Raw genomic sequence first — 56665 nt, forward strand, 5'->3', positions numbered from 1 at the left:
ATCAGGGTTTTGGACGATCATGTTTCCAACAGCCGCCTGGGAGCAGGCAGATCGACAGTTGCCCGTTTCGGAGGCTGAGCGACTGGTATTGAGAAATACGTTCGCTCACTGACCGCAATGGAGCGACACACCCCAATTTCCGGACCTGGTCGGGAAGCGAAGTTCCGTCATCAACTGACCACCACCACGTTGCGGACATCCACACCGCCAAACACCCAGATCCTGAATATCGGCTTTGAGACGAGGAATTCAGATAGCCGAATGTCCGGTTGGGTGTTGTCGGTGACGGCTGAGTTGATTGTCAGTCTACTTCAGACTATTTGTCCAGGACTGGACAAAACCAGCGAAACACGGGACATCGATAGATCAGCAACCGGGGAATTGAAAGAGAAAGTGCTGAGACTGTCCAACGCAGTTCAAACACGTCTACTTTTAGATTTCGAGAAACGGTAACGGAACGGTAACCAGAACACGTTTGAATGCCACAAAGAAGAAAGGACTTAGCGCCTTTCGACGCTAAGTCCTTGATTCATATGGTGCGGCTGGCAGGAATTGAACCCACGACCCCTTGGTTCGTAGCCAAGTACTCTATCCAACTGAGCTACAGCCGCTAAGCTTCGTATTATATACCAACTTAATTGGTGGGCCGTCACAGACTTGAACTGTGGACCAAAGGATTATGAGTCCTCTGCTCTAACCAACTGAGCTAACGGCCCGAACGAAGCATGGATTGTAAGGGTCTACTTGTGGTGACTCAGGGCATTGCTGACCAATTTTGACGTAATGTCCACAATCTGAATCATGCGGTCATAGGCCATGCGCGTCGGCCCGATGACGCCTAAGGTACCGACCACCTGGCCATCCACTTCATAAGGTGCACTGACGATAGATAAATCGTCGAAAGGCACAACCTGGCTCTCACCGCCAATGAAAATACGCACACCCTCCGCTTGGCCTGCAATATCGAGCAAGCGCATGAGTTGCGCTTTTTGCTCAAACAACTCGAAGGCACGCCGCAGGTGACCCATGTCGTTGGAAAAATCGCTGACAGCCAGCAGATTGCGCTCGCCTGAAATAACCACCTCGTCCTGCGTCTCCGAAATGGCTTCAGAACTCACAACCACGGCTGCCTGCATCAGACTGGCAATTTCCGATCGGAGTGATTCAACTTCATTTTTCAGCCGTTCGCGCACCTGCTCGATCGCCAGTCCAACGTAATTGCTGTTCAGGTAGTTGGCGGCTTCCACCAGCTGGGTTTGCGAATAATCCACCTCGGTGAAGATCACGCGGTTTTGCACGTCGCCCTCGGGAGAGACAATGATGACCAGCAAACGCCGCTCTGACAGTCGCAGAAACTCGATGTGTCGGAAAACCGAAGAACGGCGCGGCGCAATAACCACCCCCACAAACTGGGACAGGTTGGACAGCAGATTGGCCGCGTTGGAAATCACTTTTTGGGGTTGATCGGGCGCCAGACTGTGCGAGGCAAACTGCCCCTGCCGCACCGTCAACATGGTGTCGACAAACAGACGGTAGCCGCGCGCCGTCGGGATGCGCCCGGCCGAGGTGTGCGGACTGGCTATCAGTCCCAACTCTTCCAGATCGGACATGACGTTGCGAATGGTGGCGGGCGACAAGTCCAGTCCCGAGGCTTTGGAGAGCGTGCGCGAGCCAACCGGCTGCCCATCGGCGATGTAGCGCTCGACCAGCGCTTTCAATAACAACTTGGCACGATCATCCAGCATGAGGGCATTTTACCTATCACTAGGTGACAGACGCCAACGGCCCCGCTTCTCGACCCTGTGAATGGAGTCACGAAGACCCGCAACGCTCATCCCGAACATGTCAGCAAGCAAAGACTGTTCAAATCCCCAGTGCCACATATCCGCAACCTTCGCGGAATCACCAGGCGACAAAACTGGCTTCTTCCCCCAAGTTTGACCCCGCGCCCTAGCAGCGATCTGCCCAGCCATGCAGCGCTCGCGAATCAACTCCCGCTCAAACTCAGCAAAAACACCCAGGAGCTGGAGGAACATACGGCCTTGAGGCGTGACAGTCTCAATTGACTCTGTGAGGGAGCGAAACCCAACCTCTTTAGCCCTCAATTGCTCGAAGATACGAACGAAATGCGACATCGACCGAGCTAACCTGTCAATCTTGTAAACACAAAGCGTATCGCCCGGTTTGAGAACATTCGAAATCAGATTTTCCAGCACGGGACGCCTCTTGATAGACGATTGCTTCTCCTCGAAAAAATGATTTATACCGTTTTTATGAAACGCTGCCAGCTGGAGCTTTGTTGATTGCTCAGACGTTGACACTCTTGCGTAACCATAGATCATCCCTAACCCCCTGTTTTTAGGGTAAACCATAGGGCAATTTGACAAAGGTTAAACGCAGAAATAGCACGTTCCCCCTATCGCTTACGCAACAACTGATCCCGAAGCAGTTTCGAAATCACCGCCGCCTTAGTCAGATTTTTGAATTTCAAATAGCCCTCAAATGCCTCAGACAGCTCTTGCGGGATATCGACCGACAGCGTGACCAACGCGTGACGTTGACGGTAAGCCGCCACCCGAGCAGCCGCGTTTTCATGGACCTTTTGACGTGCCATATGGGCTCACCCTCAATGCGTTACGTGTAACGTTGCGGCCGCAGGACCATCGCCACGTTCAGTACAGAGCCACCACGAATCCTTGAAATACGAGATACGGTGATCGACCATGACATCGCCATCCTTGCATTCAAAGCAGCAGGCCACGATATCGGCCAAGGTGCCGTTTAAACGCATGATGTGGACCTCTGCCTTGACTTCACCGTTTGAACGACTGTAGCGGTTCTTTTCCTCAGGCACAGACTCAAAATCTTTGAGGATGTACTTTGAGACATAGCCCGCCATCTTCGCCAAGCTCATAGGCTTGTGACGCGACGGAGCGCCGAACTTTGATTTACCACCGACAAAGCACAAACCGTTTGCAAGCACTGGAAAGGCCTCAGCTGGACGCAGGGGACCGACAAAGGGGTAATCCCCGATGATGTCGCGCCAGATGCGCGTGCCGAGCTCCCACGCCTTGATTTTGACGCCCTTGTAATCGGCATGCTGTGGCAGCTTATTGGTGGCGCAATGAATGTGCATGGCACCGCGTTCTTGCATCTCAAACGATGCGCAGTAACGGAAATCACCAAGGGTTTTTTTCATGCGCCGGACCCACTCTTTAAAGTGAACTTTGCACAGCTCACGGTCTGTCTGGTTTGCCCGATACGTGAGGGTCAACATTTCATTGAAGCCCTCAGAAATGATGAAACGACGGCATTTTGTCTTGGCACGGCGTGCCGACGATTTAAGCGACCTCAAGCGCTTTTCCTCGACTTCATCCAAGCGTTCCTGTTCAAGCCGCGCTTGCTTCGCGGGGTCATAGTCATATTGGGCTATGTACTCATCCCACGACAGCGGGGCACGCATCGGGGGAACCTCTGTCCATTCGACCACCTGACGTGCAGAACGCTCTGTCACGCCGTTACTTGTCCAGGTGCGGACGTCCCAGCAATTCTCGACATACTCGCCTTCAAAGCGCATGCCGTTTACAATCTTTTCCATCGCAGGCCTACTCTGTGATCTGTCCCCGGTAGTTGATAGCTACGCGGGGATTTTTTTGTTTTTGAAATAGCTACCTTGGCAGGTAGCGATTAAGGACAAACCGGAAATACCGGACGGGAAACAGGAGACGGGAGCCGGAGAGGTTTCATTGTTTTTAGCCCTATGTTCTAAAGTGTTCTAGTAATAAATTAGTCGCGGGCTTCGCCCGCGCCCCGCGCTTCGCTTTCCGGGGCACGGTCTGAAGCACCGCACGCCACCGTGGCATCGAAGACCCGCTAACTACCTGCCCCATTGCGTCACCCCCTGTTGTTACGTTCTTGCGTTGTTACGTTGTTACGTTCTTGCGTTCTTACATTGCACTCAGACTCAGACTCACACTCACACTCAGACTCACACAGGGGATGCCGCAACGTGTCAGGCAGTCAGCTGGCAGCGTGAAGCACCACCGAACAGCCGTACCGCTTCGCTCCATGGGGGCGGCCCCCCATACCCCCTAGCACCCTCAGCCCGGGTTGACGCTATTCGCTACCCGGACTTCGCGAACCTCCCTGTTTATCAATAAGAGACGGCCTTGACCTTGTGCATGAAGGACAGCACCGAGGCGTCAGGCGAGGGCGCGGAGGCTTCCAGCGGGACCACATCGGGCTTGGAATCGGGGATAACACTGTGCGGAAGTGCGGGCGGTTCTGGACGCGCCACGGCCCACGCAGGCCCCGCCGATGCACCAGCCTCACGGACCAGACCTTGATACGGATTGAATGGAACGTTTTTTAACCAGGCGCTGCATTCAGCGGGCGACAGACCAGCGTCTGTGCCTTGTTGCGTGACGCACTTGCATTTTTCACCCATGCACAGGGCACCGGCCACCATGGGCATATTGACGACGACGCGCAAATGGTCGTACAAGGGCGCGGATTCCGGCTTGCTGGAGATACGCGGGACAAAGGCCGAGGTGTCATACACCGGCAGCGACTCACCGGAAACCACCGGACGATTGACGATGCCATCGAGCGTTTTAGGCGACGCCTGCACAGGCACGCTTGATGCGGGATGCAGTTTGCCGGAAATTGCCACGTACGAGCGCCACGACATCACCGCCACGGTCAACAGAGCCAAGGCCATGACGACCAGCATCCACGGAAAAGAGCGAATCGGCTTAATGTGCTCCGACGCTGACTTGTATTGTGAAAAGATAGCCTTTGGCAAGCGGTAGCGTTTCTTGATTGGCGCGTTCTTCCAGCCCGTAGCGCAGTTATCCGCGCACTCTGGCCACTCGTACCAGAAGCGCCCAATGATGCCGAGGTCACGCAGATGAACGTGACGACCGACGAGGCCGCGGATATTCGAATCCACCAACCGCGGCGCCTGCGTGACCACGTAAAAATCGAGACCCCGGTGACGGTGCGTTTCGAGCATGGAGATATCGGGTGGCACCTTGCTACCCGGACCACGCGGACGCCACACACGTTGCACCTCGTCAATCACGATGATGGAGCCATCCGGCACCGTGTCAGGCCATGTCGCGGGGTCAACCAAAACCTGATGCTCGATTTGCAGACCGGGGATACCGGACGCGTAGACGGTACGGGTTTTCGAGAGCTTGGACAGCAGATCGACGAGCGCAGCACTTTTGCCAGTACCGGGAGCGCCGGTTATCAGGGTAATCATGGAGGACCTTTAGCGTTTTTTGACGAGAAAAAAATTAGGCCGAGAGTGGCTTACAGCGCCGTAAGTTTCAGATTCCCGAAAACACTTTACAAAGCGATTTCGGAGAGTGGTGCACTAAACCCTAGGGTTATGCGCCCGTGGTTTGAAGCGCAAAACGTTTCATCACCATCCACGCAAGACCGCTCACGATGCCCCCGGACATGATGGACATGGCATCGAAGAAACCAGCCATGGCGAGCAATTGGAGAATGTCCGAAGTCATACCGACGAAGCCAGCCTTTGCCGCGTCCAGTGCGGCATTGACAGCACTGTCCGCACCCACATAAGTGACAGTCCCGACGCCCAAGGCAGACAGAGCCCGCGACACCAAGGGCCACGTAATCCGAGCGAGCCATTCAGCAATGCCGTCCATGTCAATCCTTACGGCTCAGGCCGAGAAAAGTCAACGTAGCCGAGAGCCACGCGAAAGCCAAAAGAAGCGGCTTGATACCACTTGCGAAATCACACAACATGGTGAACGGCATGGACAGCGAGACGCCCATAATCATTGCCGTTTTTGGTGCCGGACAGGTGCCATTTTCCGGACCCCAACCACCATTTTTCGTAATGGAAAGTGTCTTATCAGAATTGTCGATAACCGATGGTTCTAAGTCACCCAACGTGACCTTTTGACAGGCCAAAATGTCCGGATTTTTCTCGCAAAGGTCCGGCGTTTTTTCATCGGCAGACGTACCAGACGCGGGCGTCTCAGGCACTGGCGCGGTATCGGGCAATGGCTCTGCATCGGTTTTTGTCAGGTCCTTTGGCTGTATATCAACCCGAAACGGCTCTGAAATAGTGGGCGATGGCACCACATCTACAACCGGCGTTTTCCACTGCGGAGGATTTGAATTGGGCACCGGCTGCGGCTCACCCATGGGCACGCGCAAAGGCTGAGGCACGGGATTCGCGCCAGGAGAAGGATTGACGATAGGAAGCGGCTCAAGCGGCCACTCGACACCGGGAACAGGGAAATATTTAGGCACGCCATTCGGCAAGGCCCGCAGAGCCATCTCATCCTCGAATTGCTGGCGGGTCAATTCATCATATTTAGTCTCACCAGTGTTATACGCATCGGTCGGCCGAGACACGATCGAATAACTAAGATCACTAGACCCAGTACCACCAGTATTTAAATCATAAGTTTCTACAATCCAAACTTTAATAGGGTACGCTTGAAAGTCGATCCGAACCACAAGCGAAGAGCAATTAGAACCATTACTCGGACACGCCCTAGGTGCGGCCCAATCGGCCACAGCCTGCGCAGCAGCAGCACTACCCTTGTACCAACCGCCAGCGGAGTCATAGGGACTCCATTCAAGACAAGCCGTAGTACAGATTTCACCCTCAATCGAGTTATCTTTTTTCCACTTACCATCTTTAACAACGATGCCGTTATCGGTGTACCACTCATATGCAGCATAGCCCGCCGACCCGACCGCCAGCACAGCGAACAGACCCGGATTGCCAAACGAAGCAGCAGCACCAACACGGCCCGCATTCGCCGCAAACCGCATAGCAACAGGCATAGTAATAGCCCGACCGCCGACATTCAACGCGGCATTGGTACGAACGGTGTTAGCCAAAAAAGTGGCGTCATTCGCAGCCACTTTTGAAAAATTGAACGTTGACGCAGCACCACTGCCTTGCGTCCAACCAGCGGGGGCGGCCAATTGTGCGTAACCGGCATACGACCAACCGGAAAAGGCCAGCAGCAAAGCCGCTACCAGTTTTGAACGAGTATCCATACGGTCCCTAGTACGCCGATGAAGCCAACCCAGAATTCAGGCGTTGCCATAGTCACCCCCGGTATCACCACGCAGTGCGCGAGTGACGAAAAGCAAAGCATAGGCACCAACCCACGCCGCGCCGACCATCCAGCCCATAGACAGCCCGTCTTGGACTGTGAGCAGCCCGCAGGGTTGCGCACTGTAGGGCGTAACAGTCACGATTGCCGCGCCGCCACCGACGGGCAGCAAAGAATAAGTAATCGAGTCATCCGCGACAGACGCCACGTTGACGATATAGGCCGAGGCCCCATGCTGGACGACAGCGCCGATCTGATCTGACGCACTGGCGTGAGCCGCCTCAGTGGCAGTTTGATAACAGGCAGCGCCTACTTGAAACATGATGCGGACCCTAGAAGACCAGTGCCCGCGAACCGGCCTGATAGACGACTGCGGGCACTGGAAAGCATTACAGACCCTTGCGGATGAACTTGAATGCGTACACAGCCACGATTGCCGCAAGCACGATACCTGCGACGGTCAAAGCATCGGCTTGCAGAGCCGTCAGGGCAGTCGTGACAACAGCGGGAACCTCAGCCATGGCCGAACCAGCGGCAGCAGCAGTTACACCAGACACCAGCGCCAGGCGCGCGAAGAGAGCTTTTTTCATTTCAACTTTCGTAAACACCGGAATATCCCGGTAGGAAGCGCACGGCATTTCACAACGTTGATGCGCTACCTACTGAAAACTCTTAGGCCGTTTTTGGCAGGGCGCGTGCGGGCATGGGCAGCAGGCCGCACAGCACGGAAATGATGTCCCCTTTGTTCTTCCCCCAGGCGGCACGCTGGAGACTGAAGGCGGCACGGAAATAGCCGACTTTGGCCTGTTGATACAGGGTCTCAGGCATATTCAGGCGACCGACCTCATGCAAGGAGCCGTCATCGAGCAGCAGGCCGACTTGAGCCGAATAAACGATGAAGGATTTGCCCTCGTAAACGCGGGTTTCAGGAGTATCGACTTTCATGATGTGGATAGTTGACGAGTGTTGCAATACGCGCTCAGTGGGGACAGCGGCAGCGACGGGGGTTTGAGCTTCAGACATGATTTTTTACCTTGGTTAGACCGCAGGACTGCGGCTTAAAGCACTCACCGGAAATGCTTTGAGCTGCAGTCATGCCCTGACCCACAAAACGACTATCGCAACGCCAGAAGCGAAGATGCCGAATGAGAGGAAATCGCTGATGAACTTGACCCACCAGTTAAAACGCTCGTCACTCATGCGACCACCTGAACGGAGTTACAAGCCAACCAATCAGGCGACCCCACAAACGCACCCTTATGGTCGATAAATTGGACCAAGCAGTGACCGCGAGAAGTGCGCCGAACAACACCGCGACGACCATGCCAAGAGACAAGCCGCATACGCTTGACGAGCCGCCCGTTAAGATCAAGATTGGAGGATTTACCCGATGCACCGTTACCGACTGCCCGACCACATAAAGGAGCGCCAAGCGCAGGCGTTGAAACGCCGGTTTTCAGCGTATCTTGGCAAACCGAAGCAGGGAGCACCTCAGGCGAAGGCGAGGCTATGGCCGCTGGTGCTGGTGGCAATGGTGCTGGCCTATGCGGTATGGCGGCAGGCTCACCGCTGACCACCCTTACGGGATAGGACGACGCACGAGACATGCGACGAGCAGCAGTAAATGCAGCCGCGACAGCTTCAAACATGTGACTACGCGCACCACCCGAGGCAAAGACCATCCCCGGAGCGTGTACTGCGAAATGGCAAAACGACGAGTCAGCCTTGAAAGGCTCAATCTCAATCGTGTAGCGCTTGGAAGGGATGCGGACCCCCGGACCGGGCACCTTGCCCAAAGGGGCCACCGATGGGGCAGCACCGTTAAATTCCGAGGGACCGCAATTGAAGGACATACCCGCGCTGGGTGTTCCTGATATGGATTTGATCATTGGTGGCCCCAAAGTGATAAAGTTGCAATAACGGCGATTTATGACCGTAACGTATTATTACAACTAAATCGCACAAAATACGATTTATCACTGATTGGATTTAACTATGAATGTATCAGAGTTAATAGCTTTGGCAAAAGTAAGAAGCCGAAAATCACAGAAAGAACTTGCAGCCGAAATGGGACACAAAAGCCCACACCGCATAAGCCGAATAGGAACGGGACAGCTTGAAGCTGACGCATCTGAAATCGTTTATTTAGCAACGGCAGCACAGATGCAACCGATAGAAGTACTTGCGGACATCGAGAGCCAACGACACCCAGAACTAGCGCAAATATGGCGCGCAACTTTAGACAAGATGCGAACAAAAGTTACATCGCTTTAGTGATGTAATTTGAGAATGAAATCTAAATTCCGGCATGTTGCGCTAATAGGCAAATACCAGGCGCTTGCGTCGGGCGCCTCGGGGGCGTTTTCACGCAATGCGCTGGAAGACATTGCCTATTTTTTGCGTGCGCAGGGATGTGAGCTTGTTTTTGAGAGTGACACGGCACATAACATGGGGATTACTGGATATCCGGTCATGAGCGTCCCCGAAATTGGCGCGCAATGTGATCTTGGGCTGGTGGTCGGCGGCGACGGCACTATGCTGGGCATTGGTCGCCAACTGGCTCACTTTGGCGTACCGCTGATCGGGATCAACCAGGGGCGGCTGGGATTCATCACCGACATCCCGTTTGACAGCTATACGTCCACGCTGGCGCCAATGCTGCGGGGTGAGTTTGAAGAAGACCACCGCAGTTTGATGCATGCCAGGGTGATGCGCGACGGGCACTGTGTGTTTGACGCGCTGGCCATGAACGATGTGGTGGTGAATCGGGGTGCCACCTCGGGCATGGTGGAGTTGCGGGTTGAGGTGGACGGTCATTTTGTCGCGAACCAGCGGGCCGATGGCTTGATCATTGCCACGCCGACCGGCTCCACGGCCTATGCACTATCAGCCGGGGGACCGCTGCTGCACCCTTCCATTCCGGGTTGGGTGTTGGTGCCGATTGCGCCCCACACTTTGTCAAATAGGCCCATAGTCCTCGCCAATGTTGCGGAAATTGCTATTGAAGTAGTAGCAGGGCGCGATGCCAGCGCCAGTTTCGACATGCAATCGCTGGCGTCGCTGCTGCACGGTGACCGCATCGTGGTGACACGCTCGGAACATCATGTGCGCTTTTTGCACCCCAAAGGCTGGTCCTACTTTGACACCCTGCGCCAAAAACTGCACTGGAATGAAGGAGTGGCCTGACCGTGAGCCTAAAACGTATTGTTCTGCGCGATTTCGTCATCGTGAACGAGCTTGATCTCGATCTGGCCGACGGCTTCACCGTGCTCACCGGCGAGACCGGGGCGGGCAAGTCGATCCTGATTGATGCACTGCAGCTGGTCACCGGAGGCCGGGCCGATGTCGGGGTGATTCGCGAAGGGGCTCTGCGCACTGATGTCAGCGCCGAGTTCGACGCCACGGCTGCGTTGGCAGTCTGGCTCGACGCCGCAGGATATGAGGTGGGCGACAGCCTTTTGTTGCGACGCACGGTCGACACGCAGGGCAAGAGCCGCGCCTGGATCAATGGCAGCCCCGCCACTGCCACCCAACTGCGCGAGATCGGTGAGCAACTGCTGGATATTCATGGTCAGCACGCGTGGCAAAGTCTGACCCGACCGGAGGCGGTCAGGGGCTTGCTGGACGCCTATGCACGGGTGACGCCTACCGAGCTGGCAACACGCTGGCAACGGTGGCGTCAGGCGCAAAGCGACTTGAGCCAAGCCCATGCCGCGCAAGAATCCCTACAACGCGAACGCGAGCGGCTGGCATGGCAAATTGGTGAAGTCGAAAAACTGGCGCCGCAGTCGTCGGAGGAATGGAATGAACTCAATACCGAACATGGCCGCCTTTCCAATGCACAAGCCCTGCTGGACGCGGCGCAAAGCGCCGTACAAGCCCTGGATGACGATGACAGCAATGGACTGACTGCACTGCACCACGCCCATCAGTCGCTACAACAACAGGAGCACCTTGAACCCTATTTTAAAGCGCTGACAGAGGTTTTAGCTTCCAGCCTCGCGCAAGTGGAAGACACGATCCACTCTCTGCGGGCCTACCTGCGCAAGACCGAGCTGGATCCACAGCGCCTGGGCGAGCTGGATGAACGCATGGCCCTGTGGCTGTCGCTGGCCAGACGCTACAAGCGAACTCCTTCCGAGTTACCCGAATTGCTGGCGTCCTGGAAACGGGAGCTGGAAAGGCTCGATGCCGCGGCCGATTTGGCAGGACTGGAAGCCACCCAGACAGCGGCGCTCGAAGCCTACATGCAGGAAGCCAAACTTCTCTCGAAGGCCCGTACCAAGGCCGCGCCCCAACTGGGCAAGGCCATCACGCAAGCCATGCAGGGCCTGGGCATGCAAGGTGGAAAATTCGAGGTTGCGCTGCAAAAGTCAGCACAACCCATGCAAAGCGGCCTGGAAGATGTCAGCTTTCTGGTGGCCGGGCACGCAGGCAGCACCCCTCGCCCCGTCAACAAGGTGGCATCGGGCGGCGAGTTGTCGCGCATGGCACTGGCCATCGCGGTCACCACCAGCCAGCTCGGTACTGCCCAAACCCTGATTTTTGATGAGGTCGACGCCGGTGTCGGTGGCGCTGTGGCCGAGACCGTGGGTCGGCTCATGAGGCAGTTGGGCATGGACCGGCAGGTGCTCGCGGTGACCCATCTACCCCAAGTCGCCGCCTGTGCCGACCACCATTTGGTGGTGGCCAAACAACTGCAGAGAGGTTCGACGGTGAGTTCTGTGGCTGCTGTACAGGGCGAACAACGGGTGATGGAGGTGGCGCGCATGCTGGGGGGCGAGCGCCTTTTGGGCACCACGCTCGCCCACGCCAAGGAAATGTTGCAGGCGCGGGAATGATGCGATGAAAACCAAAGCCCTGGATTTGGAAATTGTCTTGATCACCGGCATGTCGGGTTCCGGCAAGTCGGTGGCTTTACATGCGCTGGAAGATGCCGGATTTTTCTGTGTCGACAACCTGCCGCCGGAACTGCTGGTGCCCTTTGTGGCGCTGGAGAAAGAGCATGAGGCCACGCGGGTGGCCATTGCCATGGATGTCCGCACTGCGACTTCCCTCCCCTTGCTGCCGGAGCAGCTCGCCGTGCTGAAAAAGCAGGGCATCATGGTCAAGTCCCTGTTTCTCGATGCCACGACCGGAACGCTGGTGCGGCGCTATTCCGAAACCCGACGCAAGCACCCCTTGTCGCAATCCGCGTCCGACCATTCGACGCAGGACCAGCGGCGTGCGCTGGTGGATGCCATTGAACTGGAACGTGAGCTCCTGGCTGATCTGCGGGAAAACGCCCATGTGATCGACACCAGCATCATTCGGCCTTCGCAACTGCAGGGTTACGTCAAGTCACTTATTTCCACACCCAACGACCAGCTGACCTTGGTGTTCGAGTCGTTTGCCTTCAAGCGCGGTGTGCCGGGCGATGCCGACTATGTATTCGACGTGCGCATGTTGCCGAACCCGCACTATGAGCCTGAACTGCGCCATTTGACGGGGCAGGATGCGCCGGTCGCAGCCTTTCTCCAGGAACAAACAGACGTCGCCCAAATGCTGGAACACATTGAGAAATTCTTGAACCACTGGCTTGACGCACTGGCGCGTGATCACCGAAGCTACGTCACAGTGGCAATTGGCTGCACCGGCGGACAACACCGATCGGTCTACCTCGTGGAACAACTGGTGAAGCTTTTCGAGGGCAAGTGGGTCACGCTGAAGCGACACCGGGAACTGGACGCCCTCTGACCTCGTCTCAACCGTGCGCACACTGCGCACCGACAAATCCCTTGGTTAGGCCTGCAGCAACAATTTTCTGACCGGTGCCGGCAGACCCAAGCGCGGCCAGGCGTCCGCAGCAAGCCATCCCCCCTCCGACAGCGCCATAGCTGAGGACGGCATTTCGACTTGAACTGGGTGCAGATGCAGGTCCTTGTGGGTCAAAACATGGGTGAAGGCAGGCGTATCAAGGAGCGCCGAGTGGAAGCCAGCGGGTACAGCCGCTTCCAGCGCTTCGCGGTTGTCAAACAGGGGAAAGCAATAGAGCCCTGCCCAGACACCCGGGGTTGGCCGTTTGCTCAGCCACACCGAAGCATCACCGGTCTGCGCCCACAGTAACCAGATCGACTGTGAGCTGCGCTTGAGTTTGCGCGTCTTCACGGGGTATCGCTCGGGCTGCGCCTGAGCCCGAGCCACACAGGACTGCGCGAGCGGACACACGCTGCAGTCAGGCTTTTTGGCCGTGCATACGGTGGCACCCAAATCCATCACCCCCTGGGTATAGCGCGGCATGGCATGTTGTAAATCACGGTTTGGCAGCAACTGCGTGGCCAGATCCCAAAGCCGCCGCTCATTGGCTGCATTGGCCAAATCAGCGTCAAAACCGCACACCCGGGTCAGCACGCGTTTGACATTGCCGTCCAGAATGGCAACCCGCTCAGCAAAACACAGAGAAGCAATGGCCGCCGCCGTTGATCGACCGATGCCCGGCAGCGATTGCAATAGTTGTGCCGTCGCCGGGAATCTGCCGCCGTGCAAACCCACCACGTCAACCGCGCATTGATGGAGATTACGGGCGCGGCTGTAATAACCCAGACCACTCCACAAGCCCAGCACCTCATCAAGATGAGCCGCGGCCAGGGAGGCCACCGTCGGGAAACGATCCAGAAAGCGTGGAAAATAGTCCAGAACGGTCGCCACTTGCGTCTGCTGCAGCATGACTTCGGACAACCAGACCCGGTACGGATCTCGCGTGTTCTGCCACGGCAAATCGTTGCGCCCATGCGTTTTTTGCCAAGTCACCACCTGGCCGGCCAAATCCATCACCACAGCGTATCAGACCTGCTCGGGTATAGGGACTGTTTCGGAACGACCCCGGTCTGTCGCCGTCACCAGATAAGCCGTCAATTCGGACAACTTGGTCTCCAATTGTTGCAAGGCATCTCCCCGTGCCTGTATTTCACCGATGCGGTCATCGAGTCCACCGGATGCCTGCTGTATGCGATCAATAGCTTCCAGGCGACGGCCAAAGTTACGGCGACGCTCCCGCAACTGAACGTCCAACTGGGCTGCGGCCGATTTACTCCACAGTTCAATATCGCCGAGCACGGTTTCGTGGATGGCGCGAAGGCGGGTGGAGAGCGCGCGGACCAGGCGATCCGCAAACTCTGGCTGCGCGAGCCGGAAAGCATTGCCGATACCCAAATACTGCAGATGACTGCGCTCCACCAGATCCAGATCATGCAGATGCCCGGCCAGAGAGGGCTCAGTTGGGGCCTGCAAAGAAAAACCGTGTTCAGCATTCAATTGCCGGAACGTCGCCGCCAACATGGATTGAATCTCTTCACTGATGAACTGAACCTTGCGCAAATTCTCACGCAGTTGGCCAAAGGTCTCGCCATACGCTCGCTTAACGCCCAGTTTGAGGCCTTTTTGTTGCAGAACGGTAGTCAGCTGCGCCATTTCTTTCTTGAGCGCTGTTGGCCCCAGAACACCAAACACTTCACGGAGCAGTTTGAGGTGTACCGAACGCACCGCATGGATTTTCGCGCCCCCCAGATCAAACTCCGCCTGCTCTTGGGAAATGCGGGAGCGCATGTTCTTGATCACGGGCGAATTCTTGCCCTGAAGTCCCTTGAGCTCCATCATCTGCTCCGTCAGATCACATCGGCGAATGTTGATGACGCGGCCGGTCTCGGTGCGTAAATCTGAAATGCCACTGGAAACGGCTGCGCCCAGCATCTTCTGCCGCTGGCCCAAGATGCCCTGACTGAGGGCCTCTTCAAGCGTGGACAGGCAACTGAGTTCCAGCAAAGCCAGATCGTCCGTTACCTTGGCAACCAGCCCTTTCTGCGCTGACACAGGAATAACCTGCTGAACGGGAATACCCAGGATCTCGGCAGTGGACACCCGCTGGCGCTCAATTTGGGCTTGTACCTGCGCGGGAGAGCTCAGGGCATCCCATAACGTATCGATCTTGTTGAGCACCACCAGCCTGGTGCTCTTATCGTCTGCCTCATCGACCAGGTGCTCACGCCAGATGGAGAGGTCCGATTTGGTCACGCCGGTATCCGCCCCCAGGAGAAAAACGACAGCGTGCGCCTGTGGAATCAGGCTGACCGTCAGTTCAGGCTCGGCACCGATGGCGTTCAGCCCCGGGGTATCCAGGATCACCAGACCCTGCTTCAAGAGCGGGTGGGCGATATTAATCAGGGCATGGCGCCACCTGGGGACTTCCACCAAGCCCTGGGCATCAACCGTCGGGTTGTCTTCCGGCGCTTCGAGCTGCCAGAACCCAAGCGCTCTTGCTTCATCCTGCGTCACGCGACGGGTTTCAGCCACCTTTTCAAGTGCCGCCGACAACTGCTTGGGATCATTCACATCCAAGTCAACGCGTGTCCATTTCTCCGGCACCATGCGCCACTCCATCAGCGACTGAGGCTGCATACGGGTTTCAATGGGCAAGAGACGCAGGCACGGCGGTACGTCTGCGTCATAGCCCATCTCGGTTGGGCACATGGTGGTTCGCCCGGCGCTGGCGGGCATGATGCGCCGACCGTAGCCAGCAAAGAAAATGGCGTTGATCAATTCGGACTTGCCGCGGGAAAATTCTCCTACAAAGGCCACCATGACTTTGTCCGTGCGCACCCGGCCTTCCAGTCGGCGCAAACGCTCTTCCACGGCAGCGTCCAGCAATTCATGATCTTTCATCCACTCGGCCAGCAACTTCAGCCGAAGGGCAAACTCACGCCGCCACGTACCGTATTGATCAAACTGTTCGTTGAATGAAGTAGCCAAATATCCTCCGCGCAATCTTTCAATATAGCACCGCGCAAGGCCAAGTCAGGTCTTCTGGCAATTGGGACAGTAAAACGTCGAACGCTGACCTTGCCGGATGGCCCTGATGGGTGTCCCACACACCCGGCAAGCCTGCCCTTCCCGTCCGTAAACCATGGCTTCAAGCTGAAAATAGCCACGCTCACCATTGGTGCTGGAGAAATCCCGCAAGGTGCTGCCACCCTTGGCCACGGCACGCGCCAGCACATCCCGGATGGCGGCGTGAAGTTGGGCGGCGCGCGGCCGACTCAACTTGGCGGCACTCAGCGTTGGTCTGATACCCGCCATGAACAGCGCCTCCGAGGCGTAGATATTGCCCACGCCCACCACAATGTCACCTGCAAGCAGCACCTGCTTGATCGCGGTCTTGCGTCGCTTTAACTCAGTATGAAAATGCTTGACATCGAAACTATCCGACAAGGGCTCCATGCCGAGTTTCGCCAACAATTTGCGCGCCTCGGGAGCATCCTCACTCTCGGCGTAGACCACCGCCCCGAATCGGCGTGGGTCATTGAGCCTGAGCGTGCCGCGACTGGTCGCCATCTCAAAATGGTCATGGACGCCGACAGGTGGCAAGTGCCGCGCAAAACTCAAACTGCCCGACATGCCCAAATGAACTAGCAGCAAGCCCTGATCAAGGTCAATCAGCAAATATTTACCGCGTCTGCGCACGGCCCGCACCGTTCGCCCTGCCAGTTGGACCACAGAACAGCCCAAAGGCCATCGCAAGGCCTTGCCCATGCACACGGAAACCACTTTCGCACCCGTTATTTCTCCGACAAAACTCAATCGCGTGACTTCAACTTCGGGTAATTCAGGCATGGCAAAAAAATTCAGCGGACATGGATTATTATGGTCTGATGTTGCGTTTCAACCGTTTTCCATTCATCGTCTTGCTCGTTGGCGCGCTGGCCGCGAATGCGCAAGTGCCCGACAGCCAACCAGCCGAGCCTGTTAGTTCCTCAATGGACGGTGAGCTCTTTTATCAGCTTTTGCTGGGGGAACTCGGCGTGCGGGAAGGGGAAGCGGGTGCGGGTTATTCGCTGATTCTCGATGCGGCGCGCAAAACGAATGACACCAGACTGTTCAAACGTGCCGTCGATATTGCGATACAAGCGCGCTCTGGCGAATCTGCGCTGCTAGCGGCCCGGGCTTGGAAACTGGCTCTACCCAACTCAAAAGAAGCCAATCGATACCTCTTGCAGATATTGATTGGCCTGAACCGTATCGGCGAAACCGTGGAACCGCTCATCAGCGAGATAGCGACCACGGATTTGAAAGACCGGCCCGCCACCGTAAGCACCATTCCGCGTTACTTTGCTCGCGCCACCGACAAAGCGCTGGCAGCCACCACGGTGGAGCAGGCGCTGACGGGCTACCTGACGGAGCCAGGAGTTGGTATTTCTGCGTGGCTCGTCATCGGTCGCATGCGTTTTGACGCGGGGGATGTCGCCGGTGCCATGGAGGCAATCGATAAGGCGCAGGCTTTAGATACCAAATCTGATGGCCCTGCCCTGCTGGCCCTATCCATGATGGGCCCCAAGGCGCCACAAGCCGAGGCCATTGTGAAGAATTATCTTGCGCGCCATTCACAACCCGAAGTGCGCATGGAATACACCCGCGCCTTACTGGATGCGCAACGTTACGCGGAAGCGACGACCCAACTGCAGATCATTACGTCTGAGAAACCCGACTTTGTCGATGCCTGGCTGATTCGGGGGGCACTTGAATTGCAGGACGGCAAACCAACTGTAGCCGAGCGCTCCCTCAAACGATATGTGGCATTGGCATTGGCGCAAGGCAAGCGCGATGGCACGCCCCAAGGGGAAGCAAGCCGTGGACTGGTGCAGGCTTACCTCTCACTGGCCGACATTGCCGAACAAAGGAAGGACTTTTCTGACGCTGACGCGTGGCTGAAGCGCATTGACAGCGCAGACGCCTTGCTCAACGCCCAGCTGCGTCGGGCCGCCATTCTTGGACGCCAGGGCAAACTCGAAGAAGCACAACAACTCATCCGCAAGCAGCCCGAAAAGTCACCGGCCGACGCCCGCCTGAAAGTAGCCGCCGAAGTCCAGCTGCTTCGCAACAGCAAGCAACACAAGGCCGCGTATGACCTGTTGGCACAGGCGGTGTCGCACTATCCTGAAGATCTGGATCTGGTTTACGACATGGCCATGGTGACCGAAAAACTGGGCAATCTGGAGGAAATGGAACGACTACTGCGTAGCGTGATCGAGAAGAAGCCCGACTATCTGCATGCCTACAACGCACTGGGTTACTCGCTGGCAGAACGCAATATGCGTTTGCCGGAGGCCAAACAACTGATTCTGAAGGCTCTGGAATATGCGCCGGGGGATCCCTTCATAACGGATAGCCTGGGCTGGGTTGAATTTCGTAGCGGCAATTTAACAGAGGCCGCGCGCATTCTTCAGGGGGCGTTCAAAGCCAAACCCGATGCGGAAATTGCAGCCCATCTGGGTGAGGTGTTGTGGACCATGGGGCAGCGTGAGCAGGCGGTAAGCATCTGGAAAGAAGGTGCGCAGATCGATGGGGCGAACGAAACTTTGCTGGAAATACTCAAACGCCTGCGTGTGAAGCTGTGAAACAAGGCGTGAGAGCTATTTGCGCGGCGCTTCTTTTTGCTACTATTTTTATAGCTGGCTGCGCAGCTCCGATAAGAGCTAGCGTCTCAAAACAGTCTGAAACACCGCTCTGGCACGGGCGCCTCGCAGTCAGGGTTGAATCTGACCAGCCGCAATCCTTTGCGGCTGAATTTGAGCTAACCGGGAACGCGCAGGTCGGCGCATTGACGCTGTACACCCCGATGGGCAGCACAGCCGCCGCCCTCTCCTGGTCCGACCAGACAGCGGTGATGCGCACCCAGGGTGAAGTTCATTCTTTCGAATCGCTGGACGCTTTGATCAAGCAGGCCGTTGGCACCGAGATACCCGTCGCGGCTCTCTTCGCCTGGCTGAAGGGCGACAATATGATTGCGGCGGGCTGGAACGCCGACCTGTCGCAACATGCCAATGGCAAGATCACGGCGCGACGCGCGCAGCCCGTCCCCCTTGCAGAGTTGCGACTGGTGCTTGAAAAGTAGCGTACTGAATCCGTCAGGGACAGCGCCCAAGACCTGTCCCCCTATATTTCCAATCCATGAAGTCGCTCTACGACATTTCCGCCCCAGCCAAACTCAACCTATTTCTGCACATCACGGGCCGGAGAAGCGATGGTTATCACTTGCTGCAATCCGTGTTCATGCTGATTGACTGGTGTGACACACTGCATTTCGACCTGCGCGTTGATGGACAAATTAGCCGCGAAGACCTGTGCACACCTTTGCCGGTTGATGACCTCATCGTCCGCGCAGCACGCGCCCTGAAGACGGCCAGCAACAGCCCGCTCGGCGCTCACATCGGAATTGAAAAACGCATCCCCGCACAGGCGGGCATGGGCGGTGGCTCATCCGACGCGGCATCGACCCTGCTGGCGCTGAACCGCCTGTGGAAACTTGACTATTCGTTGGAAAAACTGACCCACATCGGGCTTCAGTTGGGAGCGGACGTGCCGTTTTTCCTGGGTGGACGCAACGCATGGGTCGAGGGAATTGGTGACAAAATGACACCCGTGATCCTGCCACAAAGTCGTTTCTTGGTGGTCAAACCCAATGACGGGTTGGACACAAGTTTGATTTTTTCAGATCCGGGTCTAAAAAGGGATAGCGAAACTGCTATAATTGCAGGCTTCGCTGCAGACACATTCGGCTTTGGCCGTAACGACTTGCAGGGTGTTGCCCAAAGGCTTTGCCCCGGTGTAACCCAAGCTCTAAAATGGCTTGAATTACACGGACTCAATGGCCGGATGACAGGCTCTGGAAGCGCAGTGTTTGCACAAATGTTGCGGCATATTGATTTGCACGGCGCACCAAGCGCTTTTCAGATCAGGTTGTGCAACAGTTTGGATACTCATCCCCTGTTGGGTTGGGCATCCAGCGAGAGATTATCGGTTGACAGCTTTTAGCTGCCGACCCGTGTAGGGGAGTCGCCAAGTTGGTTAAGGCACTGGATTTTGATTCCAGCATGCGAAGGTTCGAATCCTTCTTCCCCTGCCAAATATTTAGCCGTACGTTTCGAACGCTGGACGTACAGGCGTAAACATCACTCAATTGCTGGAATACTCATGCAGTCTCCTCAACCCCCCGATTTCATGGTTTTTACCGGCAATGCCAATCCTGGCATGGCGGAGGAAATCGCCAGCCACTTGGGTATCGGACTGGGCGCCGCGACGGTTGGTCGCTTCTCCGATGGTGAAGTCACCGTCGAAATCAATCAAAACGTGCGGGCCAGGGATGTCTTTGTGGTTCAGTCCACTTGCGCGCCGACCAACGAAAACCTGATGGAATTGCTCATCATGGTGGATGCACTCAAACGTGCGTCCGCAGAGCGCATCAGTGCCGTGATTCCGTATTTTGGCTATGCGCGGCAAGACCGTCGTCCGCGCTCCAGCCGGGTGCCGATTACCGCCAAGGTTGTGGCCAATATGTTGCAGGCCGTTGGTGTGGCTCGCGTATTAACCATGGATTTGCATGCCGACCAGATTCAGGGATTTTTTGACATTCCCGTCGACAATATTTATGCGTCTCCCGTCTTGCTGGGTGATCTGCGCCAGAAGAACTACGAAGACCTGATCGTCGTGTCTCCCGACGTGGGTGGCGTGGTGCGCGCTCGCGCCCTGGCCAAGCAACTCAATTGTGATCTCGCCATCATCGATAAGCGTCGTCCCCGGGCCAACGTCAGCGAAGTCATGCACGTCATCGGTGAAATCGAAGGACGCAACTGCGTCATCATGGACGACATGATCGACACCGCCGGCACCTTGGTCAAAGCCGCGGAAGTCTTGAAAGAACGCGGCGCGAAAAAGGTTTACGCGTATTGCACACACCCCATTTTCTCGGGTCCGGCGATTGAGCGCATCACCAATGGTGGCGCACTCGACGAAGTGGTGGTCACGAATACCATCCCCTTGAGCCAGGCGGCATCAGCTTGCCAGAAAATTCGGCAACTGACCGTGGCACCGTTGATCGCCGAGACGATCCAGCGCATTGCCAAAGGCGAGTCCGTCATGAGTTTGTTCTCGGATCAAGAAAATCTTTTCTGATTCGGGCAAAAGTGGGATCACGCGCAAACACGTGCGTTGATCCTTTTTAAAATCGGAGTCACACTGGTCGCGGTGGACTCCTCCAGGAGTTGATACTATGAAATTCGTCGCTTTTGAGCGCGCCAAGCTGGGCACGGGTGCGAGCCGCCGTCTCCGCATCACCGGTCGCACGCCCGGCATCGTCTACGGTGGTGCAGTTGCGCCGCTGCAGATCGAAATTGATCACAATGCCCTGTGGCACGCCTTGAAGAAGGAAGCGTTCCACGCCACCGTTCTGGACATGGAACTGGATGGAAAAGACAACAAGGTTTTGTTGCGCGACGTGCAAATGCACCCCTTCAAGCAGCTCATCCTGCACATTGACTTCCAACGTGTCGATGCCACAACCAAACTGCACATGAAGGTGCCATTGCACTACAGCGGCGACGAAAATTCGCCCGCGATCAAGTCAGAAGGCTGCATTGCCAATCACGTGATCACGGAAATTGAAGTGCTGTGTCTGCCTGCAGATCTGCCTGAGTTCATCGCGGTGGACTTGAGCGGCCTGAAAAAAGGCAGCTCGCTGCATTTGGCCGACATCACCCTGCCCAAGGGTGTGACAGCCGTGCCACACGGCGGCAACAAGAACCCGGTGCTGGTGTCCGTGGTGGCCGTTGCCGGCGCCGAAGTGGCCGCACCAGAAGCAGGCGCAGCAGCTGCACCTGCAGCCGCCGGCAAGGGCGGCAAGGCCGCACCTGCCGCCGCAAAAGCACCTGCCGCCGCAAAAGCACCTGCAGCCAAGAAGAAGTAATCTTTGGGGGACAGAACTGGCCCGCTTCGCGGTCTGGCGTCTGTCCTGCCAGTTGCACCATCATGGCCCACTTCGGTGGGCCATTTTGTTTTCCGCCCTTACCCTGATAATTTGCGCATGATCAAACTGTTTGTTGGTCTTGGTAATCCCGGTCCCGAGTACGAATCGACCCGCCACAACGCGGGTTTCTGGTGGCTGGATGAAGTCGCGCGCGAGCTCAAAACGCCGCTGCTGATGGATAAAAACTACTACGGTCTGGTTGGGCGAACGGCCGTGAACGGGCAAACCGTGTGGCTGCTGAAACCCCAGACCTTCATGAACCTGTGCGGCAAGTCGGTTGCGGCCCTGGCCCGTTTCTACAAGATTCAACCCCAGGAAATACTGGTGGCACACGACGAGCTGGATATCGTTCCCGGCGAAGCCAAGCTCAAGCTCGGCGGCAGCCACGCCGGGCACAACGGCTTGCGTGACATTCACGCCCAACTCGGCACCGACGACTACTGGCGACTGCGCCTGGGTGTTGGCCACCCGGGCGTCAAGTCCGAGGTCATCCACTGGGTGCTGAAAAAACCGTCTCTGGACCACCGGATCGCTATAGACCAGAGCATTGACCGCGCGCTCAAGGCGCTGCCGCACTTCCTGGCGGGCGATATGGACAAAGCCACCATGCTGGTGCACACCAGCAAGCCGCCCCGACCCAAACCGCCCCGACCCGACACTCCACCGCAGTAAATCCCGGCTCATCCGATCCATTGAACAGAAAGCGAACCATGCATAACCGCACCGTTAATGCTATATTTTTAGTAGCATCTTGCGCTTTATCGACGGGGGCTGGAGCCCAGAATACCTATAAATGTGGGAATACCTACAGCCAGTTGCCCTGCACTGGAGGTGTCGTCATTGATACTTCAGACCAGCGAACCCCTGCGCAAAAGACACAGGCCGACTTGGCGACAGATCGGAACGCCCAAACCGCCGCCGCCATGGAGAAGGCACGGCTGAGGCAGGAAGAAATGGATATCGCTGCCAACACAGCGCCGCCACCGAAAGCGCATACGGCGGCAGTCAAGCGCAGCAGCGCGACACAGACGAAGGCCAGGCAAAAACAAAAAAAGAAAGAACCCGAGTACTTCGCCGCACAGGTTCCGGGCGAAAAAGCGACAAAAAAAGTGCCCAACAAGAGCACAAAAGCAAAGAGCGCCAGCAAAACCTGATCAGGTAACCATTACAGGCTGGTTCAATGAAGTTTGTTCATTGGTTAAAGCCGCTTCACTTCCAGCTGTAATCGCCGGTATTTTTGCCACAGTGTTTCCCTGTCTTCCACAAAACTCGGATTGATGGGAATACACGCCACCGGACACACCTGGACGCATTGGGGTTCGTCAAAATGGCCGACGCATTCGGTGCATTTATGGGGATCGATTTCGTAGATTTCCGGGCCCAAAAAAATGGCCTCGTTCGGGCACTCAGGCTCGCACACATCGCAGTTGATGCACTCGTCGGTGATGATCAAAGCCATGGCTTGTCATCCGCCGGATTGTCAAAAATTGTCAGACTGAACATCATGGGATGAATTATCGGCGTTTCGGCACATGCCGGGCCAATCACCCTGTCGTCGTCATGCCGCTCATCAACTTTGAAACAGGACGTAAAGCGTGCTGTCGAAACCCGCATGGGCCGCGTTATGGATAGACAAGGACGCTCAGCACAGGGGTTGTTGTGTCCAGCGTGCTGGTGCCGGCTTCAATGGCGGGACGACCCGACTTTCTGACAACCGCACCTTGCCATTTTTTGGAAGGAATCGTCATGCAAATGCAAACTCTGCGCCTTCGGGCGCTTACATTCGTCGCCGGTGCCGCACTATTGTTCTTCAGCGGCTGGGCCAACGCGGACCCGCCGGCGCGCGTCGCACGCCTGGGCTACGCCAGCGGTGCGGTCAGTCTTTTACCCGCTGGCGACACCGACTGGGACCGGGCCACCCTCAATCGCCCACTGACCAACGGTGACCGCCTCTGGACGGACGCAAACGCACGGGCGGAAATCCAGCTGGGTGGCGCCATGATTCGCATGAACGCCGGGACCAGCGTCTCCGTTCTCAATCTCGACGACCGGATCGCCCAACTGCAATTGACCCAGGGCACGTTGAATGTTCGCGTGCGTCGCCTTGAGCCCGGCCAGGTGTTCGAGGTCGACACGCCCAATCTCGCCTTTACCCTGCGCCAGCCTGGCGAATACCGGATCACGGTGGATCCCGATGGCAACGCGACGGACATCATCGTGCGCAAAGGCCAGGGCGAGGTGTACGGGGAAGGCGCCGCATACGTGGTCGATTCGCGGCAGCCGTATCGCTTCAAGGGAACCGGTTTACGCGAGTACGAGTATCTCGACCTGCCGCCACTCGACGAATTCGATCGCTGGGCGCTTGACCGCGACCGCCGCCACGACAACTCGCCCTCGGCGCGCTATGTATCACCCGACGTGGTGGGCTACCAGGACCTGGATGACAACGGCAGCTGGCGTGAAAACCCGACCTACGGCCGGGTCTGGATTCCCAGGCGCGTGGCGCCCGGCTGGGCACCCTACCGGGACGGCCATTGGGCCTGGGTCAACCCCTGGGGCTGGACGTGGGTGGACGACGCGCCCTGGGGCTTCGCCGTGTCCCATTACGGCCGTTGGGCCCATCTGGGGGGAACCTGGTGCTGGGTGCCAGGCCCCACACGCACGCGGGCCTACTATGCCCCGGCACTGGTGGCCTTCGTGGGCGGCAATAACTTCCAGTTGACGGTCTCCAGCGGCAATGTCGGTGGTGTCGCATGGTTCCCGCTGGCGCCGCGCGAGGTCTATCGACCGGCCTATGCGGCGAGCCGTGGCTATTTCGAGCGGGTCAACCGCAGTAATACGGTGATCAACAACACTGTCATTCATAACACCTACAACACCACCAACGTAACAAACCTCATCTACGCCAACCGGCGCATACCCGGCGCCGTCATCGCCGTGCCGCGCGCCGCCTTCGTGCAGTCGCAGCCGGTTGCCAGGGCGGCGGTTCGCGTGCCCCGCGAAGTGCTGGCCCGCGCGCCAGTCGCAGTAATCGCGCCCACGGCGCCTGCCGAGAGACGCGTGCGCGAGAGCACCGGCCCGGGCGGCAAGCCACCGGCACGCGTGTTTGAGCGATCGGTCGTCGCCCGCAGCGCACCTGCGGCACCCGTCGGGTTCGCAGCCCAGCAAGCGCAACCACGCGCAAAGCCCGGCAAACCGATAGAAGAAGCCGACCGCAAGGAAAACAAACCAGCAGCGCCGGCGCCCAGCGTCAAAGTGCTTGACCGGGCGCACTTGGGCGTGCCGACCACGCGGCCCCCACCCGTGGCGCCACGCGACAAGCCGGGTGCCGCACGCGCTACACCCGACTCGAAAAAAGAGTCTGCAGCACAAGGGGCGGCCGAGCCCAAGGTCATCCCGCCGCAAGTGGCACCACCGACACCGGCAACGCAAGGAGCGCATCGACAGTCGGCGCCGCCCAAGGTGACACCACCACCGCCCGTTTCCCGACCAAACCCGGCCACGCCGCCAAGGGAAAAACTCGAATCCGTCGCTGAACCACGCCAAACCGAAACAGGTCGACCTGTTGCCGTGCCCAGACCACCGCCGCAACGCATGGCTGAACCCAAACCCCTGGCGCCACAAGTGGCACCGGCGACGCAAGAAGGGTCGCGACAGTTAGCACCGCTCAAGGCGGCACCACCAGCGCCCGTTGCTCGACCTGCCCCGGTCGCGCCGCCAGCGGCAAAACCCGAATTCGTCCCGGCGCCACGTCAAGCCGAAACCGGTCCGCCTGCCGCCGTGTCCAGACCACCACCGCAGCGCGCGGCTGAGCCCAAACCCCTTGCGCCGCAAGTGGCACCGGTTACGCAAGAAGCGCCGCGACCGTCAGCGCCGCCCAGGGTGACACCACCAGCGCCCGTCGCCCGCCCTGCTCCGGTCGCGCCGCCAACGGCCAGACCCGAATTCATCCCGGCGCCTCGACACGCCGAACCAGTACCACCTGTCGCCGTGCACAGACCTCCGCCAGCGCCAGCCGCCCCGAAACCAGAGCCCGCCGCTACCCCAAGGCAAGCCGAAGTGCGTGCGCCGGTTGCTGCGCCCAGACCTCCGCCACCACCACCGCCGCAGACTCACCCGGTGCCCACGGCGCAGCCACAACAAGCTCAAAACCATAGGCCTGCGGCCAACAGGCCTATTGACCTTAGAAATGACAGCGAGGAAGAAAAGCGCAAACACAAAGGACAGCCCCCGCCCTGAATTGACTGCGTGACACCTGCCGCGTCCTGTCGTTTTTCACCGTGTCTTGAATTTCCAGACTTCTGGCCAAGGGTGCAGGGCATAAGGCTACGATGGCGTGTCACCCAGTTTGGAAACATCAGAAACATGACCACACCCAGCCCTGCCCTGCATGACCTCGGCGCACATGCGCTGACCACGGCGTATCGCCGACACGAGCTCTCACCGGTGGAGGTCACGCAATCGGTGCTGGCGCACATGGACCGGTGGGAGCCCCACATCCGTGCCACCTACCTGTTGCGTCCAGACGTCGCCATGGCGCAGGCGCGCGCTTCCGAGGCCCGCTGGCTGCGGGGCGATCCTTGCGGCCCGTTGGACGGTGTGCCGGTCACGATCAAGGAAAACATAGCCACCCGTGGCGACCCCATGCCACTCGGCACGCTGGCCACCAAGCTGACGCCCGCCAGCGCTCACGCGCCGCCCGCCGCCCGTCTGCTGGAGGCGGGTGCCGTGCTGCTCTGCAAGACCACCATGCCCGACTACGGCATGCTCTCAAGCGGCTTGTCCAGCTTTCACCCCCTGTCGCGCAACCCCTGGGACGTGAGCAAAACACCTGGCGGCTCCAGCGCCGGCGCCGCCGCCGCCGCTGCCGCGGGTTACGGCCCCCTGCATATCGGCACCGACATTGGCGGCTCACTGCGTCTGCCGGCAGGCTGGTGTGGCATTTTCAGCCTCAAGCCCAGCTTGGGCCGTATCCCGATTGATCCGCCCTACACCGGTCGTGCGGCCGGCCCGATGACGCGCACCGTGGCGGACGCCGCGCTGATGATGCAGGTCTTGTCGCTACCGGATGCCCGAGACAGCATGAGCCTGCCCTATCAGGCGCTCGAATGGGACCAGTTTGACCGGGGTGTGGAGGTTCTGCGCGGGCGCAAAATCGGCCTGCTGATGGAGGCCGGCTGCGGTCTGGCGGTCGAACCCGAGGTCCGCGCAGCTATCGACCGTGCGGCGCACCTATTCGAACGCGCAGGCGCCATCGTTGAGCCCATGCCCGCCTTCATGACACCCGCCATGCTCGATGGCATGGACCACGCCTGGCGCATGCGTTCGCACATGGATTTGTCGGCCCTGTCAGCGGCCAAAAAAGCCAAGGTACTGCCTTACATCCAGCAGTGGGCCGACAGTGCAGCAGGCATGACCGGGCCGCAAACGTTTGCCGCCTTCAGCCAGTTTCACGCCACGCGTGTCGCTACTGCGCGCGCCTGCCAGCCTTTTGACTACGTCATCTCGCCCACGTCGCCCATGCCGGCCTTTGCGGCCGAACTGCCGTCGCCCACCAATGATCCGCTGCGCCCGTTGGAGCACATCGGCTTCACCGTGCCCTACAACATGTCCGAGCAGCCGGCCGCCTCGATCAATTGCGGCTATACGCGCAGCGGTTTGCCGATTGGCTTGCAGATTGCCGGTCAACGCTTTGATGATCTGGGCGTGTTGCAGGTCGCGCGTGCCTTTGAGCTGCTCCGCGATCCGCAGCAACCGTGGCCACAACCACCGGGCGCCTGATCCCGGACTTGACTTACCGAAACTGATTTATCCCGGGCTGGCTCACGCGCTGGGGACACCGGGGAGCACACCGGCAAGCGACCCAGGCGGCACCAGCCGGCTCTGGTCGTAGGTCGGCTGGGGCGGCATGTCGGCCAGATGCTGGGTGTCGGCCCAATCCAGGATGCTTATGGCCTCACCCTCGATGCGCACCCGGTTCAGGCCCGCATTGGGAATGACGCTCTGGCGCGGCCCGGACAGCGGCAGGGCCAGCGCCGTGCGGTAAATCATGTCCAGCACGCCGCCGTGCGTTACCACCACCAAGGTCTGCCCCATGTGGGCCTGTGCCAAACCACGCACGGCCGCCAATACGCGGGCATGAAACTGCCGCGTGCTCTCGCCCCCGGTAAATGCGTAGTCAGCCTGGAACCGCGTCCACTGCGTCCAGGCATCGGGATGCTGGACCTTGATATCCTCAACCCGCATGCCGTCCACCACGCCGAAGTTCTGCTCGCGCAAGGTCACATCCAGCACGAGATCGCGCACACACGGATGCAAACTTTGCTGGCTGATGGGCAGGGCTGTCTGCTGGGTCCGGATCAGGTCACTCGACACCAGCAAATGGGCCGCCTCGCCGGCCAGACGAATCCCGAGGCGCCGCGCCTGTTCCTGTCCCACCGTATTAAGCGGCACATCGACATGCCCCTGAAAGCGCAGCTCGCGGTTCCAGTCGGTTTCACCATGGCGGATAAGAATGAGTTCGGTCATGACATCAAAGCGTGCGCAGCTGCCGCCGCCGGCGCAGCCAGACTTTCTCGATCTCGACCGCGACAAACACCACCCCAGAGGCCCCGAGGCAGAGCAAAAGCTCCGGCAGACTCAAGGGTTCGGTCTTGAAAATCGGGTTCAGCACCGGCACATAAATCGTCGCCAGCTGCAGCACAAAGGTCAGTAGCACGGCGCCCAGCAGCGGCCGGTTCGAACCTAGGCCAAGGCGCCACAGGGACTCGGTCTCCGAGCGGATCGCCAGCACATGCGCCATCTGCGACAGGGTGAGCACGGTGAACACCATGGTTTGCCAGTGCGCATGGCCGGTGGACGTGGCCCAGGCCTGCACCAGCAGGCATAGCCCGCCAATCAGCAAACCAACCCACAAGATGTGCTGCCACAGGCCGTGGGCAAAAAGACTTTCTTGCGGCGCGCGTGGCGGCCGCTGCATGATGCCGCGCTCAGCCGGCTCGGCCGCCAGCGCCAGACCCGGCAAGCCGTCCGTCACCAGGTTAACCCACAAAATATGGATGGGCAGCAACGGGATAGGCAAACCCAGCATCGGGGCCAGGAAGATGGTCCAGATCTCGCCCGAATTGCCGGTCATCGCATAGCGGACAAACTTTCGAATGTTGTCGTAAATGCGCCGGCCTTCGCGCACGGCGGCGACGATGGTCGCAAAGTTGTCGTCCAGCAGGACCAGGCTAGCCGCCTCGCGCGCCACATCGGTGCCGCCCCGGCCCATGGCCACGCCGATATCGGCCCGTTTGAGGGCGGGTGCGTCGTTCACACCGTCGCCCGTCATGGCGACAAACTCACCGCGCGCCTGCAGGGCCTCGACAATGCGAATCTTCTGCGCCGGATCGACGCGCGCGTAGACCCGCACTGAAGCCACGCGCTCACGCAAAGCGGCGTCATCCATGGAAGCCAACTCAAGCCCGTTCAGCACCTCGGCGTAACCATCCACGACGATGCCCAGACGCCGCGCAATGGCCAGCGCCGTGGCCGGGTGGTCGCCGGTGATCATCACCGGCGTGATGCCGGCTGTTTGGCAATCGCGCACGGCGAGCGCCGCCTCCGGACGGGGTGGATCGATCAAGCCAATCAGGCCGATCAGGCTTAGGCCGGACTCGACCGGTTCGATTTCACCGGGCACCGGCAGCGCCGCATGGGTGCGACAGGCCAGCGCCAGCACCCGCAAACCCCGGGCTGCCATGGCCTCGGCCGCCGCCAGCACGTCCGCCTGCTGCAGCGGCACGGTGCCGTCGGCGCGCCATTGCTCGCCGCACAAGGGAATCACCGATTCGGGCGCGCCCTTGGTGTAGGCTAAAAAGCCCTGCTCCAATCGGTGCACGGTGCTCATGCGCTTGCGTTCCGAGTCGAACGGCAGCTCCTGCACCCGTTCAAACTGGCGATCCAGTTCGGCCTTGTCGAGCCCGGCCTCCAGCGCCACTTGCGTGAGCGCGGTTTCGGTCGGGTCGCCTTGCCACAGCCCTTCGCGGTTGCGACTGGCGTCGTTGCACAAGGCTGCCGCACGCAACAGTTCCAGATGAAGCGGTCCGGCAAGCGCGCTGCCCGACGCGTCGATTGCCGGTACCCACTCCTGCCCGTCGGCCAGCAGCAGTTCGGCGTGCATACGATTCTGCGTCAGGGTGCCGGTTTTGTCGGAACAAATGAAGGTGACCGAACCCAGTGTCTCGACCGACGGCAAACGGCGGATCAGGGCATTGAGCGCCACCATGCGGCGCGCGCCCAGTGCCAGCAACACCGTCACTACGGCAGGCAAGGCTTCTGGAATGGCCGCCACGGCCAGGCTCACGGCAGTCAGGATCATCAGCACCGGCGCCTCACCGCGCATCACCCCGACCAGAAAAATAACCACGCAGATGGCGATGACCGCCAGTGCCAGTCGCTTGCCAAACGCCGCCAGGCGCAGCTGCAGCGGTGTGCTGCGGTCGGTATCGCGATCCAGCAGACCGGCCACTTTGCCCAGCTCGGTCGCCATGCCAGTGGCCACCACCAGACCGCGTCCGCGCCCGTGGGTGGCCGTGGTGCCCTTGAAGGCCATGTTGAGGCGGTCGCCCAGGGAATGGGCGACGCCATTCAATGTCGCTGTGTGTTTGGCCACCGTGACCGACTCGCCGGTCAGGGCCGATTCATCGACCTTGAGTTGGGCTATTTCGATCAGCCGCAGGTCGGCGGGAATCTGGTTGCCCGCCTCCAGCAACACAATATCACCGGGCACCAATTCACTGGCGGGGATCACTTGGGCCTGCCCACCGCGCAAGACGGTGGCCTGGGTCGCGGCCAGCTGCTGGAGCGCCGCCATGGCCCTGTCAGCCCGCCAGGCCTGCACAAATCCGATGGCGGCATTGAGCAGCACGATCACCAGAATCGCCAGCGTGTCAATCAGATCGCCGATGACGCCCGAGATCACGGCGGCGCCGATCAGCACCAGCACCATGAAGTCCTTGAACTGGTCAAGGAACTGGCCCCACAGACTGCGGCCCGGCCGGCCCTGGATTTCATTCGGACCGTGCGCCTGGGCACGGCGGCTGGCCTCGTCCTCATGCAGGCCATGCCCCGGGTCTACCCCGTGTCGACGTGCCAATTCATGGGCATCGTGCAAGTGCCAATGGTCGGCGGCAACCGGGGGTGACTTCTCCGCCATGTCCATGTCAATGTCGACGACGCCCTTTATTCAGAGACATCAGGCGTATCAACTGCATCCAGTTCTGGCTCTGGCTCTGGCTCTTCATTCAACTTGACAATCATCACCGGCACACCCGCCGCATGCAGCACTTCATTTGACACCGAGCCCAGCAATGCACGGCGCAAGGTACTCGTGCCGCTGGCCCCCATGACCACGAGATCGCAGCCATAGCGCTCCAGGATGTCGATGAGGGTGTGCGCCGGGTCACCCGAGGCCACTTCGCACTCATAGGAAATATTGGCTTCCTTCAGCAACGCCTCGGCCGGCAACAAGGTGTGGGCGCCAGCGGCCGCACTGACCTGCTCAATCACTTGCGGATCATGGGCCACCACCAACTCATACAAAGTCGCGGCCTCCTGCACATTCGCCAGCACCACGCTGGTCTCCAGACCGGCCTGCGCCATGCGGATGGCAAAGCGCACCGCCTCCATCGCGACAGCAGAACCATCCACGGGCAATAGTATTTTCATTTTTTCTCCGATTTGTATGTGGAAACGAATAGTTCAAGCGTAAATCCCCACCCGGATTGCGTCTTGATATGGGTCATATATACGCCGCATGCAGGCGGCCCCGCCGAGGCTTAAGCGCGCGCGAGACCCTGCACTTTTTCTATCAATCGCTGATTCACTGCCGGCGACACAAACTTTTCCACCTCGCCCCCGAGTGTGGCGATTTCGCGCACAAAGGTACTCGATATGAACTGGTACTTGTCGCTGGGCGTGAGAAAAACAGTTTCCACATTGGGCATCAGGCTACGGTTCATGCCGGCAAGTTGAAACTCGTAGTCAAAGTCCGTCACGGCGCGCAAGCCGCGCACCATGGCCTTGGCGCCCCGCGCCACGACAAAGTCACGTAACAGACCGGAGAAGCTTTCCACCTGCACCTGCGGATAAGCCTGGATCGCCTCGCGCGCCATGTCCATGCGCTCTTCCAGTGAAAACATGGCTTTCTTATGGTGCCCTGCCGCGACCGCCACGATGACGCGGTCAAACAACTGCGTCGCCCGTCGCACCACATCTTCATGGCCAAGGGTCATCGGGTCAAAAGTGCCGGGATAAACAGCAATCACGTCATGGGCCATTTTTCGCCTTTGGGTCAGTTGGGGGCAAAGCTCGGCGGCTTCTTTATCGCGGGCTCTCTTACGCCGCATTATGCAGCGCGGCCTGGCTGGCTAGCCCATGCGCTTGAGCAAATGGGCGTGCACCGCACCGGCCTTCAAATGCCGGTGTACGGTCAGTCCGGCGCTCTCCAGCTGCGCGTCGGTCCACAGGATGGGGGCCTCCAGATAAACAAAGCCGTCCACCGCCACGGCACGACCAGCGGCGATCAGCGCCGCTTCAAACAGCACAGAGTCAAAAGGTGGGTCGATAAACACGACATCCATGCTGGCCGCATCCAGGTGCTTGAGCGCGGCCACACCGTCGCCGCGCACCACTTGTGTGGCGCTGGCCTGCAGCTGCGTCTGGACACGCTTGAGTTGCGCCACCAGGGCCGTGTCCTGCTCGACCAGCGTGACTTCTTTGGCGCCACGGGACGCGGCTTCAAAACCGAGTGCACCGGTGCCGGCAAACGCATCGATGCAACGCCAGCCGGTCAGGTCCTGGCCCAGCCAGTTGAACAGGGTCTCGCGCACACGGTCGGGTGTGGGGCGCAGACCGGGCTTGTCAGCCACCGCCAGCTTGGTGCGCTTCCACAGGCCACCGATGATGCGGACCTCATGGGTCAGTGGGGTGGAGAGGCGCACGGGACGGGGCGGGCGTTCGGATGGGTTGATGGCTTTGGAATTTTTTTGCTTCATTGGTAAAGCTTAACGCAAGCGACAGGGGCAAGTCAGCCACCTTTCAGGCCTCAGTCCATCGTCACGACGTCGGATGACTCACGTTCAATGCCGGGTAATCCGTATAAAGGTCGATGCCGCGCTGAGTGGATCGTGGCATGCCAAGGTCGAGTTCCAGACGGACCTGCCGCGTGGCCCCTGGAGGAACGCCTCAGGTTCGCGGCTTGGCGACTTGGTCATCGGGTTTTCCGCCCTGATTCTTCCACTTTTCATAGCACTCCACGCCGCAAAAATGCACAAAGTAGTCCGTCGCTTCACGAACTTTGGCTTCGGACAGAGGCACTTCCTTCAGACATACCGCGCAGACAACGCGCTCGGTCTCGACCGGTTTATCAGTGGCAGTCATGGTTTCCTCCAAAAAAACCAGCATACCGCTTCTCACGTCACCCGGCCACTGGATTCGTTGCGGGAGTAGATCTATTGCCAACCCTAGTTGGCAGGCGCGGCCCCGCCCAGCACCACCGTCACCATTTTTTGCGGCTGCAGCTTGCGCGCAAACGCCGCCTTGATGTCGGCCGCGGTCACCTTCTCCACCTGCTTCGTCCAGGTGTCCAGATAGTCCAGCGCCAGCTTGTTCCAGGCGATGTTGGCGACGTTGTCTAGCAGTTTGCGGTTGCTGTCAATACGCAGGGCAAAGCCGCCAATCAGGTTGTCCTTGGCGGCTTTGAGCTCTGCTTCAGTCGGGCCCTTGGCCACGAAGTCGGCGACCACGTCGCGCGACACCTGCACCGCCTGCGTGGCCTGGTCGGGCCGGGTTTGCAGGCCCAGGGTGAAGGCGCCGGCATGCAGGGCGGGCGCGAAGTAGCTGTAGATGCTGTAGGTCAAGCCGCGCTTTTCGCGCACTTGCGTCGTCAGGCGCGACACAAAGCCGCCACCGCCCAGGATGTAGTTCCCCACCGTGAGGGCAAAGTAATCCGGGTCGTCGCGCCTATAGCCGGGTTGCCCGATCAGCACATGGGCTTGCGCCGAGTCGAACGCGATGTGTTGCTCACTGGCCTTGTCCAGCGGTGCCACCTCGGGCACGGCAGGCAGGGCCGGGCAGGCGGCGGGCGTCGTGGCCGGCAGGCGCGAAAACAACTGCGTCACCAGCCCATCGGCCTGCGCCCGGTTCACGGCACCCACGATCGTCACCTTGGCCCGGCACGGCTGGATCAGCGTGGCGTAAACCGTCTTCATGTCGGCCACGCTGATACGGTCCAAGGTCTCTTGCGTCATCTCGAAACCATAGGGGTGCTGGCCGTACACCGCCGTGTTGAAGGCGCGCGCCGCCAAGGTGGCCGGGCGGGTGTTGGCCTCCTTGATGGCGGCGCTTAGGGTCTGGCGCTCGCGCTGCCAGATCGTTTCAGGGAAGGCCGGCTCGCCCAGTTGCCGGGCGGCGAGTTGCGCGGCTTTGGACAAAAGATCCGGGTAGGTCAGCGAGCGCAGTGAAAAACTCATGCGGTCGCTGCTGGCTCCGGCGCCAAACGAGGCGCCCAGATCGGCCCAGGCTTCACTCAAGGCGTTTTCATCCAGCGCGGGCTCAGCGGCCGGTGCCCCGGCGCCTCGCGCCTTGCCGGCCAACACGCCTTTGCCCGTCATGCTGGCCGTGACGCTGGCCAAGCCGGCCTTGTCGGGCGGATCGCGGCGGCTGCCGGCGTCAAAGTCAATCTGCACGTCCAGCATCGGGATGGCTTGGCTGGGCACCAGGTAGACCTGCACACCCGAGGCCTGCGTCCAGTGCTCGATGGGAATGGCCGCCCATGCCGTATTTATAGAAAAAAGGTTTGTAGCCCCCGTCAATATTGCGCAGATAGCTATATTTTTAATAGTATTCATAAATTAAAACAGGAAGCGGCACTCAGTGCCGGGCGCCCGGCGGGGGCGTGCGCGGCTTGCGGGTCTTGTCCAGGGGTTGCGGCTGCAGCACCGCCACCGTGAGTTGGTCGTCACCAAAGTATTTGGCCGCCACCGCCTTGACCTGCTCGGCGCTGACCGCACGCAGGCGGGCGATCAGCCGCTCCTCCGCGTCCAGCGGCAGCCCCTGCACCCAGTTGCTGCCCAGCTCGCGGGCCTGGTTGAACACCGAATCGAGCTTGTAGATTTCGCTCGCCACCCACTGGGTCTTGACGCGGTTGAGTTCGGCCTCGGTCACCCCGTCACGGGCGATGCGCGCCACCTGCTCGCGCAAGGCCGCCTCCACTTGCTGCACCGTCTTGCCCTGCGCTGGCACGCCAGCCAGCACGAACAATTGCGGCCCGCGACCCCACAAACCGTTGTAGGCGCCGACGCTGTCCGCCACCCGCTGCTCGCCCTGCGTCAGCGCCCTGTCCAGGCGCGCCCCGCTGTAGCCGTCCAGCACGGCGGCCAACACGGTCAAGGCCAGCGCGTCCGAATCACCGGCTGGCGGGTTCGGCGAAACGCCGGCCGGGGCGATGCCCAAGGCCTCGTCCAGCGACTGCAGACCGGGCACCTTGAACGCCATCGACAAATAGGCCTGCTCGGCAGGCGCTTTGAAATCCATGCGCCGCACGCCCATTTGCGCCGGCTCGCTGCGCGGCTTGCGTGCCGGCAGCGCTCGGGCCGGCACGGCGCCATAGTATTTCTCGGCCAGGCGGCGCACCTGCGCCACATCCACGTCCCCCGCCACCACCACGGCGGCGTTGGCGGGCACATACCAGCGCCGGTAAAACTCGCGCGCATCGTTGGGCGTCATGGCATCGAGATCGCTCATCCAGCCGACCACCGGCCGCCGGTACGGCGAAGCCACAAAAACAGTGGCGTTCAAGGCTTCCCCCAGCAGGGCGCGCGGGCTGTCTTCGGTGCGCAGGCGGCGCTCTTCCTTGACCACTTCCAGCTCCTTGGCAAACTCTTCATCGGCCCACTGGTTGTTGGCAAAGCGGTCGGCTTCGAGCTTCATCACGTCTTCCAGCCGATTGGCGGGAATCTGCTGGTAAAAGCCGGTGTAGTCCTTGCTGGTGAAGGCGTTCTCGCGCCCGCCCAGGGCTGCCACCCGGCGCGAGAACTCGCCCGGTGCCACCGCAGGCGTGCCCTTGAACATCATGTGCTCCAGCACATGCGCCACGCCCGAGGTGCCATCGACTTCGTCCATGGAGCCGACCCGGACCCACAGCATGTGAACCGCCGTGGGGGCGCGCCGGTCGGGTTTGACAATCACCGTCAAGCCGTTGGGCAAGGTGAATTGTTCTACCGGGGTCGGGGATTGCGCCTGGGCCGGAAGGCTCAACAGCTGGCACAAAACGAGCGAGACAGGTGCCAACTGGCGGGCCAGCAGGCGGGGTAAGGTTCGTGGCATGGGTCTTTTCATAGAATGGTGTGATTCTATGAACCCACACAATGTTCAGTTTTTTTAAAAAAAAGCCCCCTGCCCCTACGCCCCCCGTTGCCGAGCCTGCTGCGCCCGCGGGCACGCCGTCTGTAACACCCGCCGCGACAGCACCGTCCAAGGTCGCTGTCCCGGACGCCGCATCCCTGCCGCCCAGCGCCGTCACCCCGCCACCGGTCAGCGCCGCGCCGGAGCGCAAGAACTGGCTGGACAAGCTCAAAGTCGGCCTGCGCAAGACCGGCTCCAGCATCGCCACCGTTTTCACCGGCACGCGCATCGACGACGCCTTGTATGAGGACCTGGAATCAGCCCTGCTGATGGCCGACACCGGCGTCAAGGCGACGCAGCATCTGCTCGACGACCTGAAACGCCGGGTCAAGGACGCACGAGCCACCGACCCGGCTGCCGTCAAGGGCTTGCTGGTCGAATCCATCACCAGCCTGCTGCTGCCGCTGGAAAAAGCCCTGGTCATCGGGCAGCACAAACCCACCGTCATCATGGTCGCCGGCGTCAATGGCGCGGGCAAAACCACCTCGATTGGCAAACTCACGCGCCACCTGGCCAAGCATGGCGCCACCGTCTTGCTGGCCGCTGCCGACACCTTTCGCGCCGCCGCGCGCGAGCAGCTCAGCGTCTGGGCCGAACGCACCACGGTGGACATCATCAGCCAGGAAGGCGGCGACCCGGCGGCCGTGAGCTTTGACGCGGTCAGCGCCGGCAAGGCGCGCGGACGCGACGTGGTGCTGGTGGACACGGCGGGCCGCCTGCCAACCCAGTTGCACCTGATGGAAGAACTGAAAAAAATCAAGCGCGTGGTACAAAAGGCCGACGCCACGGCGCCGCATGAAGTCTTGCTGGTGATTGACGGCAACACCGGGCAAAACGCGCTCAGCCAGGTCAAGGTCTTTGATGACGCGCTGCAGCTCACCGGCCTGATCGTCACCAAGCTCGACGGCACGGCCAAGGGCGGCGTGCTGGCGGCCATCGCCCGCGAGCGGCCGATTCCGGTGTATTTCATCGGCGTCGGCGAGAAGCTGGAAGACCTGGAAACCTTCAATGCGCGCGAGTTTGCGCAGGCGCTGCTGTCATGAGCAACCCCGTCTTCAACGTGAAAGTTGTAAAAGTGGGTCACCCGTCCCGCCGCCAGGCCCTCGCGCTCTTGGGCGCCGGTCTGGCCATGCCAGTGCTGGCGCAAACCGCCACCGCTTGGTCCGCCATCGAACAAAAGGCCCGCGGCCAAACCGTGTATTTCAACGCCTGGGCCGGCAGCCAGAACATCAACGCCTATCTGCAGTGGGCCGGCGCCGAGCTGCAAAAGCGCTTTGGCGTCACCCTGGAACACGTCAAGATCACCGACACGGCAGAGGTCGTGAAACGCGTGCGCAATGAAAAAGCCGCCGGCAAAGTGACGGACGGCTCGGTGGATCTGGTCTGGATCAATGGCGAAAACTTTTTGACCATGAAGCGCGAGGCCCTGCTGTTTGGCCCATTCGCCGAGCGCCTGCCGAACTTTGCCTACGTGGACCTGCAGGGCAAGCCCACCACCCGCATCGACTTTTCCGAGCCGGTCGAGGGCCTGGAAGCGCCTTGGGGCATGGCGCAGTTGACCTTCTTTGCCGACGCCAAACGCGTGCCGAATCCGCCGCGTAGCATGGCCGAGCTGCTGGCCTTTGCCAAAGCCCACCCCGGGCGCGTCACCTACCCACGCCCACCCGACTTTCACGGCAGTACCTTCATCAAGCAGGTGCTGCTGGAGGTCAATGCCGAGCGCGGCGCGCTCTACCAAGCCGTCACCCCCGAGGCCCTGGCCAAGGCAGGGGCACCGCTGTGGACTTTTCTCGACGCGCTGCACCCGCACCTGTGGCGCGCCGGACGGCAGTTTCCGCAGAACGCGGCCGCCGTGCGCCAGATGATGGCCGATGGGGAGCTGTTGCTGGCCTTCACCTTCAACCCCAATGAAGCTGCGAACGAAATAGCCGCCAGCCGCCTGCCTGCCAGCGTCTTAAGCTATCAATTCAATAGTGGCACGATTGGCAACACGCACTTTGTGGCGATTCCGTTCAATGCCCGGGCCAAGGAAGGCGCACAGGTGCTGGCTAATTTTTTGCTCAGTCCCGAGGCGCAAGCGCGCAAGGCCGATATCGCCCAGTGGGGCGACCCCACCGTGCTGGCGCTGGACAAACTGCCGCCTGCGGAGCGCGCCCGCTTTGCCGCCCGGGCACTGCCGGGCCAGGTCGACAAAGTCATGCCGACCCTGCCGGAACCGCACGGCAGCTGGGTCAATCCGCTGGAACGGGAATGGATCCGGCGCTACGGCCAGGCGGGATGAAATAGGGCGCTGCGAAGTTGGCCACACTGTAAACTGCGCGAATGACTGAACTCGTCGACAAACTGGCCGATCTGACCGCCCTGCGGGACCGGGACGCACTCGACATCGCCTTGGTGAGCACCATCAATGACTTGGTGCAACCCCGAACGGTGGCCATCTGTCGGGTGGTGGGTGATGCGGGCAATGAACGCTGGCTCACCACGGCGCAAATGGGGGCCAGTCAGCTGGCGCCGACCTCCGATTCAGCGTGGTCCAAACTGGACTTGCTGCCCAAGTTGGCCGCGCATCCCCTGCGCGAGCAAGCGGTCGCCTCGCGGCAGGTCACGCAAACAGACGGGGAAACCAGTGTCACGGTTTTCCCGCTCACCGGCAATCCCGGCGCCAGCGGGGTGTTGGAGATTGTGACGAACGAAGCGCTGACTGCGCAATCCCATATCCTGTTGAGTGGCGTGCTTCGGCTTTACCTTAATTTTCAAAACCTGCTGGATTACGGCGAACGCGATGCGCTAACTGAACTGCTCAACCGCAAAACTTTTGACGGCGCTTTCCTCAAGGCCACGATCGAGCAAAACCTGGCAGTGGTCAACTCGCAGGACGACCGTCGCAATATGACGCACGCCATCGGCAGCTACTGGCTGGCCATGCTTGACATCGACCACTTCAAACGGGTCAACGACAATTACGGCCACCTCATCGGGGACGAAGTGCTGCTGTTGCTGGCCCGCCTGATGCGCGCCTGTTTTCGCTTTCACGACCAGCTGTATCGCTTCGGCGGCGAGGAGTTTGTCGTGCTGATGCGTTGCAACGGCGAGTCGGAAGCCGCGGGCGCGCTGGAAAGGCTCAGAACCACCACCGAAAAACACCTCTTCCCCCAGGTGGGCCACATTAGCATCAGCATCGGTTTTTCCGAGGTCAAGACCGGCGACACCCCCAGCGGTGCCTTTGAGCGCGCCGACAAGGCGGTCTACTACGCCAAGGAACATGGACGCAACCAGGTGTGCAGTTACGCCGGCTTGATCGCCCGCGGTGAATTGGTGGAGCAGGCGGTCAACGTGGGCGACATGGAGCTGTTTTAGCGCCGGTCGCTGCACGCCAGCGGCCACACTGGGTACACTTGCGCGCCATGAATATCCTGCTCCCCCGCATTGAAATAGAAAGCGCACCCCACCCCACCGCCGCCGTCATCTGGCTGCACGGCTTGGGGGCCGATGGCAACGACTTTGCCGCCCTGGTGCCCGAACTCGACCTCAGCGCCTGCCCGCCAATCCGCTTTGTGTTTCCGCACGCGCCCAGCATTCCGGTCACGCTCAACAGCGGCTACGTCATGCCAGCGTGGTACGACATTTTTGGAGCCGACCTGGTCAGCCGCCAGGACGCCGCCGGCATCCAGAAATCCGACCGCGCCATTTCGTTGTTGATCGAGCATGAAATCTCGCGCGGTATCCCGGCCCGCAACATCGTGCTGGCCGGCTTCTCGCAAGGCTGCGCCATGGCCTTGCACACCGGCCTGCGCTTCCCCCAGCGGCTCGCCGGCATCATGGCCTTGTCGGGCTACCTGCCCCTGGCCGACAGCTTCGCGGCGGAACGCGCGCCAGCCAACGCCGACACCCCCATCTTCATGGCCCACGGCAGCATGGACCCGGTGGTCATCCCCGCCCGCGGCGAAGCCTCGCGCGATCTGCTCGGCCAGCTGGGCTACGCAGTGCAATGGCACAGCTACCCCATGCAACACAGCGTGCACCCGCGCGAAGTCGCGGATTTATCGGCCTTTCTGGCCCGCGTACTGAACCAGGGCAGCGATGCAGTTTGAAACATTGAAAGCACGCGCACCCGGCCCTGTTCTCGGCATTGACTTTGGCACCTCCAACTCGGCGGCCGCGCTCTTGGGGGCCGACGGCCAGTTGAATGTGATGCCGCTAGACGGCCTCAAAGCGGCCATGCCCACCGCCCTGTTTTTCTCCAACGAAACCCACACCACCCTGTTTGGCTCGCAGGCCATGCAGGCCTATCTCATGGGCGTGGAGGGGCGCCTGCTGCGCTCCATCAAGAGCCTGCTGGGCAGCAAGCTGATGGACGAGCACACCCTGGTGAACGGCCAGTCCACGCCCTTTTTTGACATCGTGACCCTGTTCTTCAAGGAACTCAAGGCCCGCTGCGAAGCCCATGTCGGCCACCCGATCGAGCGCGCCATGCTGGGGCGCCCGGTGCATTTCGTGGACGATGACGCCACTCGCGATGCGCTGGCGCAGGACACCCTGGGGCGCGCCGCGCAGGCGGCCGGCTTCAGCCACATCGATTTTCAGCTCGAACCCATCGCCGCCGCGTTTGACTTCGAACAGCGCGTCAGCAAGGAGACCATCGCGCTGGTGGTGGACATCGGCGGGGGCACCTCCGACTTCACCGTGATTCGTCTGGGTCCGGAGCGGCGCCAGACCCGCGACCGCAGCAGCGACATCCTGGCCACCACCGGCGTGCACCTGGGCGGCACCGACTTCGACCGCCTGCTCAACCTCAGCCACGTCATGCCGCTGCTGGGTCACAAGCACATCGGCCCGGCCGGGCGTCCGGTGCCCAACAGCGTGTTTTTCGACCTCTGCACCTGGCACCTGATCCACCACGCTTATTCGCGCAAAAACATGCACTTTGCGCGCGAGCTGTGGACCTCGTACGCCGATCAGGCCTTGCACAAGCGCCTGATGCAGGTGCTGGAAGAGCAGCACGGGCACCGCATCCTGGCCGGTGTCGAAGTGGCCAAGATCGCCTGTTCGCTGTCGCATAAACCCGCTGCCGTCGAGCTGGAGTTTCTGGACCAGGCGCTGGTCCCGTTCATCACCGCGCCCAGCATGGGCGAGGCGCTGGCGCAGGCGCTGGACCAGGTGGTGCAGTGCGCCCTGCAGTGCGTGCAGGCCTCGGGCCTGACGGCCGTGGACGTGGTCTACCTCACCGGCGGCTCCTCGGCGCTGCAGCCGCTGATGGACGCTCTGCAGGTGGCCATGCCCGACGCCACCCTGATGCCGGGCGACCGCTTTGGCGGCGTGGCCGCCGGCCTGGCTTACGCCGGCGCCGTCAGCAGCTACTAATTCAATAGCTCTCCGCGCTTATTCCAAGCCGGCTAGAGGCCAATTTTCCTTAAAGATACAGCTTGAAAACCAGCCCGCCTGACGCGCACCCCCGCCTTGGTGCCGCCCTGTTGCTGGCCGCGCTGGGCCTGCCGCTGGCCTGGAGCTTATGGGGCGCGGTGGCGGCGGGCCTGGAGGGCGCGGCGTGGCGCACGCTGCTGGCCGACCCGCAAACCGGGCAGGCGCTTAGCCTGAGTTTGTGGACCGGCCTGCTCGCCAGCGCGCTCTCGGTCATGCTGGCGGCGTGGCTGCTCGCCCATCACTTTCCCGGTCCGGCCTGGGCGCGGCTGGCGCGGCGCCTGAGCCCGCTGCTGGCCGTGCCGCATGCGGCTTTTGCCATCGGCCTGGCTTTTTTGATCGCCCCCAGCGGCTGGCTGCTGCGCGCCCTGTCGCCCTGGGCCACTGGAATGACCGAGCCGCCACCCTGGCCTACCACGCAAGACCCCTGGGGCCTGGGCCTGATCGCGGTGCTGGTGGCCAAGGAAGTGCCGTTCCTGCTGTGGGCCGCCGCCACCCAGCTGCAGCGCGCCGACGTGGCCCACAACTGGACGCGCGAACTGCTGCTCGCCCGCAGCATGGGCTACTCGCGCAGCCACGCCTGGTGGCGCGTGCTGTGGCCGCAGCTCTGGCCGCGCCTGCGCTGGCCGATGTTAGCGGTGCTGGCCTACAACCTGACGGTGGTCGATCTGGCGCTGGTGATCGGCCCCACCTCGCCGCCCACCCTGGCGGTGCTGGCCTGGCAGTGGCTGCTCGATGCCGATGTGACCCTCAATGCGCAAGGGGCGGCTGCGGCCTGGACACTGGCGGCGGTGCTGGCGCTGGTCGCGGCAGGCTTGTGGCGGCTGTCCCGTCTCCCGATCTGGCGCAGGCGCTGGAGCACCGGCGGGCGCGGCGCCACCCGTCAGCGGATCACGCCGACCGGCAGCGGGGTCGCCGGTTTTGCCCTGCTGATGGGCCTGTACCTTGCGGTGATGCTGGCGCTCGCCGTGGGCAGCGTGGCGGGCAGCTGGCCTTTCCCGCAGTTATTGCCCGAGACCTACACCACGCACGCCTGGACGTCGGTCTGGGCCAGTTTCTCGACGGTGGGCACCACGCTAACCCTGGCGGGCGGCAGCGCCCTGGCCGCGCTGCTGTGGTCGCTCGCCTGGCTGGAATGCGCGCCGCCGCGTCTGGTGGAGCGCCTGCGACCCGTGCTGTATCTGCCGCTGGTACTGCCGCCGGTGCTGTGGGTGGCGGGTCTGCACGCCATGAGCTTGCGCCTGGGCCTGGACGCCACCTGGGCCGGCGTGTGGCTGGCCCACACCCTGGCCGCCGTGCCCTACGTGCTGTTGGCGCTGAGCCCGGCCTACACCGGTTTTGACGCCCGCCTGTGGCACATCAGCGCCTCACTGGGCCATGGACGGGCGGTGTTCTTGTGGCGCGTGAAATGGCCGCTGCTGCGCGCGGCCCTGGCGTCCAGCTTTGCCATCGGATTTGCGGTCAGCGTGGCGCAGTACCTGCCCACGCTGTTCATCGGCGCCGGGCGTTTTGCCACCGTGACCACCGAGGCCGTGACCCTGGCCGCCGGCGCTCAACGCTCTCTCACCTCGGCCTACGCCTGGCTGCAATGGCTGCTGCCGGTGCTGGTGTGGGCTCTGGCGGCGTGGCTGGGGCAGCCCAGGCGCTACATAAGTAATAGCTATCAACGCATACAGGATAAGGACTAGAGCCCTATTTCCCTAAAGCACAGGGATGCGAAAAGCCTGATCGATGTTCGGGCGAATACCTAGGGTCCCGCCAGGTCAGATGCGGGACAATGCAGCACCTCTTCACACACGACTTTCCGATCAGACACCGGCCCTATGCCCGCAACCATCACCCACCCCGAGGCTCACACCGGGCGCCGCGACACCCTGGCGCAGTTGCGGCTGGCGCTGCGCGAGCAGCAAGTCGTGCTGGACAGCGCTGGCGTCGGCATCGTGTTCATCAAGCATCGTCAGGTGATCCGCTGCAACCAGCGCTTCGCGCAGATGTATGGCCATGCCGAGGCGGCCGACATTCTGGGCAGCGCCAGCATGTCGCTGTACCCGGACCAGGCGGCATTTCACGCCTTGGGCGAAGCCGCTTATCCGGTCATGATCCGGGGCCTGGCCCATAAGTCAGAGGTGCTGATGAAGCGCCGCGACGGCCAGTTGTTCTGGACCCACCTGACCGGCAAACTCGTCAACCCGGCGGACACCGACGAGGGCTCGATCTGGATCGTGGACGACATCAGCGAGCAAAAAGCGGCCCATGCGCAGCTCCAGTCGGTCTTGACCGAGCAAAGCCTGATTCTGGACAATGCCATGGTCGGCATCGTGTTTCTGCGCCACCGCACCGTCACCCGCTGCAACCGGAGTTTCGAGGAGCTGCTGGGCTATGACGCAGGCGAGCTGCACGGCAGCTCGTCGCGGCGCTGGTACATGACGGAGCAGAACTGGCTTGACGCCCGGCAGCAATGCTACGCCCCCCTTGCCGCCGGTCTCGCCTATGAAGGCGAGATGCTGTTACGCCGAAAAGACGGTTCGCCCATTCATTGCGAAGTGCGCGCCAAGGCGATTGACCCCACCGACCTGAGCCAGGGCTCGATCTGGATCTCCATGGACATCACGGCGCGAAAAAAAGCCGAAAACGAATTGCTGCAAGCCCGCGCGGACCTCGAAGAACTGGTCGAACTGCGCACCCAGGAACTCAGTCGCACCGTATTGGCGCTGGAGAAAAAAGTCGTCGAGCAAAAAGAGGCCGAAGCCCATATCCAGCGCTTGGCCCATTTCGACCCGCTCACCGGGCTGCCCAACCGCCTGCTGCTGAACGACCGCTGCAACCATGCCCTGAGCGTTGCGCAGCGCGGGCATCAACCCGTTGCCCTGATCTTTCTGGATCTGGACCACTTCAAGAACATCAACGACTCCCTGGGCCACCGCGTCGGAGACGAAGTGCTGGTTGAACTGGCCACCCGCCTGAAATCCACCGTGCGCGAGCAAGACACGGTCTCGCGCCTGGGCGGCGACGAGTTCATTTTGCTGCTGCCCGACACCGATGCGACCGGTGCGGCGCATGTCGCGCAGAAGTTGCTGCACGCAGCCTTGCTGCCGATCCAGATTGAACAGCATGAGCTGACCGTGACGCCATCCATCGGCATTGCGCTCTACCCCAAGGACGGATCGGATCTGGAAACCCTGTCCAAATGCGCCGATGCCGCCATGTACCGCGCCAAAGGCGACGGGCGCAACAGCTACCGCTTCTTCACGCCCGAGATACAGGCCTATTCCGAGCGCACCCTGCTGCTGGACAACGCCTTGCGCCGCGCGCTGGAGCGCCAGCAACTGGAACTGTATTACCAGCCGCAAATCTCGATGGAAACCGGTCAAACCGTCGGCGCCGAGGCCTTGCTGCGCTGGACGCATCCGGAACTGGGTGCCGTGTCACCGGTCGAATTCATTCCGATTGCCGAGAGCAGCGGCCTGATGCTGCCGATTGGCGAATGGGTCCTGCGCACGGCCCTGGCCCAGCTGGCCCAGTGGATTGAATGCGGCATGACGCCCATCACCATGGCGGTCAATTTGTCAGCGGTCCAGTTTCGCCATGCCGAGCTGCCGCAACTCATCACCCGTATCCTGGCCGATTCCGCCCTGGCCCCCGAGTTGCTGGAACTGGAGTTGACTGAGAGTGCGGCCATGACCCACCCGCTGGAAGCCATGGCCGTGATGAATGATCTGCACCAGCGTGGCGTGCGCATGTCGATCGATGACTTTGGGACCGGCTACTCATCCCTGAGTTACCTCAAACGTTTTCAGGTCTACAAACTCAAGATTGACCAGTCGTTTGTGCGTGACATCACCGAAGACCCCGACGATAAGGCCATCGTGGGGGCCATCATCAGCATGGCCAGCAGCCTGGGGCTCAAAACCATCGCCGAAGGCGTAGAGACCGAGGGCCAGCTGGCGTTTTTACGCGCGCGGGGCTGCAACGAGGCGCAGGGCTACCACTTCAGTCGTCCCATGCCGGCGCTGGCGTTCGAGCGGTTTGTGCAAGACCAGGTCGCCGGGTCGGGCGCACATCGGCAGCCCTGAGCGCTGCCGATGTGCGCCCTCAGCCCCCGCTTATTTGCTGGCGGCTTTGGCTGGCGGCTTGGCGGTCTTGGACACCGGCGCGGCCGATGTGGGTGACAGGCCCAGGCGCTGGCCAATCGACAACTCAAGGGCCTTCACTTTCGGATCGATCGTGCCCTGCATGTCGGCCACCAGCTTGTCGACCAGCGTCTTTTGCAGCTCGCCGGTCACCTGCGCAAATTTACGATTGACCGGTGACTCGATGATGGCAATCAGTTGCTTGAGCTCGTCTTCGGTGAACTTTTCTTCCAGTACAGGACCGATGGTGGTGGGGGCGAGCTTGACGGCGCGATCGCGCAGCAGCGGCACGGCCTCATCGGTGTATTTCTTCACGTCGGCCTGAATCTCTTTCGCCACGGCCTCGCGCTTTTCGGGCGCCACTTTGGTCTGCAAGGCGATGCCGGCCTGCTGCATCAACTGCGCGGCCGGGCGCTCGGCCAAGGCTTGCCCGGCCAGCTCGATACCGGGTTGCTGCAACTGCAAGACCTTGGCCACCAGTTCTTTCTTGGCGGCGGAAGATTGCGCCTGAGCGCCGCAGGCCAGCGCCAATAGTGTCACCAACAATAGTTTTTTCATCAGAATTGCTCCCTCAAAGATGTAAAAAGACAAGCAGCCAGTCGGGACCGGCAACCAAGGGTTCATTATCAGCCTGCCGCCCAAACCGGTCTGAAAATCGGAGATGATGGCATTAGGTCAAGCAAGGAATCAGGAATTCCGGCCCGCCACGAGGTTTACAACGCAAAAAAGAACAACCATGAGCCTTGATATCCAGCTGATCCAGCTGTCCAGCCCCAGCCACGTGCTGCTGCGCCAGCTGCATCTGAACGTGCCCAGCGGCGTCATTCACACCGTGATGGGCGCCAGCGGCGCGGGCAAGTCGAGTCTGCTGGCGGCCATTTGTGGCACTTTGCCGGACGGCATGGCGTTTGAGGGCAGTGTTGCCCTCGATGGCAGGCGCATCGACCACTTGCCCACCGAACGGCGCCATGTTGGCATCCTGTTTCAGGACGATCTGCTGTTCGCCCACATGACGGTGGCGGAGAACCTGCTGTTTGCCGTGCCGCCCGGCGCCCGGGCTGCGCGTGCGGCATGTGTGGCGCGGGGCCTGCAGGATCTGGAAATGCAGACCTTTACCGACGCCGATCCGGCCACGCTCTCGGGCGGTCAACGGGCCCGCGTGGCGCTGATGCGGGCGCTGCTAGCACAGCCCCGGGCGCTGTTGCTGGACGAACCCTTCTCCAAATTCGATGTCGCCCTGCGCCAGCGCATGCGCGACTTTGTGTTCGAACTCGTCAGAAAACGCCAAATTCCGGTACTGATGGTGACGCACGACGATGCCGACGTCGCCGACCCGGCCCACCTGACCCTTCTCTGACCCATCGCTCACTCGCCAACCCTGCTCCATGCTCGACCGTGCCGCCACCGCCCTGCTCAAACCGTTTGTGAACAGACTCGCCAAAGTCCTGCAGCGCTACGGTGTGTGCGCCAACCAAATCACGATCGCGGGTTTTTTAATCGGTCTGTCTGCTGCTCTTTTAATAGCTAATGGCGCTTATCTAACGGGGGCTTCAGCCATATTTATCTCAAGACTATGCGATGCACTGGACGGCGCCGTGGCGCGCCTGACGCATCCCACCGACCGCGGCGGCTTTCTGGACATTGCGCTGGACTTTCTGTTTTACGCCAGCATCCCGCTGGCGTTTGCGCTCAGTGACCCGGCCCGCAATGCCTTGCCCGCCGCAGTGCTGCTGGCGGCCTTTGTGGGCACGGGGTCGAGCTTTCTGGCGTTTGCGGTGATTGCGACCAAGCGCGGCATGACGAGCGTGGCCTACCCCGAGAAGTCGTTTTACTTCCTGGGCGGTCTGACGGAGGCCACGGAAACCCTGGCCGTCTTCGCCGCCATGTGCTTCTGGCCGGCTTATTTCATTGAGCTGGCCTATGTGTTTGCCCTGCTGTGCGGCGTCACCGTGATTACCCGCCTGTGGTGGGGCTGGCGGGCTTTTTCATGAGGCCCGAGTTTTGCGTCACGGACTGACGCATTGTCGAGCTAACCGTCTTCGCCGTCTGTGAGACGGTCGTCGCGCTCACGCAGCAGCCAGTAAACCAGCCCGAGGACCAGGGTTGCGCCCGCCAGCGCAGCAATGGTGCTCGCGCTCGTGGCTTTGGTATCAAGAATGACGAACTTGCGACCCAACGCGATGAGCGAGATGAGCACGACGGTCTTGACCTGGACGAGGCTCGATCGCCGTAGTGCAACGCGAATGATCGAATGCTTGAATTCCATGGCGATGAGCAGCGTCATGATCATGCCAAAGAGCGCTTGAAAGGCTTCATGGTCCAGTGGATCGATGGCACCGCTCACCAACAGCGGGACGATGCGAATGAGCAGTTGCACGAGAGCCAGAGCGATGACCACTGCGATCACGAGACTGAGAACAATCGCCACAACCTGCTCGAAGCGCTCGTACAGTGACAGGAGTGGCCATTGCTCACGTGTTTCCGCCAGGAGTTTTTGGGACGCGTGATGTTTGGTTGCCATTTGTCGCTCCGTTCTTGGTTTGCGTTCTAATTTTTAAGATGAGAGGCGTGACCCACGCTTGCCGGGGCAGGTCCTCTCGATTGAAAGGCTACGGCGCACTATCGGGTGCATCCATTGACCAGTTTCGGCGTCATTGCCAACCTACTCTTCCATCATCTCGAACCCAAGCAGTCGTTCGATCTTGGTAACACGCTTTGCATTTATCTCTGACCTGTTCTGTTGGTGAACAGAATTCGAAAGGCCAATCAATTCCTTCGATGCCTCGAAAGCATCTTTCCGCATCGGCAGGAAACCCTGGGAGACCGTAGCCCAGCGGTCATAGAAAGGTACAGAGCCCAACTTGGAACGCAAATCGCAAGTCGACTTCCGAAATGCCTCGGCCGCTTTATCTTCTCCGGCGCAGTCGCCGACTGGTGTGAAGACAGCTTGCGCGTGGAACACAAGCGCGTGCCGAATTTCACCCAGGAGCTTCTTCAGGTCTTGGACCGGCTCAATAACCAATTTCCCGAGAAGCTGACTTGCCACGAAAACAGCAATGGCTCCAATGGCTGTAAAAGATGATGTCAGCAAAATTTTAGTGAGATCGTCCATGCCCCTGCCCCCTTAACGAAAATAATTGGCGACAAAAATTATGAGGTAGCGTAACTGCCGGATGCCCTTGGACGTTCCATTTGAATGACACATGTTAAGGCTCATAGTCTTGGTGAACCAGGGTCACCGGCAATCTCAAGGAAAGCCATAACTGTTCGACAGATAAGGAATGATTAGCCCCACACACGAGCAAGGTCGGCCATTCTTCTCGCGCCAGAATACGACCAATCCAGCAGCGCTCGCGCACGCCGTCGCCAAGTGTGTTGAACGCATCTCGAAATCGACGACCTCCATCTGAAAAGTTGCCGCCGATCACTATATTTAGCATCGGACCATCGTCCAGCGATAGTGCCGCCCGCTGTTCAGGTTCGAGATCAATGTTGTGATGCCCGATCGACAGCTTCTCTGCCACGCGCATTCCGATGGTGGTAGTAACGCCATGGTACGCAAGCCCCGTTGCGCTCATCTCCTCCGCGATACGTGCGATCTTTTCGCAGGCGCAAATGCGGTGGAGCTCCATTTGAAAAGCCGCAGTCTTCGCCTCATCCACAGTGCCGCATTGCAACGTATGCGACGTGCCGAGAATAAAAAGAGCGGGACTCACCGTGCACGACCGAAGTTCAGCGTTGCGCGGTACCTGCGCGCGTTCGTTGGAACGGCAAGCTGGAAGCGCTTGCTTCCAAGCGCTCAGCCAGCCAGACCTTGATCACTGACTGCCGCGTAACACCCATTTTGCTGGCCTCCCGGTCCAAAGAATCAATCATCCAGGTGGGAAAATCGACATTCACGCGCTTTTGCTCCTGCAAAACGCGTTTGGCTTTGGATAAATCCGAGGACGTTGAGATGTCGACACCCTCGTCAAATCGTTGCTCGAAATCTTTAGCTTTCATACAGTGCCACCTCTTCTGTGCGTGCGCGACGAACGGATCTCAATCGAATATTGCTCCCCCGGTAGGTAATGACGGCGGACCAATGTTTCCCATCAATAAGCCCAATCACCAGATATCGCGGTTCGTCATCAGTCTTTGCCGGAATCTCCAGCAGCATCGGGTCATTCCAGAGGTACTGAGCCTCCACAAAGTCAATGCCGTGCTTTGAACGATTGGATTCACTTTTTACGGCATCAAATTCAAAGACGTTCATAGTATATAAACTATACCGTAATTGGTGCCAATTCACCAATCCGCTGGCTTCACCTGGAACCTGTGCCATGAACAAGAAAAAAGCCATTCTGCTGCTGGTGCTGGCCACCTTGGTCGTGCTGTATTTCGCGCTGGACCTGGGCCGCTTCCTGAGCCTGGACTACCTCAAGCAGAGCCAGGCCGCTTTCGAGCGCCTGTACGCCGCCAAACCATTGCTGGTAATCGGCACTTACTTTGTCATTTACGTCGCCACCACCGCCTTGTCCTTCCCCGGTGCCGTGATCTTGACGCTGGCCGGCGGCGCCATCTTTGGCCTGGGCTGGGGCACGCTGATCGTGTCCTTTGCCTCCAGCCTGGGCGCCACGCTGGCCTTTCTGGCGGCGCGCTTTGTGCTGCGCGACAGCATCGAGGCCCGCTTTGGCCAGCGCCTGGCCGAGTTCAACCGGGGTGTGAAACGCGAGGGCGCCTTCTACCTGTTTACCCTGCGCCTGGTGCCGCTGGTACCGTTCTTTGTCATCAACCTGGCGATGGGGCTGACGCAGATGAAGGCCGCCACCTTTTATTGGGTCAGCCAGCTCGGCATGCTGGCCGGCACCGTGGTCTATGTGAATGCCGGCACACAACTGGCGCGGCTGGACTCGCTGCAGGGCATCCTGAGCCCGGCCTTGCTGGGCTCCTTCGTCTTGCTGGGCCTCTTTCCGCTGCTGGCGCGCCAGGTCACAGAACTGCTCAAACGCCGTCAGGTCTATGCGCGCTGGAAACACCTGAAACCCGCCAGATTTGACCGCAACCTGATCGTGATTGGTGGCGGTGCCGGCGGCCTGGTGGCCGCCTATATTGGCGTCGCCGTCAAGGCCCGGGTCACGCTGGTCGAAGCCCACAAAATGGGCGGCGACTGCCTGAACTATGGCTGCGTGCCGAGCAAGGCCCTGATCAAGAGCGCCCGGCTGGCGCATCAGATGCAGCACGGTGCACAGTACGGCCTGGCCGACACCGCGCCCGTCTTCAGCTTCAAGGCGGTCATGCAGCGGATTCACGCGGTGATCGCCGCGATCGAGCCGCACGACAGCGTGGCGCGTTACACCGAATTGGGTGTAGAGGTGCTGCAGGGCTACGCCAAAATCGTGAATCCCTGGACGGTGGAGATCACGCTCAAGCCCAGCGGCAGCGGACCGCACGCCGCGCCGCAAGTGCAGCGACTGACGACGCGCGCCATCGTGATTGCTGCCGGCGCGCGCCCCTTTGTGCCGCCTCTGCCCGGCATCGAGGAGGTGGGTTTTGTGACCAGCGACACGCTGTGGGACGCCTTCGCCCAGCTGGATGCGGTGCCGAAGCGCCTGGTGGTGCTGGGCGGCGGGCCGATCGGTTGCGAGCTGGCGCAAAGCTTCCAGCGCCTGGGCGCGCAAGTGACACAAATCGAGATGGCGCCGCGCCTGCTGCTGCGCGAGGATGCGGACGTGTCGGCGCTGGCGCAGCAGTCGCTGCAGGCCGACGGCGTGCGCGTGTTGACCGGGCACCAGGCGCTACGCTGCGAGAAGTCGATGGAGGCCAAAACACTCATCGTGGAACATGAAGGTCAGGAGATACGCATCGAGTTCGACGCCCTGCTGTGCGCCGTCGGCCGCGTGGCGCGACTCTCCGGCTACGGGCTGGAAGAACTGGGCATCGAGACCGGGCGCACCGTGCAAACCAACGCCTACCTGGAAACCATTTACCCCAATATCTTCGCCGCCGGCGACGTGGCCGGGCCGTACCAGTTCACCCATGTGGCGGCGCACCAGGCCTGGTACGCCGCGGTCAATGCGCTGTTTGGTATCTTCAAGAAATTCAAGGCCGATTACACGGTGATCCCCTGGGCCACCTTCATCGACCCCGAGGTGGCGCGCGTCGGCCTGAATGAACAGGAGGCAAAGGAGAAGAATATCGCTTATGAAGTCACGAAATACGACATGGGCGAGCTGGACCGTGCCATCGCCGACAGCCAGGCGCACGGCTTTGTGAAGGTGCTCACGGTGCCAGGCAAGGACAAAATTCTGGGCGTCACCATCGTCGGCCCGCAGGCCGGCGACTTGCTGGCCGAGTACGTGCTGGCCATGAAGCACGGCCTGGGCCTGAACAAGATTCTGGGCACCATCCACACCTACCCCACGCTGTCCGAGGCCAACAAATACGCGGCCGGCGCCTGGAAGCGGACGCACCAGCCCGAGCGCTTGCTGGCGTGGGTCGCCCGATATCACCAGTGGCGGCGCGGTTGATGATGCGACGCCACGCCAAGCGGGACCGGTATGCTACATTTTTAATAGCTGTCTGCGCACTAGAGACGGGGGCTACAGCCTCATTTTCTCAAAATTTAACGATACCGACCGGGTTTGGAACAGCGCCACCGTCCGTGTTGGCGTCCTTTGCCATGGCCGGCTCGACCGCACTCAACCCGGCTTGGCGGCGAAACCGTCCTGCAAGTCGGCACCGACAAGTCTTATGGCGTGTTGACCCACGCATGGCAAGGTCCACCCCCGGCGCAACTGGCATGGCGCTGGCGTGTGGACCAGCCGCTGGCGCGCGCCGATCTGGCCACCAAGACCGGTGACGACGCCGCGCTCAAGGTCTGCGTCATGTTCGACCAGCCTGGCGCGGACATCCCCTTGCTGCAGCGCGCTAGTCTGGCGCTGGCGCGCGCCGCCACCGGCCAGGATATGCCCAGCGCCACCCTGTGCTATGTGTGGGACAGCCGCTACCCCGCCGGTACCCACGGCGCCAACCCCTACACGGCCCGCGTGCGCTACATCGTGCTGGACGGTCGCGGGGCGGCACCGTGCCAGTGGCTGACGCAGCGGCGCCAGGTGGCCGACGATTTTCAGCAGCTGTTCGGCGGAGAAAGCCCGCACACACCATCCGTGATTGCGGTGGCGGTGGGCGCGGACAGCGACAATACCCAAGACAAAAGCTTGGCCTACCTTAGCCATCTGCGTTGGCTTCCTTAGCGTGAAAGTTAGGTCAATCCTCACCCCGGACTCCAACTCATGAAACATCTGGTCCTGCTTGGCGCTGGCCACGCCCACATTCACGTGCTGTCCACACTGGCAACCCAGCCTCTGCCCGGTGTTCAGATCACATTGGTCGCGCCCTATCCGCGCCAGCTGTATTCGGGCATGGTGCCGGGTTTTGTGGCCGGGCACTATGCGCTGGAGGACTGCGTGATTCAGCTCGAACCACTGCTGAAAAACACCGGCATCCGCTGGCTGGCGCGCAGCGCCACGGCGCTGGATGCCGACGCCCGCAGCCTCACCCTGGACGACGGCAGCGCGCTCAGTTTTGACTGGCTGTCGGTCAACACCGGACCGGTGCAGGACCGCAAGCAGATTGAACAGCTGATGCCAGGCGCCCGTGAACATGGCCTGTTTCTGCGCCCGATCGAGGCCTTTGGCGCGTTGTGGCCGCGCGTGACCGAGCTGGCGCAAAGCCAGGCCCTGCGCGTGGCGGTCATCGGCGGCGGTGCGGCCGGCATCGAACTGGCCATGGCCATCCGGCACCGGCTGCCGACCTCTTCCGTCACCCTCGTCACCGGTGAGGCCGCCCTGGGCGCCAACTACACACCGGCCGTGCAACAACGCCTGGCCAATGCCCTGACGCAGCGCGGCATCACCATCCTGTCCGACTCGGCCGTGGGCATTCAATTGGGCGAGGTGGCGCTGGCCAGCGGCGCCCGGCTGGCCTGTGACGTGCCCTTGATTGCCACCGGCGCGCAGGCCCCGGCCTGGCTGGTGGGCAGTGGGCTGGCGCTGGACGAACAGGGTTTCATCGCGGTGGACGCCTGCCAGCGCTCCTGCAGCCATGCCTATGTCTTCGCCGCCGGCGATGTCAGCACACGCGTGGACCAGCCATTGGCGCGCAGCGGCGTCTACGCGGTGCGCGCCGGGCCGGCCTTGCTCAAGAATCTGGCCGCCGCCGTCGCCGGCCTGGAGCCCAGTCCGCACCTGCCGCCCGCCAATACCTTGAACCTGCTGTCCTGCGGCGACGAAGAGGCGATCGCCAGCTGGGGGCCATTTTCAGCGCAGGGACGCTGGGTGTGGCGCCTGAAGGACTGGATTGACCGCTCGTTCATCAAGCGCTATCGCCGGGACTGAGCGCTGGCGCTTACCTGCGGGGCTCGCCCCGCTCGTTGACGGTCACCGTGGCGCCGGGTGGGGAGGTCATCTGAATGCGATGTTCCTGGCCCCGGAAGTTGTAGCTGACGTCCCAATACTGGGGTTGGGCCTGGCTGGGGACGTTTTCACACCGTTGCACGTTCTGCGCTGGCGCGGGTGCCGCGTCGCCGCGGCCCACATTGGCGCCCACGGCCGCGCCGGCGACCACGCCGCCGACGGTGGCGAGATCCTTGCCGGTTCCGCCGCCGACCTGGTGACCCAGAATGCCGCCAATGATGGCGCCGGCAATCGCGCCGGGGACGTTGGCAGCGCCCCGTTCCTGCACGACTTGTTCACGTTCGACCCAGCAGCGCTGCTCGGGGGCGCCCAGCACCGCACGCACCGACGTCACATTGGCCTCATACAGCCGCTCGTCGTTGCGCCGGCGGTAGTCGGGCACCGCCACAGGCGCGGGGACATAACGCGGCTCCTCGCCGCGCTGGTTCACATGGCGCACCGATGAAATCCGGTTGTCCAGCCCCATCGCCGTCAAGGTGGGATAGCGGCCCGGACGCAACACGGCGCAACGACCGTTGAAGCGATCTTCTTCGCAAACCTCCCAGGGTTGGCCTACCACGTCGATCGACGAGGCGCGGTCATTGAAGCCAAGACGCTCAAAGTTGTCGATCGGCCGGTCGGTGGTGAAAGAGCGCCCGCCAAAACCTTCACGCTCGTAAAACGTTACCTGCCCGGGCACGGGCGCCGGCGCGGGTGCCGGCATGGGGGCATAGCGACGGTCATCGACATAATCTCCTCTTCTGACCGCCCGAACCGATGAAACGCGGTCATTCAAGCCCATCGCGTCCAAGGACGGATAGCGGCCGGGCCGCAAGACGGCACAGCGACCATTGAAACGGACGTCCTCGCAGACTTCCCAGCGGTCGCCGACCACCTCGACTGACGAGGCGCGGTCGTTGAAACCATTGCGTTCGAGATTGCCGAGCTGCCTCTCCGTGGTGAAAGAGCGGCCTTGAAAACCGTTCTGTTCGTACAAAGTGACCTGGGCGACGGCTTGCGTCGCGATGGCCACCGCGGCCACCGCCAACGCGTTTTTTATGACTGTATTCATGGATAGCTCCTGTGGAAGTTATGGCGGGCGGCAAATGCCCACCGGACCCGTGCTGGCATTCACGCCTGCCGGGCAACATGACAGCCACTATCGCCCAAGGCCGGGCCGGCGTCTGTGTGGCGTCGCACACAAGGAAACCGCTGGAGATCGAGGAGCTGGTTACGCGGCCGGGGAAACCGTGGGCCGCAACCTTGCCCCGCTTGTGTTTTGTCAATTCGCCCGTTGCCATCCCTGAATTTAATGTCCAGTTGTGAAGCCAGAATCCAACTTGACCGCCATGCACCCTTCCCGACCACGCACGACGACGGCGCTTCTGGCGGCGCTAGGCCTATCGTTGGCGCTGGCTCTCCATGCGGCGCCAAACGCCGGTGAGGCCGCCAACGCCAAGGTGGTTGCCGAGGCCACCGGCGGCAAGCTCAAGGCGACCCACGGCCAGTACTTCGACCTCGCCTGCAATGCCACGCTGGACTTTGACGCCGAAGTCGTCGATCTCAATGGCGACGGCCGGCCGGAGGTGTTCACCAGCGTGCATGGCAGCTGTCTCGGTGGCATGGCCGGCGTTCACATGAATCTGTACATCAAGGGCCGCAACGGCCGCTGGACACCCCAGTTCGGTTTTCCCGGCGTCTACTCCGTGCTGAAGACGAAGAACAGAGGCTACCCCGACATCGAGATCGGCGGTCCGGGCAATTGCTTTCCGGTGTGGCGCTGGAACGGTCGGCAGTACGCGCTTTACAAAAAATGTAATTAAGGGCGTGGGCGCCAGCTTCGCGCCTCGGCCCTCAGCGCACCAGCAGCTTCGCGCCGTCCGCGCCGTCCGCTATGGCCCCAATGTCGCAGGCGGCATCAAACCCGTGTTGCTTGAAAATGGTCAGCACCGCGTCCACCGCCTCGGGCGCGCACGACACCAGCAGGCCGCCGCTGGTTTGCGGGTCGCTCAACAAGGCCTGGTCCACCGCGGCAAAGCCGGCGGGCAAGCCGATGTCGTGACCGTAGCCGGCCCAGTTGCGCCCCGACGCGCCGGTCACCATGCCTTGCAAAGCCAGCTCGCGCACGCCGTGCAGCAAGGGCACGCGGGCCCAGTCGATTTGCACGGTGACGCCGGCGCCGCGCGCGATCTCCAGCGCGTGGCCGGCCAGGCCAAAACCGGTGACGTCCGTCATGGCATGCACGCCGGCCAGCGCGGCCAGATCCGGACCCGGGGTGTTGAGTTGGGTCGT

Annotated in this window: 56 protein-coding genes and 3 tRNA genes (1 of these 59 cut by a window edge); 27 read left to right on the forward strand and 32 right to left on the reverse strand. The window is 60.8% G+C overall.

Features of this window, described 5'->3' with window-relative positions; translation table 11 throughout:
• Positions 1-534 precede the first annotated feature (534 nt).
• From C5P05_RS11250 to C5P05_RS11305, 12 genes are all read right to left on the reverse strand, one after another.
• Positions 535-611, reverse strand: a tRNA-Arg gene (locus C5P05_RS11250).
• Between the two features lie 28 nt (positions 612-639).
• Positions 640-716, reverse strand: a tRNA-Ile gene (locus C5P05_RS11255).
• A 24-nt stretch (positions 717-740) separates the two neighbouring features.
• A complete protein-coding gene (gene hrcA, locus C5P05_RS11260; protein ID WP_114969939.1) occupies positions 741-1745 on the reverse strand; it encodes a heat-inducible transcriptional repressor HrcA in 1005 nt (334 codons plus the stop codon).
• A 9-nt stretch (positions 1746-1754) separates the two neighbouring features.
• Entirely contained in the window at positions 1755-2342 is a 588-nt protein-coding gene (locus C5P05_RS11265) for a recombinase family protein (RefSeq protein ID WP_114970181.1), read from the reverse strand.
• Between the two features lie 74 nt (positions 2343-2416).
• Entirely contained in the window at positions 2417-2614 is a 198-nt protein-coding gene (locus C5P05_RS11270) for a hypothetical protein (protein WP_114969940.1), read from the reverse strand.
• Positions 2615-2626: 12 nt separating this feature from the next.
• Entirely contained in the window at positions 2627-3598 is a 972-nt protein-coding gene (locus C5P05_RS11275) for a rolling circle replication-associated protein (RefSeq protein WP_114969941.1), read from the reverse strand.
• 555 nt (positions 3599-4153) lie between these two features.
• On the reverse strand, positions 4154-5266 hold the full coding sequence (locus tag C5P05_RS11280) for a zonular occludens toxin family protein (protein ID WP_114969942.1): 1113 nt from the start codon (positions 5264-5266) through the stop codon (positions 4154-4156).
• 127 nt (positions 5267-5393) lie between these two features.
• Positions 5394-5678 carry a DUF2523 domain-containing protein gene (locus tag C5P05_RS11285; protein ID WP_114969943.1) on the reverse strand — a complete coding sequence of 95 codons (285 nt, stop codon included), beginning with the start codon at positions 5676-5678 and terminating at the stop codon, positions 5394-5396.
• A 1-nt stretch (position 5679) separates the two neighbouring features.
• Complete coding sequence (locus C5P05_RS11290) at positions 5680-7053, reverse strand: virulence factor TspB C-terminal domain-related protein (RefSeq protein ID WP_114969944.1); 1374 nt, start codon at positions 7051-7053, stop codon at positions 5680-5682.
• A gap of 36 nt (positions 7054-7089) precedes the next feature.
• On the reverse strand, positions 7090-7434 hold the full coding sequence (locus tag C5P05_RS11295) for a hypothetical protein (RefSeq protein ID WP_114969945.1): 345 nt from the start codon (positions 7432-7434) through the stop codon (positions 7090-7092).
• Between the two features lie 67 nt (positions 7435-7501).
• Positions 7502-7702 carry a major capsid protein gene (locus C5P05_RS11300; protein ID WP_114969946.1) on the reverse strand — a complete coding sequence of 67 codons (201 nt, stop codon included), beginning with the start codon at positions 7700-7702 and terminating at the stop codon, positions 7502-7504.
• An 82-nt stretch (positions 7703-7784) separates the two neighbouring features.
• A complete protein-coding gene (locus C5P05_RS11305) occupies positions 7785-8135 on the reverse strand; it encodes a hypothetical protein (protein ID WP_157979301.1) in 351 nt (116 codons plus the stop codon).
• A 367-nt stretch (positions 8136-8502) separates the two neighbouring features.
• Between C5P05_RS11305 and C5P05_RS11310 the strand changes: the two genes are divergently transcribed.
• The 4 genes from C5P05_RS11310 to rapZ all read left to right on the forward strand — a co-directional run bounded on the left by C5P05_RS11310 (position 8503) and on the right by rapZ (position 12848).
• Entirely contained in the window at positions 8503-8685 is a 183-nt protein-coding gene (locus C5P05_RS11310) for a hypothetical protein (RefSeq protein WP_114969948.1), read from the forward strand.
• 716 nt (positions 8686-9401) lie between these two features.
• Entirely contained in the window at positions 9402-10298 is an 897-nt protein-coding gene (locus C5P05_RS11315; protein ID WP_114969949.1) for an NAD kinase, read from the forward strand.
• Between the two features lie 2 nt (positions 10299-10300).
• Entirely contained in the window at positions 10301-11953 is a 1653-nt protein-coding gene (gene recN / locus C5P05_RS11320; RefSeq protein WP_114969950.1) for a DNA repair protein RecN, read from the forward strand.
• A 19-nt stretch (positions 11954-11972) separates the two neighbouring features.
• The gene (gene rapZ / locus C5P05_RS11325) at positions 11973-12848 is read left to right on the forward strand and encodes an RNase adapter RapZ (RefSeq protein ID WP_114970182.1); all 876 of its coding nucleotides are present in this window, start codon (positions 11973-11975) and stop codon (positions 12846-12848) included.
• Positions 12849-12893: 45 nt separating this feature from the next.
• Here rapZ and mutY read toward each other — a convergent pair whose 3' ends face one another.
• The 3 genes from mutY to mutM are packed head-to-tail and all read right to left on the reverse strand — an operon-like array spanning position 12894 to position 16757.
• A complete protein-coding gene (mutY, locus tag C5P05_RS11330) occupies positions 12894-13928 on the reverse strand; it encodes an A/G-specific adenine glycosylase (protein WP_420130744.1) in 1035 nt (344 codons plus the stop codon).
• Positions 13929-13934: 6 nt separating this feature from the next.
• The gene (locus tag C5P05_RS11335; RefSeq protein ID WP_114969952.1) at positions 13935-15896 is read right to left on the reverse strand and encodes a dynamin family protein; all 1962 of its coding nucleotides are present in this window, start codon (positions 15894-15896) and stop codon (positions 13935-13937) included.
• Between the two features lie 45 nt (positions 15897-15941).
• Entirely contained in the window at positions 15942-16757 is an 816-nt protein-coding gene (gene mutM, locus C5P05_RS11340; protein WP_114969953.1) for a bifunctional DNA-formamidopyrimidine glycosylase/DNA-(apurinic or apyrimidinic site) lyase, read from the reverse strand.
• Between the two features lie 20 nt (positions 16758-16777).
• On the opposite strand from mutM, the gene C5P05_RS11345 reads away from it, so the two are divergent.
• From C5P05_RS11345 to C5P05_RS33685, 8 genes are all read left to right on the forward strand, one after another.
• Positions 16778-18538: a tetratricopeptide repeat protein gene (locus tag C5P05_RS11345; protein WP_114969954.1), complete on the forward strand. Its 1761-nt coding sequence runs from the start codon at positions 16778-16780 to the stop codon at positions 18536-18538.
• Between the two features lie 8 nt (positions 18539-18546).
• Complete coding sequence (locus tag C5P05_RS11350; RefSeq protein ID WP_232834462.1) at positions 18547-19035, forward strand: lipoprotein insertase outer membrane protein LolB; 489 nt, start codon at positions 18547-18549, stop codon at positions 19033-19035.
• 56 nt (positions 19036-19091) lie between these two features.
• Complete coding sequence (ispE, locus tag C5P05_RS11355) at positions 19092-19955, forward strand: 4-(cytidine 5'-diphospho)-2-C-methyl-D-erythritol kinase (protein WP_114969956.1); 864 nt, start codon at positions 19092-19094, stop codon at positions 19953-19955.
• 14 nt (positions 19956-19969) lie between these two features.
• A tRNA-Gln gene (locus C5P05_RS11360) sits at positions 19970-20046 on the forward strand.
• A 68-nt stretch (positions 20047-20114) separates the two neighbouring features.
• Positions 20115-21092: a ribose-phosphate pyrophosphokinase gene (locus C5P05_RS11365; protein WP_114969957.1), complete on the forward strand. Its 978-nt coding sequence runs from the start codon at positions 20115-20117 to the stop codon at positions 21090-21092.
• 97 nt (positions 21093-21189) lie between these two features.
• Positions 21190-21882 carry a 50S ribosomal protein L25/general stress protein Ctc gene (locus C5P05_RS11370; RefSeq protein WP_114969958.1) on the forward strand — a complete coding sequence of 231 codons (693 nt, stop codon included), beginning with the start codon at positions 21190-21192 and terminating at the stop codon, positions 21880-21882.
• Positions 21883-21999: 117 nt separating this feature from the next.
• Complete coding sequence (gene pth, locus C5P05_RS11375) at positions 22000-22614, forward strand: aminoacyl-tRNA hydrolase (RefSeq protein ID WP_114969959.1); 615 nt, start codon at positions 22000-22002, stop codon at positions 22612-22614.
• Positions 22615-22652: 38 nt separating this feature from the next.
• A complete protein-coding gene (locus tag C5P05_RS33685; protein ID WP_157979304.1) occupies positions 22653-23096 on the forward strand; it encodes a hypothetical protein in 444 nt (147 codons plus the stop codon).
• 44 nt (positions 23097-23140) lie between these two features.
• On the opposite strand, the gene C5P05_RS11385 is transcribed toward C5P05_RS33685, so the two are convergent.
• Positions 23141-23401, reverse strand: a complete 261-nt coding sequence (locus C5P05_RS11385) for a YfhL family 4Fe-4S dicluster ferredoxin (protein ID WP_114969961.1) — start codon at positions 23399-23401, stop codon at positions 23141-23143.
• A 287-nt stretch (positions 23402-23688) separates the two neighbouring features.
• Between C5P05_RS11385 and C5P05_RS11390 the strand changes: the two genes are divergently transcribed.
• On the forward strand, positions 23689-26181 hold the full coding sequence (locus C5P05_RS11390; RefSeq protein ID WP_114969962.1) for a DUF6600 domain-containing protein: 2493 nt from the start codon (positions 23689-23691) through the stop codon (positions 26179-26181).
• Positions 26182-26307: 126 nt separating this feature from the next.
• Positions 26308-27723 (forward strand): amidase, encoded by a 1416-nt coding sequence (locus C5P05_RS11395; RefSeq protein WP_114969963.1) that lies wholly within the window; start codon positions 26308-26310, stop codon positions 27721-27723.
• 42 nt (positions 27724-27765) lie between these two features.
• Here C5P05_RS11395 and C5P05_RS11400 read toward each other — a convergent pair whose 3' ends face one another.
• The 8 genes from C5P05_RS11400 to C5P05_RS11435 all read right to left on the reverse strand — a co-directional run bounded on the left by C5P05_RS11400 (position 27766) and on the right by C5P05_RS11435 (position 36312).
• Positions 27766-28470 carry a histidine phosphatase family protein gene (locus tag C5P05_RS11400; protein ID WP_114969964.1) on the reverse strand — a complete coding sequence of 235 codons (705 nt, stop codon included), beginning with the start codon at positions 28468-28470 and terminating at the stop codon, positions 27766-27768.
• A 4-nt stretch (positions 28471-28474) separates the two neighbouring features.
• Entirely contained in the window at positions 28475-31141 is a 2667-nt protein-coding gene (locus tag C5P05_RS11405) for a cation-translocating P-type ATPase (protein WP_114970183.1), read from the reverse strand.
• A 26-nt stretch (positions 31142-31167) separates the two neighbouring features.
• Positions 31168-31653 carry a universal stress protein gene (locus C5P05_RS11410; protein ID WP_114969965.1) on the reverse strand — a complete coding sequence of 162 codons (486 nt, stop codon included), beginning with the start codon at positions 31651-31653 and terminating at the stop codon, positions 31168-31170.
• Positions 31654-31763: 110 nt separating this feature from the next.
• Positions 31764-32264: a pantetheine-phosphate adenylyltransferase gene (coaD, locus tag C5P05_RS11415; protein ID WP_114969966.1), complete on the reverse strand. Its 501-nt coding sequence runs from the start codon at positions 32262-32264 to the stop codon at positions 31764-31766.
• Positions 32265-32354: 90 nt separating this feature from the next.
• Complete coding sequence (gene rsmD / locus C5P05_RS11420) at positions 32355-32981, reverse strand: 16S rRNA (guanine(966)-N(2))-methyltransferase RsmD (RefSeq protein ID WP_114969967.1); 627 nt, start codon at positions 32979-32981, stop codon at positions 32355-32357.
• Positions 32982-33171: 190 nt separating this feature from the next.
• Positions 33172-33366: a DUF3330 domain-containing protein gene (locus C5P05_RS11425; RefSeq protein WP_114970184.1), complete on the reverse strand. Its 195-nt coding sequence runs from the start codon at positions 33364-33366 to the stop codon at positions 33172-33174.
• Between the two features lie 83 nt (positions 33367-33449).
• The gene (locus C5P05_RS11430) at positions 33450-34835 is read right to left on the reverse strand and encodes a M16 family metallopeptidase (protein WP_114969968.1); all 1386 of its coding nucleotides are present in this window, start codon (positions 34833-34835) and stop codon (positions 33450-33452) included.
• A gap of 22 nt (positions 34836-34857) precedes the next feature.
• Entirely contained in the window at positions 34858-36312 is a 1455-nt protein-coding gene (locus tag C5P05_RS11435; RefSeq protein ID WP_232834444.1) for a M16 family metallopeptidase, read from the reverse strand.
• 41 nt (positions 36313-36353) lie between these two features.
• Here C5P05_RS11435 and ftsY point away from each other — a divergent pair, with 41 nt between their 5' ends.
• The 7 genes from ftsY to C5P05_RS11470 all read left to right on the forward strand — a co-directional run bounded on the left by ftsY (position 36354) and on the right by C5P05_RS11470 (position 45881).
• Positions 36354-37433 (forward strand): signal recognition particle-docking protein FtsY, encoded by a 1080-nt coding sequence (gene ftsY, locus C5P05_RS11440; RefSeq protein ID WP_114969970.1) that lies wholly within the window; start codon positions 36354-36356, stop codon positions 37431-37433.
• Positions 37430-38671 (forward strand): ABC transporter substrate-binding protein, encoded by a 1242-nt coding sequence (locus C5P05_RS11445; RefSeq protein ID WP_114969971.1) that lies wholly within the window; start codon positions 37430-37432, stop codon positions 38669-38671. The genes ftsY and C5P05_RS11445 overlap by 4 nt, the downstream gene beginning before the upstream one ends.
• Positions 38672-38712: 41 nt before the next feature.
• Positions 38713-39747 carry a GGDEF domain-containing protein gene (locus tag C5P05_RS11450; RefSeq protein ID WP_114969972.1) on the forward strand — a complete coding sequence of 345 codons (1035 nt, stop codon included), beginning with the start codon at positions 38713-38715 and terminating at the stop codon, positions 39745-39747.
• A gap of 47 nt (positions 39748-39794) precedes the next feature.
• Entirely contained in the window at positions 39795-40481 is a 687-nt protein-coding gene (locus tag C5P05_RS11455) for an alpha/beta hydrolase (protein WP_114969973.1), read from the forward strand.
• On the forward strand, positions 40471-41751 hold the full coding sequence (locus tag C5P05_RS11460; RefSeq protein WP_114969974.1) for an Hsp70 family protein: 1281 nt from the start codon (positions 40471-40473) through the stop codon (positions 41749-41751). The genes C5P05_RS11455 and C5P05_RS11460 overlap by 11 nt, the downstream gene beginning before the upstream one ends.
• 62 nt (positions 41752-41813) lie before the next feature.
• On the forward strand, positions 41814-43496 hold the full coding sequence (locus tag C5P05_RS11465) for an ABC transporter permease (RefSeq protein ID WP_232834445.1): 1683 nt from the start codon (positions 41814-41816) through the stop codon (positions 43494-43496).
• Between the two features lie 135 nt (positions 43497-43631).
• Entirely contained in the window at positions 43632-45881 is a 2250-nt protein-coding gene (locus C5P05_RS11470; protein WP_114969975.1) for an EAL and GGDEF domain-containing protein, read from the forward strand.
• 30 nt (positions 45882-45911) lie between these two features.
• Here C5P05_RS11470 and C5P05_RS11475 read toward each other — a convergent pair whose 3' ends face one another.
• On the reverse strand, positions 45912-46496 hold the full coding sequence (locus C5P05_RS11475) for a hypothetical protein (RefSeq protein WP_114970186.1): 585 nt from the start codon (positions 46494-46496) through the stop codon (positions 45912-45914).
• 178 nt (positions 46497-46674) lie between these two features.
• Here C5P05_RS11475 and C5P05_RS11480 point away from each other — a divergent pair, with 178 nt between their 5' ends.
• Both C5P05_RS11480 and C5P05_RS11485 read left to right on the forward strand, forming a co-directional pair.
• Positions 46675-47295 (forward strand): ATP-binding cassette domain-containing protein, encoded by a 621-nt coding sequence (locus C5P05_RS11480; protein ID WP_114969976.1) that lies wholly within the window; start codon positions 46675-46677, stop codon positions 47293-47295.
• Positions 47296-47323: 28 nt separating this feature from the next.
• The gene (locus C5P05_RS11485) at positions 47324-47929 is read left to right on the forward strand and encodes a CDP-alcohol phosphatidyltransferase family protein (RefSeq protein ID WP_114969977.1); all 606 of its coding nucleotides are present in this window, start codon (positions 47324-47326) and stop codon (positions 47927-47929) included.
• Between the two features lie 38 nt (positions 47930-47967).
• On the opposite strand, the gene C5P05_RS11490 is transcribed toward C5P05_RS11485, so the two are convergent.
• From C5P05_RS11490 to C5P05_RS11510, 5 genes are all read right to left on the reverse strand, one after another.
• Positions 47968-48459, reverse strand: coding sequence for a phosphate-starvation-inducible PsiE family protein (locus C5P05_RS11490; protein WP_114969978.1), 492 nt, complete (start codon positions 48457-48459; stop codon positions 47968-47970).
• A 141-nt stretch (positions 48460-48600) separates the two neighbouring features.
• The gene (locus C5P05_RS11495) at positions 48601-49050 is read right to left on the reverse strand and encodes a hypothetical protein (RefSeq protein ID WP_114969979.1); all 450 of its coding nucleotides are present in this window, start codon (positions 49048-49050) and stop codon (positions 48601-48603) included.
• 94 nt (positions 49051-49144) lie between these two features.
• Positions 49145-49654: a hypothetical protein gene (locus C5P05_RS11500; protein ID WP_157979305.1), complete on the reverse strand. Its 510-nt coding sequence runs from the start codon at positions 49652-49654 to the stop codon at positions 49145-49147.
• A 16-nt stretch (positions 49655-49670) separates the two neighbouring features.
• On the reverse strand, positions 49671-49940 hold the full coding sequence (gene brnA / locus C5P05_RS11505) for a type II toxin-antitoxin system BrnA family antitoxin (RefSeq protein ID WP_114969981.1): 270 nt from the start codon (positions 49938-49940) through the stop codon (positions 49671-49673).
• On the reverse strand, positions 49930-50193 hold the full coding sequence (locus tag C5P05_RS11510; RefSeq protein WP_114969982.1) for a BrnT family toxin: 264 nt from the start codon (positions 50191-50193) through the stop codon (positions 49930-49932). Before C5P05_RS11510 ends, brnA begins: the two co-directional genes overlap by 11 nt.
• 67 nt (positions 50194-50260) lie before the next feature.
• On the opposite strand from C5P05_RS11510, the gene C5P05_RS11515 reads away from it, so the two are divergent.
• The 3 genes from C5P05_RS11515 (at position 50261) to C5P05_RS11525 (ending at position 54316) form a co-directional block, all read left to right on the forward strand.
• Positions 50261-52447 (forward strand): FAD-dependent oxidoreductase, encoded by a 2187-nt coding sequence (locus C5P05_RS11515; RefSeq protein ID WP_114969983.1) that lies wholly within the window; start codon positions 50261-50263, stop codon positions 52445-52447.
• A 147-nt stretch (positions 52448-52594) separates the two neighbouring features.
• Positions 52595-53173, forward strand: coding sequence for a DUF3047 domain-containing protein (locus C5P05_RS11520; protein ID WP_157979306.1), 579 nt, complete (start codon positions 52595-52597; stop codon positions 53171-53173).
• A gap of 39 nt (positions 53174-53212) precedes the next feature.
• Positions 53213-54316 (forward strand): FAD-dependent oxidoreductase, encoded by a 1104-nt coding sequence (locus C5P05_RS11525; protein WP_114969985.1) that lies wholly within the window; start codon positions 53213-53215, stop codon positions 54314-54316.
• 10 nt (positions 54317-54326) lie between these two features.
• Here the strand turns inward: C5P05_RS11525 and C5P05_RS34960 are convergent, their stop codons facing one another.
• Positions 54327-55445 (reverse strand): beta/gamma crystallin-related protein, encoded by a 1119-nt coding sequence (locus C5P05_RS34960; protein WP_114969986.1) that lies wholly within the window; start codon positions 55443-55445, stop codon positions 54327-54329.
• Positions 55446-55722: 277 nt separating this feature from the next.
• Between C5P05_RS34960 and C5P05_RS11535 the strand changes: the two genes are divergently transcribed.
• A complete protein-coding gene (locus C5P05_RS11535; protein WP_232834463.1) occupies positions 55723-56196 on the forward strand; it encodes a hypothetical protein in 474 nt (157 codons plus the stop codon).
• Positions 56197-56227: 31 nt separating this feature from the next.
• Here the strand turns inward: C5P05_RS11535 and selD are convergent, their stop codons facing one another.
• Positions 56228-56665: the 3' portion of a selenide, water dikinase SelD gene (gene selD, locus C5P05_RS11540; RefSeq protein WP_114969988.1), read on the reverse strand. The gene runs 669 nt beyond the window's last position; the window shows 438 of its 1107 coding nt (coding positions 670-1107); the start codon falls outside the window, past its right edge — the gene reads right to left on this strand; the stop codon is at positions 56228-56230.

This window comes from Rhodoferax ferrireducens (assembly GCF_003347515.1).
Lineage (GTDB): Bacteria > Pseudomonadota > Gammaproteobacteria > Burkholderiales > Burkholderiaceae_C > Rhodoferax.

Excerpts from the sequence above, each read along its gene's own strand:
- hrcA (WP_114969939.1), bottom strand. The coding sequence starts at position 1,745 with ATGCTGGATGATCGTGCCAAGTTGTTATTGAAAGCGCTGGTCGAGCGC.
- C5P05_RS11265 (WP_114970181.1), bottom strand. The coding sequence starts at position 2,342 with ATGATCTATGGTTACGCAAGAGTGTCAACGTCTGAGCAATCAACAAAG.
- C5P05_RS11270 (WP_114969940.1), bottom strand. The coding sequence starts at position 2,614 with ATGGCACGTCAAAAGGTCCATGAAAACGCGGCTGCTCGGGTGGCGGCT.
- C5P05_RS11275 (WP_114969941.1), bottom strand. The coding sequence starts at position 3,598 with ATGGAAAAGATTGTAAACGGCATGCGCTTTGAAGGCGAGTATGTCGAG.
- C5P05_RS11280 (WP_114969942.1), bottom strand. The coding sequence starts at position 5,266 with ATGATTACCCTGATAACCGGCGCTCCCGGTACTGGCAAAAGTGCTGCG.
- C5P05_RS11285 (WP_114969943.1), bottom strand. The coding sequence starts at position 5,678 with ATGGACGGCATTGCTGAATGGCTCGCTCGGATTACGTGGCCCTTGGTG.
- C5P05_RS11290 (WP_114969944.1), bottom strand. The coding sequence starts at position 7,053 with ATGGATACTCGTTCAAAACTGGTAGCGGCTTTGCTGCTGGCCTTTTCC.
- C5P05_RS11295 (WP_114969945.1), bottom strand. The coding sequence starts at position 7,434 with ATGTTTCAAGTAGGCGCTGCCTGTTATCAAACTGCCACTGAGGCGGCT.
- C5P05_RS11300 (WP_114969946.1), bottom strand. The coding sequence starts at position 7,702 with ATGAAAAAAGCTCTCTTCGCGCGCCTGGCGCTGGTGTCTGGTGTAACT.
- C5P05_RS11305 (WP_157979301.1), bottom strand. The coding sequence starts at position 8,135 with ATGTCTGAAGCTCAAACCCCCGTCGCTGCCGCTGTCCCCACTGAGCGC.
- C5P05_RS11310 (WP_114969948.1), top strand. The coding sequence starts at position 8,503 with ATGCACCGTTACCGACTGCCCGACCACATAAAGGAGCGCCAAGCGCAG.
- C5P05_RS11315 (WP_114969949.1), top strand. The coding sequence starts at position 9,402 with ATGAAATCTAAATTCCGGCATGTTGCGCTAATAGGCAAATACCAGGCG.
- mutM (WP_114969953.1), bottom strand. The coding sequence starts at position 16,757 with ATGCCTGAATTACCCGAAGTTGAAGTCACGCGATTGAGTTTTGTCGGA.
- C5P05_RS11345 (WP_114969954.1), top strand. The coding sequence starts at position 16,778 with ATGGATTATTATGGTCTGATGTTGCGTTTCAACCGTTTTCCATTCATC.
- ispE (WP_114969956.1), top strand. The coding sequence starts at position 19,092 with ATGAAGTCGCTCTACGACATTTCCGCCCCAGCCAAACTCAACCTATTT.
- C5P05_RS11365 (WP_114969957.1), top strand. The coding sequence starts at position 20,115 with ATGCAGTCTCCTCAACCCCCCGATTTCATGGTTTTTACCGGCAATGCC.
- C5P05_RS11370 (WP_114969958.1), top strand. The coding sequence starts at position 21,190 with ATGAAATTCGTCGCTTTTGAGCGCGCCAAGCTGGGCACGGGTGCGAGC.
- pth (WP_114969959.1), top strand. The coding sequence starts at position 22,000 with ATGATCAAACTGTTTGTTGGTCTTGGTAATCCCGGTCCCGAGTACGAA.
- C5P05_RS33685 (WP_157979304.1), top strand. The coding sequence starts at position 22,653 with ATGCATAACCGCACCGTTAATGCTATATTTTTAGTAGCATCTTGCGCT.
- C5P05_RS11385 (WP_114969961.1), bottom strand. The coding sequence starts at position 23,401 with ATGGCTTTGATCATCACCGACGAGTGCATCAACTGCGATGTGTGCGAG.
- C5P05_RS11390 (WP_114969962.1), top strand. The coding sequence starts at position 23,689 with ATGCAAATGCAAACTCTGCGCCTTCGGGCGCTTACATTCGTCGCCGGT.
- C5P05_RS11395 (WP_114969963.1), top strand. The coding sequence starts at position 26,308 with ATGACCACACCCAGCCCTGCCCTGCATGACCTCGGCGCACATGCGCTG.
- C5P05_RS11400 (WP_114969964.1), bottom strand. The coding sequence starts at position 28,470 with ATGACCGAACTCATTCTTATCCGCCATGGTGAAACCGACTGGAACCGC.
- C5P05_RS11405 (WP_114970183.1), bottom strand. The coding sequence starts at position 31,141 with ATGGCGGAGAAGTCACCCCCGGTTGCCGCCGACCATTGGCACTTGCAC.
- C5P05_RS11410 (WP_114969965.1), bottom strand. The coding sequence starts at position 31,653 with ATGAAAATACTATTGCCCGTGGATGGTTCTGCTGTCGCGATGGAGGCG.
- coaD (WP_114969966.1), bottom strand. The coding sequence starts at position 32,264 with ATGGCCCATGACGTGATTGCTGTTTATCCCGGCACTTTTGACCCGATG.
- rsmD (WP_114969967.1), bottom strand. The coding sequence starts at position 32,981 with ATGAAGCAAAAAAATTCCAAAGCCATCAACCCATCCGAACGCCCGCCC.
- C5P05_RS11425 (WP_114970184.1), bottom strand. The coding sequence starts at position 33,366 with ATGACTGCCACTGATAAACCGGTCGAGACCGAGCGCGTTGTCTGCGCG.
- C5P05_RS11430 (WP_114969968.1), bottom strand. The coding sequence starts at position 34,835 with ATGAATACTATTAAAAATATAGCTATCTGCGCAATATTGACGGGGGCT.
- C5P05_RS11435 (WP_232834444.1), bottom strand. The coding sequence starts at position 36,312 with ATGCCACGAACCTTACCCCGCCTGCTGGCCCGCCAGTTGGCACCTGTC.
- ftsY (WP_114969970.1), top strand. The coding sequence starts at position 36,354 with ATGTTCAGTTTTTTTAAAAAAAAGCCCCCTGCCCCTACGCCCCCCGTT.
- C5P05_RS11445 (WP_114969971.1), top strand. The coding sequence starts at position 37,430 with ATGAGCAACCCCGTCTTCAACGTGAAAGTTGTAAAAGTGGGTCACCCG.
- C5P05_RS11450 (WP_114969972.1), top strand. The coding sequence starts at position 38,713 with ATGACTGAACTCGTCGACAAACTGGCCGATCTGACCGCCCTGCGGGAC.
- C5P05_RS11455 (WP_114969973.1), top strand. The coding sequence starts at position 39,795 with ATGAATATCCTGCTCCCCCGCATTGAAATAGAAAGCGCACCCCACCCC.
- C5P05_RS11460 (WP_114969974.1), top strand. The coding sequence starts at position 40,471 with ATGCAGTTTGAAACATTGAAAGCACGCGCACCCGGCCCTGTTCTCGGC.
- C5P05_RS11470 (WP_114969975.1), top strand. The coding sequence starts at position 43,632 with ATGCCCGCAACCATCACCCACCCCGAGGCTCACACCGGGCGCCGCGAC.
- C5P05_RS11475 (WP_114970186.1), bottom strand. The coding sequence starts at position 46,496 with ATGAAAAAACTATTGTTGGTGACACTATTGGCGCTGGCCTGCGGCGCT.
- C5P05_RS11480 (WP_114969976.1), top strand. The coding sequence starts at position 46,675 with ATGAGCCTTGATATCCAGCTGATCCAGCTGTCCAGCCCCAGCCACGTG.
- C5P05_RS11485 (WP_114969977.1), top strand. The coding sequence starts at position 47,324 with ATGCTCGACCGTGCCGCCACCGCCCTGCTCAAACCGTTTGTGAACAGA.
- C5P05_RS11490 (WP_114969978.1), bottom strand. The coding sequence starts at position 48,459 with ATGGCAACCAAACATCACGCGTCCCAAAAACTCCTGGCGGAAACACGT.
- C5P05_RS11495 (WP_114969979.1), bottom strand. The coding sequence starts at position 49,050 with ATGGACGATCTCACTAAAATTTTGCTGACATCATCTTTTACAGCCATT.
- brnA (WP_114969981.1), bottom strand. The coding sequence starts at position 49,940 with ATGAAAGCTAAAGATTTCGAGCAACGATTTGACGAGGGTGTCGACATC.
- C5P05_RS11510 (WP_114969982.1), bottom strand. The coding sequence starts at position 50,193 with ATGAACGTCTTTGAATTTGATGCCGTAAAAAGTGAATCCAATCGTTCA.
- C5P05_RS11515 (WP_114969983.1), top strand. The coding sequence starts at position 50,261 with ATGAACAAGAAAAAAGCCATTCTGCTGCTGGTGCTGGCCACCTTGGTC.
- C5P05_RS11525 (WP_114969985.1), top strand. The coding sequence starts at position 53,213 with ATGAAACATCTGGTCCTGCTTGGCGCTGGCCACGCCCACATTCACGTG.
- C5P05_RS34960 (WP_114969986.1), bottom strand. The coding sequence starts at position 55,445 with ATGAATACAGTCATAAAAAACGCGTTGGCGGTGGCCGCGGTGGCCATC.
- C5P05_RS11535 (WP_232834463.1), top strand. The coding sequence starts at position 55,723 with ATGCACCCTTCCCGACCACGCACGACGACGGCGCTTCTGGCGGCGCTA.